57 protein-coding genes and 1 tRNA gene (2 of these 58 only partly in view) are annotated in these 55,617 nt (G+C 70.7%); 22 read left to right on the top strand and 36 right to left on the bottom strand.

What is annotated here, in order from left to right; genetic code table 11:
• From EDD54_RS11190 to EDD54_RS22960, 26 genes are all read right to left on the bottom strand, one after another.
• Positions 1-2,238: the 5' portion of a TipJ family phage tail tip protein gene (locus tag EDD54_RS11190; RefSeq protein ID WP_126541245.1), read on the bottom strand. It extends 801 nt beyond the left edge of the window; only the first 2,238 of its 3,039 coding nucleotides appear in the window; the start codon lies at positions 2,236-2,238; its stop codon lies beyond the left edge, outside the window.
• Positions 2,235-2,666: a C40 family peptidase gene (locus EDD54_RS11185; RefSeq protein ID WP_165644343.1), complete on the bottom strand. Its 432-nt coding sequence runs from the start codon at positions 2,664-2,666 to the stop codon at positions 2,235-2,237. The genes EDD54_RS11190 and EDD54_RS11185 overlap by 4 nt, the downstream gene beginning before the upstream one ends.
• Positions 2,663-3,184, bottom strand: coding sequence for a hypothetical protein (locus tag EDD54_RS22970; RefSeq protein ID WP_165644342.1), 522 nt, complete (start codon positions 3,182-3,184; stop codon positions 2,663-2,665). Before EDD54_RS22970 ends, EDD54_RS11185 begins: the two co-directional genes overlap by 4 nt.
• Complete coding sequence (locus EDD54_RS11180) at positions 3,181-3,603, bottom strand: hypothetical protein (RefSeq protein WP_126541243.1); 423 nt, start codon at positions 3,601-3,603, stop codon at positions 3,181-3,183. Before EDD54_RS11180 ends, EDD54_RS22970 begins: the two co-directional genes overlap by 4 nt.
• Positions 3,600-6,776, bottom strand: a complete 3,177-nt coding sequence (locus EDD54_RS22965) for a phage tail tip lysozyme (protein ID WP_165644341.1) — start codon at positions 6,774-6,776, stop codon at positions 3,600-3,602. Before EDD54_RS22965 ends, EDD54_RS11180 begins: the two co-directional genes overlap by 4 nt.
• Positions 6,769-6,975: a hypothetical protein gene (locus tag EDD54_RS11170; protein ID WP_126541242.1), complete on the bottom strand. Its 207-nt coding sequence runs from the start codon at positions 6,973-6,975 to the stop codon at positions 6,769-6,771. The genes EDD54_RS22965 and EDD54_RS11170 overlap by 8 nt, the downstream gene beginning before the upstream one ends.
• 149 nt (positions 6,976-7,124) lie before the next feature.
• Entirely contained in the window at positions 7,125-7,514 is a 390-nt protein-coding gene (locus tag EDD54_RS11165; RefSeq protein ID WP_126541241.1) for a hypothetical protein, read from the bottom strand.
• Between the two features lie 26 nt (positions 7,515-7,540).
• Positions 7,541-8,509 carry a phage tail tube protein gene (locus EDD54_RS11160; protein ID WP_126541240.1) on the bottom strand — a complete coding sequence of 323 codons (969 nt, stop codon included), beginning with the start codon at positions 8,507-8,509 and terminating at the stop codon, positions 7,541-7,543.
• A 17-nt stretch (positions 8,510-8,526) separates the two neighbouring features.
• The gene (locus EDD54_RS11155) at positions 8,527-9,015 is read right to left on the bottom strand and encodes a hypothetical protein (protein ID WP_126541239.1); all 489 of its coding nucleotides are present in this window, start codon (positions 9,013-9,015) and stop codon (positions 8,527-8,529) included.
• Positions 9,012-9,686: a DUF6441 family protein gene (locus tag EDD54_RS11150; protein WP_208112178.1), complete on the bottom strand. Its 675-nt coding sequence runs from the start codon at positions 9,684-9,686 to the stop codon at positions 9,012-9,014. Before EDD54_RS11150 ends, EDD54_RS11155 begins: the two co-directional genes overlap by 4 nt.
• Positions 9,683-9,997, bottom strand: a complete 315-nt coding sequence (locus EDD54_RS11145; RefSeq protein ID WP_126541237.1) for a head-tail joining protein — start codon at positions 9,995-9,997, stop codon at positions 9,683-9,685. Before EDD54_RS11145 ends, EDD54_RS11150 begins: the two co-directional genes overlap by 4 nt.
• Entirely contained in the window at positions 9,997-10,227 is a 231-nt protein-coding gene (locus EDD54_RS11140) for a hypothetical protein (protein ID WP_165644340.1), read from the bottom strand. Before EDD54_RS11140 ends, EDD54_RS11145 begins: the two co-directional genes overlap by 1 nt.
• Before the next feature lie 78 nt (positions 10,228-10,305).
• Positions 10,306-11,358: a major capsid protein gene (locus EDD54_RS11135; protein WP_126541235.1), complete on the bottom strand. Its 1,053-nt coding sequence runs from the start codon at positions 11,356-11,358 to the stop codon at positions 10,306-10,308.
• A gap of 71 nt (positions 11,359-11,429) precedes the next feature.
• The gene (locus EDD54_RS11130; protein WP_126541234.1) at positions 11,430-11,810 is read right to left on the bottom strand and encodes a head decoration protein; all 381 of its coding nucleotides are present in this window, start codon (positions 11,808-11,810) and stop codon (positions 11,430-11,432) included.
• Between the two features lie 36 nt (positions 11,811-11,846).
• The gene (locus tag EDD54_RS11125; RefSeq protein ID WP_126541233.1) at positions 11,847-13,370 is read right to left on the bottom strand and encodes a S49 family peptidase; all 1,524 of its coding nucleotides are present in this window, start codon (positions 13,368-13,370) and stop codon (positions 11,847-11,849) included.
• Positions 13,371-13,394: 24 nt separating this feature from the next.
• Positions 13,395-15,056: a phage portal protein gene (locus EDD54_RS11120; RefSeq protein WP_126541232.1), complete on the bottom strand. Its 1,662-nt coding sequence runs from the start codon at positions 15,054-15,056 to the stop codon at positions 13,395-13,397.
• Entirely contained in the window at positions 15,053-15,298 is a 246-nt protein-coding gene (locus EDD54_RS11115) for a hypothetical protein (protein WP_126541231.1), read from the bottom strand. The genes EDD54_RS11120 and EDD54_RS11115 overlap by 4 nt, the downstream gene beginning before the upstream one ends.
• A gap of 7 nt (positions 15,299-15,305) precedes the next feature.
• The gene (locus tag EDD54_RS11110; protein WP_126541230.1) at positions 15,306-17,279 is read right to left on the bottom strand and encodes a phage terminase large subunit family protein; all 1,974 of its coding nucleotides are present in this window, start codon (positions 17,277-17,279) and stop codon (positions 15,306-15,308) included.
• Positions 17,276-17,923, bottom strand: coding sequence for a hypothetical protein (locus EDD54_RS11105; RefSeq protein WP_126541229.1), 648 nt, complete (start codon positions 17,921-17,923; stop codon positions 17,276-17,278). Before EDD54_RS11105 ends, EDD54_RS11110 begins: the two co-directional genes overlap by 4 nt.
• Positions 17,924-18,111: 188 nt before the next feature.
• Positions 18,112-18,921 (bottom strand): hypothetical protein, encoded by an 810-nt coding sequence (locus EDD54_RS11100; protein WP_126541228.1) that lies wholly within the window; start codon positions 18,919-18,921, stop codon positions 18,112-18,114.
• A 252-nt stretch (positions 18,922-19,173) separates the two neighbouring features.
• Positions 19,174-21,858 carry a phage/plasmid primase, P4 family gene (locus tag EDD54_RS11095; protein ID WP_126541227.1) on the bottom strand — a complete coding sequence of 895 codons (2,685 nt, stop codon included), beginning with the start codon at positions 21,856-21,858 and terminating at the stop codon, positions 19,174-19,176.
• Positions 21,855-22,235, bottom strand: a complete 381-nt coding sequence (locus EDD54_RS11090; RefSeq protein WP_126541226.1) for a DUF4031 domain-containing protein — start codon at positions 22,233-22,235, stop codon at positions 21,855-21,857. Before EDD54_RS11090 ends, EDD54_RS11095 begins: the two co-directional genes overlap by 4 nt.
• Before the next feature lie 181 nt (positions 22,236-22,416).
• The gene (locus EDD54_RS11085; protein ID WP_126541225.1) at positions 22,417-24,243 is read right to left on the bottom strand and encodes a DNA cytosine methyltransferase; all 1,827 of its coding nucleotides are present in this window, start codon (positions 24,241-24,243) and stop codon (positions 22,417-22,419) included.
• Positions 24,240-25,187, bottom strand: a complete 948-nt coding sequence (locus EDD54_RS11080; protein WP_126541224.1) for a hypothetical protein — start codon at positions 25,185-25,187, stop codon at positions 24,240-24,242. The genes EDD54_RS11085 and EDD54_RS11080 overlap by 4 nt, the downstream gene beginning before the upstream one ends.
• Before the next feature lie 187 nt (positions 25,188-25,374).
• Entirely contained in the window at positions 25,375-26,232 is an 858-nt protein-coding gene (locus EDD54_RS11075) for a hypothetical protein (protein WP_126541223.1), read from the bottom strand.
• Between the two features lie 6 nt (positions 26,233-26,238).
• Complete coding sequence (locus EDD54_RS22960) at positions 26,239-26,406, bottom strand: hypothetical protein (protein ID WP_165645023.1); 168 nt, start codon at positions 26,404-26,406, stop codon at positions 26,239-26,241.
• Positions 26,407-26,493: 87 nt separating this feature from the next.
• Between EDD54_RS22960 and EDD54_RS11070 the strand changes: the two genes are divergently transcribed.
• Together EDD54_RS11070 and EDD54_RS11065 are read left to right on the top strand one after the other, a co-directional pair.
• On the top strand, positions 26,494-26,733 hold the full coding sequence (locus tag EDD54_RS11070) for a type II toxin-antitoxin system RelE family toxin (protein ID WP_126541222.1): 240 nt from the start codon (positions 26,494-26,496) through the stop codon (positions 26,731-26,733).
• A gap of 9 nt (positions 26,734-26,742) precedes the next feature.
• Complete coding sequence (locus EDD54_RS11065) at positions 26,743-27,135, top strand: helix-turn-helix domain-containing protein (RefSeq protein ID WP_126541221.1); 393 nt, start codon at positions 26,743-26,745, stop codon at positions 27,133-27,135.
• A gap of 27 nt (positions 27,136-27,162) precedes the next feature.
• On the opposite strand, the gene EDD54_RS11060 is transcribed toward EDD54_RS11065, so the two are convergent.
• Positions 27,163-27,636, bottom strand: coding sequence for a phage regulatory CII family protein (locus EDD54_RS11060; RefSeq protein WP_126541220.1), 474 nt, complete (start codon positions 27,634-27,636; stop codon positions 27,163-27,165).
• Between the two features lie 114 nt (positions 27,637-27,750).
• Here EDD54_RS11060 and EDD54_RS22955 point away from each other — a divergent pair, with 114 nt between their 5' ends.
• From EDD54_RS22955 to EDD54_RS11045, 3 genes are all read left to right on the top strand, one after another.
• Positions 27,751-28,035 (top strand): hypothetical protein, encoded by a 285-nt coding sequence (locus tag EDD54_RS22955; protein WP_165644915.1) that lies wholly within the window; start codon positions 27,751-27,753, stop codon positions 28,033-28,035.
• A 264-nt stretch (positions 28,036-28,299) separates the two neighbouring features.
• A complete protein-coding gene (locus EDD54_RS11050; protein ID WP_165644914.1) occupies positions 28,300-29,055 on the top strand; it encodes a LexA family transcriptional regulator in 756 nt (251 codons plus the stop codon).
• Positions 29,056-29,070: 15 nt separating this feature from the next.
• Positions 29,071-29,586, top strand: coding sequence for a hypothetical protein (locus tag EDD54_RS11045; RefSeq protein WP_126541218.1), 516 nt, complete (start codon positions 29,071-29,073; stop codon positions 29,584-29,586).
• 334 nt (positions 29,587-29,920) lie between these two features.
• Here EDD54_RS11045 and EDD54_RS22950 read toward each other — a convergent pair whose 3' ends face one another.
• Positions 29,921-30,541 carry a hypothetical protein gene (locus tag EDD54_RS22950; RefSeq protein WP_165644913.1) on the bottom strand — a complete coding sequence of 207 codons (621 nt, stop codon included), beginning with the start codon at positions 30,539-30,541 and terminating at the stop codon, positions 29,921-29,923.
• A gap of 144 nt (positions 30,542-30,685) precedes the next feature.
• Here EDD54_RS22950 and EDD54_RS11035 point away from each other — a divergent pair, with 144 nt between their 5' ends.
• The 11 genes from EDD54_RS11035 (at position 30,686) to EDD54_RS22945 (ending at position 36,509) form a co-directional block, all read left to right on the top strand.
• Positions 30,686-31,075 carry a hypothetical protein gene (locus EDD54_RS11035; RefSeq protein ID WP_126541217.1) on the top strand — a complete coding sequence of 130 codons (390 nt, stop codon included), beginning with the start codon at positions 30,686-30,688 and terminating at the stop codon, positions 31,073-31,075.
• Positions 31,072-31,314, top strand: a complete 243-nt coding sequence (locus EDD54_RS11030) for a hypothetical protein (RefSeq protein ID WP_126541216.1) — start codon at positions 31,072-31,074, stop codon at positions 31,312-31,314. Before EDD54_RS11035 ends, EDD54_RS11030 begins: the two co-directional genes overlap by 4 nt.
• Before the next feature lie 33 nt (positions 31,315-31,347).
• Positions 31,348-32,007, top strand: a complete 660-nt coding sequence (locus tag EDD54_RS11025) for a hypothetical protein (RefSeq protein ID WP_126541215.1) — start codon at positions 31,348-31,350, stop codon at positions 32,005-32,007.
• Positions 32,008-32,024: 17 nt separating this feature from the next.
• Complete coding sequence (ssb, locus tag EDD54_RS11020; protein WP_126541214.1) at positions 32,025-32,486, top strand: single-stranded DNA-binding protein; 462 nt, start codon at positions 32,025-32,027, stop codon at positions 32,484-32,486.
• A 12-nt stretch (positions 32,487-32,498) separates the two neighbouring features.
• Positions 32,499-32,831: a hypothetical protein gene (locus EDD54_RS11015; RefSeq protein ID WP_126541213.1), complete on the top strand. Its 333-nt coding sequence runs from the start codon at positions 32,499-32,501 to the stop codon at positions 32,829-32,831.
• Between the two features lie 29 nt (positions 32,832-32,860).
• A complete protein-coding gene (locus EDD54_RS11010) occupies positions 32,861-33,853 on the top strand; it encodes a DUF2303 family protein (protein WP_126541212.1) in 993 nt (330 codons plus the stop codon).
• A gap of 79 nt (positions 33,854-33,932) precedes the next feature.
• Complete coding sequence (locus EDD54_RS11005; RefSeq protein WP_245515727.1) at positions 33,933-34,349, top strand: thermonuclease family protein; 417 nt, start codon at positions 33,933-33,935, stop codon at positions 34,347-34,349.
• Between the two features lie 25 nt (positions 34,350-34,374).
• On the top strand, positions 34,375-34,605 hold the full coding sequence (locus tag EDD54_RS11000; protein WP_126541211.1) for a hypothetical protein: 231 nt from the start codon (positions 34,375-34,377) through the stop codon (positions 34,603-34,605).
• The gene (locus EDD54_RS10995) at positions 34,602-35,669 is read left to right on the top strand and encodes a tyrosine-type recombinase/integrase (protein ID WP_126541210.1); all 1,068 of its coding nucleotides are present in this window, start codon (positions 34,602-34,604) and stop codon (positions 35,667-35,669) included. The genes EDD54_RS11000 and EDD54_RS10995 overlap by 4 nt, the downstream gene beginning before the upstream one ends.
• Positions 35,670-35,823: 154 nt before the next feature.
• The gene (locus tag EDD54_RS10990; RefSeq protein ID WP_126541209.1) at positions 35,824-36,309 is read left to right on the top strand and encodes a translation initiation factor 2; all 486 of its coding nucleotides are present in this window, start codon (positions 35,824-35,826) and stop codon (positions 36,307-36,309) included.
• A gap of 23 nt (positions 36,310-36,332) precedes the next feature.
• Positions 36,333-36,509, top strand: coding sequence for a hypothetical protein (locus tag EDD54_RS22945; protein ID WP_165644764.1), 177 nt, complete (start codon positions 36,333-36,335; stop codon positions 36,507-36,509).
• Between the two features lie 255 nt (positions 36,510-36,764).
• Here the strand turns inward: EDD54_RS22945 and EDD54_RS10985 are convergent.
• The 3 genes from EDD54_RS10985 to EDD54_RS10975 form a co-directional block, all read right to left on the bottom strand.
• A tRNA-His gene (locus tag EDD54_RS10985) sits at positions 36,765-36,841 on the bottom strand.
• Positions 36,842-37,055: 214 nt separating this feature from the next.
• Complete coding sequence (locus EDD54_RS10980) at positions 37,056-37,571, bottom strand: phasin (RefSeq protein ID WP_207620519.1); 516 nt, start codon at positions 37,569-37,571, stop codon at positions 37,056-37,058.
• Between the two features lie 340 nt (positions 37,572-37,911).
• Positions 37,912-38,295 (bottom strand): phasin family protein, encoded by a 384-nt coding sequence (locus EDD54_RS10975; protein WP_126541207.1) that lies wholly within the window; start codon positions 38,293-38,295, stop codon positions 37,912-37,914.
• 259 nt (positions 38,296-38,554) lie between these two features.
• Here EDD54_RS10975 and EDD54_RS23205 point away from each other — a divergent pair, with 259 nt between their 5' ends.
• The 4 genes from EDD54_RS23205 to EDD54_RS10955 all read left to right on the top strand — a co-directional run bounded on the left by EDD54_RS23205 (position 38,555) and on the right by EDD54_RS10955 (position 47,380).
• Positions 38,555-43,687, top strand: a complete 5,133-nt coding sequence (locus EDD54_RS23205; protein ID WP_208112177.1) for an ATP-binding protein — start codon at positions 38,555-38,557, stop codon at positions 43,685-43,687.
• Between the two features lie 92 nt (positions 43,688-43,779).
• A complete protein-coding gene (locus EDD54_RS10965; protein WP_126541206.1) occupies positions 43,780-44,142 on the top strand; it encodes a hypothetical protein in 363 nt (120 codons plus the stop codon).
• A gap of 425 nt (positions 44,143-44,567) precedes the next feature.
• Positions 44,568-45,587: a Fe(3+) ABC transporter substrate-binding protein gene (locus tag EDD54_RS10960; protein WP_245515726.1), complete on the top strand. Its 1,020-nt coding sequence runs from the start codon at positions 44,568-44,570 to the stop codon at positions 45,585-45,587.
• A gap of 11 nt (positions 45,588-45,598) precedes the next feature.
• Positions 45,599-47,380: an ABC transporter permease gene (locus EDD54_RS10955; RefSeq protein ID WP_126541204.1), complete on the top strand. Its 1,782-nt coding sequence runs from the start codon at positions 45,599-45,601 to the stop codon at positions 47,378-47,380.
• A 242-nt stretch (positions 47,381-47,622) separates the two neighbouring features.
• Here the strand turns inward: EDD54_RS10955 and EDD54_RS10950 are convergent, their stop codons facing one another.
• From EDD54_RS10950 to EDD54_RS10930, 5 genes are all read right to left on the bottom strand, one after another.
• On the bottom strand, positions 47,623-48,447 hold the full coding sequence (locus tag EDD54_RS10950; protein WP_126541203.1) for an ABC transporter permease: 825 nt from the start codon (positions 48,445-48,447) through the stop codon (positions 47,623-47,625).
• Between the two features lie 12 nt (positions 48,448-48,459).
• On the bottom strand, positions 48,460-49,368 hold the full coding sequence (locus EDD54_RS10945; RefSeq protein ID WP_126541202.1) for an ABC transporter permease subunit: 909 nt from the start codon (positions 49,366-49,368) through the stop codon (positions 48,460-48,462).
• 11 nt (positions 49,369-49,379) lie between these two features.
• Positions 49,380-50,528 (bottom strand): ABC transporter ATP-binding protein, encoded by a 1,149-nt coding sequence (locus tag EDD54_RS10940; RefSeq protein ID WP_126541201.1) that lies wholly within the window; start codon positions 50,526-50,528, stop codon positions 49,380-49,382.
• 97 nt (positions 50,529-50,625) lie between these two features.
• Positions 50,626-51,678: a polyamine ABC transporter substrate-binding protein gene (locus EDD54_RS10935; protein ID WP_245515745.1), complete on the bottom strand. Its 1,053-nt coding sequence runs from the start codon at positions 51,676-51,678 to the stop codon at positions 50,626-50,628.
• A gap of 217 nt (positions 51,679-51,895) precedes the next feature.
• Complete coding sequence (locus EDD54_RS10930; RefSeq protein WP_245515724.1) at positions 51,896-53,251, bottom strand: glutamine synthetase family protein; 1,356 nt, start codon at positions 53,249-53,251, stop codon at positions 51,896-51,898.
• Between the two features lie 212 nt (positions 53,252-53,463).
• Here EDD54_RS10930 and EDD54_RS10925 point away from each other — a divergent pair, with 212 nt between their 5' ends.
• The gene (locus EDD54_RS10925; RefSeq protein ID WP_126541199.1) at positions 53,464-54,219 is read left to right on the top strand and encodes a GntR family transcriptional regulator; all 756 of its coding nucleotides are present in this window, start codon (positions 53,464-53,466) and stop codon (positions 54,217-54,219) included.
• Positions 54,220-54,371: 152 nt separating this feature from the next.
• Positions 54,372-55,617, top strand: partial view of a glutamine synthetase family protein gene (locus EDD54_RS10920; protein ID WP_126541198.1) — the 5' portion only. Its footprint extends 173 nt past the window's final position; the window shows 1,246 of its 1,419 coding nt (coding positions 1-1,246); it begins with the start codon at positions 54,372-54,374; its stop codon lies off the right edge, out of view.

Genomic DNA, 55,617 nt, shown 5'->3' with positions numbered 1-55,617 from the left:
GTTACCCTCGGCCCGCTCGAGGCCGGTGGCCCGGCACATCCGCGTCTCCGACCCCGCCGGCCCGAGGTGGACGTAGTCGCCCGCCCGCGGCACCGGGCCGGCGCCGGTGAGCGTGACGGCCCGGTGCGTCCCCGCGCCCTCGGCGAGGGTCGCGGCGACGCTGGAGCCGATCGCGTCCTCCTCGTCGGCGAAGACGCGCCAGCGCATCGCCCAGCCGCCGGCCTCGATCGCGACGTCCTCGTCGAGCCAGACCCGGCGCCCCGCGACACCCTTGACCCGGGCGTCCCGGTGCACCCGCTGCACCGTCACCTGCGACACCGCGATCTGATCGCCGCGGGTCACCACCCTGACCGCGCCCGGCGTCTCCGTCTGCAGCGTCTCGGGGCGGTGGATCAGCTCGTATTGCCGCCGCCTCGCCTCTATCCAGATCTCGTCGGGATGCGTCTTGCCCGGGATCGCGAGATCTTCGGTCACCACGATGTCGCCGATGTGCCCCGGCCACGGCACCAGGCGCTCGGACGACTGCCACTTGTTGGTCTCGTCCAAGAACGAGATCCTGAACGCGTCCGGGAACCGCACGTAGTTCCTGCGCCACCGGAACCCGCTCGACACCCGCGGCCCGATGTGGTCCACCACCACGTCGGTCGGGCGGTCGATCACCACGCCCCAGCGCAAGCCGTCGTGCCGCGGGCTCGCCCGGCCGGCGGCGGCGATCTCGATCAGCGCGTCGCGGGCCGAGATCTCCTCCGTCACCCACCGGTCGTACCGGAGGTTCTTCGCCGCGCACCACGCCGCCCAGTCGGCGACCGCGGCGAGGTCGATCCCGCCGTCCGTCACCGGATAGGCGCGCTGCGGGCCTTGCAGACCGACCCGGTAGGCCGCCGCCGGCGAGCGCGTCTCCCGCGTCACCCAGGCCTCTGCCCCCGCGTCCCAGTCCGGTGCGATGCGGGCGGCGATACAGTTGAAGGCCCCGAGTTGGCCGTTGAGCTGATAGGTCGCCTTGACCCGCACGGCGGCGAGGGCGAGCGGCACCGGCGCGTTGATCGGGCTCTCCGGCCGGAAGGTCTGCAGCGCCGCCCACATCACCTTGTCGATCGCGCGCCCGCCGTCCTTCGCCTCCCGGATCATGCGCATGCATTCGACTTCGTAGGAGCCGCGCGCCGGAAACGCCCACCGGTGCGCGACGAAGAAGGGCTGCGTCGTCGAGCGCGACAGGTCGATCGTCGTCTCCTCCGTCCAGGTCCCCGCCCCCACCGCCCGCCAGCGGATCCGGACCTGCGATATCATCCGCCGCTTCTTGCCGGTCTTGTTCCAGTCGGAGAGGCCGGAGGGATAGGCGAGCACTACGCAGGCCGACGCGGCGTCCGAGGCGGTGTAGCGCACCTCGGGCTTGTCGATCGGGTCGCCGTCGATCACCTTGCCGGCGTCGTCGCGCGGCAGCGGCCGGCGCAGTTCGAGCGACAGCTGTTCCTCGACCACCTGCTCGGGATAGAACGTGATCGGGTCGTCGCCCGCGACACCCTCCCGCGTCTCCATCTCGATCCCGTCGTATTCGGAGATCGGCGTGTCGCCGACCCGCCAGTCGGTCATCGAGACCCGCCCGACCGAGATCACCAGGACGAAGCGGATGTACTGCTGGTCGCCGACGACCTCGGTATAGGGCGGCGCGAAGTAGAGCGGCCAGATCCTGAGGCGCCCGTAGAGCACCGGCAGCGGTCCGCCGGGATTCGAGCGGTTCTGCGTGCCGGAGATCGAGTAGCGCTTTGGCTCTTCGTCGGCCTTCGGCGGCGGGATCAGCGCCGCGAGCAGCGCCTGCCCGGCGAACATCGCCCCGGCCATGATCGCGCCCTTCGCCGTCGTCTCGGTGATCCCGAGCGCCGTCGCGAGACCCGGCCCGAAGTACCATGCGAGCGCAAAGGCGAACACCAGCACCACGATCTGGAGGATCGACGACAGTTGCCCCGACTGCGGGACGACGCGGATCACCAGATGCACGCCCGCCCGCACCCGCCAGGTCGCCCACGACGATCGCTCCGCCACGAGCGACCCGTGCGGCGTCACCAGCACCACCCGGAGACTGCCGAGCAGCCTCTCGTCGGCCCGCGGGAACGCCTCGCGGACGATGTCGAGGATCGTCCGTCCCGCCGCCACCGTCATCACCCGTCGGCCCGTCGCCGGGTCGAGCCCGGGCATGACGGTGACCGGAGCCGTCGGCGCGGCCGGCACGAGCGCCGTCACCGCACCGCCTCGTGACGATGGAAGCCGACGAGCCGCGACCGCCACGCCGGCGCCGTCCAGGTCTCGATCACCGCGCGCTCCCCGAACACCATGTGCAACATCACCTCTCGCCGCGGGTCGACCACCACGCCGACGTGCGCCTCGAACCGCCGCACCCGGAACAGCGCGAGGTCGAAGGGCGCGGCCGCGGCGACGAGCCCGAAGCCGGCGCCGTCGCGCTCGCCGCGCACCGCCGCGCCGATCGCTGCGAGTTCCTCGGCCGAGGCATAGACGCCCTCGAACGAGGGCAGCGCGATCCCGAGTTCGGCCTCGTAGACCAGCCGGACCAACCCCCAGCAGTCGCAGCCCTCGGCCGTCCGTCCGTGGTCGGCGAAGGGCAGGCCGACGTAGCGGCTCGCCCAGTCCAGGACCGACGGCGGGGCGCTCACCGATGCAGCCCTGGCGCGATCTCGCGCGTCATCCGCAGAGCCGAATGCGGTTCCCCGGTCTCGTCCTCGCGGCCGATCGTCAGCGTCATCATGCCGGCGTCGCCGTCGACGGCGAGCAGCCAGAGGCCGCGCCATTCGGCTTCGACGGCATCGGGCGACGAGGCGAGCACCACCGCCACGTCGACCTGTACCGAACGCTCGACGAAGGAGCGCAGCGGCTCCACCATCGCGGCGTCGAGGATGTCGATCATCACGCTCGCCGCCGGCGGCTGGTCGTCCTGGTCGTCCGGCAGGACCGCCCGGGCGGGGACGAACAGGTAGTCCTCGCGTGCCGTCGACTGCCAGCGCGACCGCGTGCCGTAGGTCAGCGGGTCGTCGGCGAGCCGCGCCGTCGGATCGGTCGAGAGCAGCACGGGCTCGGCGAGCGGCCCGCCGGAGAAGCGCATCAGCACGACCTCGACTTCGTCCGAGGCGGCATCCTCGGCCGAGCGGCGCGCGGCGAGCGAGACGACCCTCACGGCATCACCGCCACGGTGAACGAGTACCGGAATCGGATCCCGGTTGCCGCCTCCTGGGGCGGCTGGTCGCCGAACAGCACCAGCCACCACGCGCCGAGCAGGATGGGCGCGCCCGCCTCGGTCAGGAGCGGCGTGCCGGCGGCGGTCAGCAGCGGCCAGCCGTGCGCGGTCGGGTCGGGCATCAGGAACGGCAGCGAGCCGCCCGCCGTGTCCTCGACCCAGAAGCGCAGCAGCCGCGCGCCCTGGTCCCGCGTCAGCGTCGTCACCAGGGACACCCGCTGCGCCGCCGACGAGAACCGGCGGACGCTGCGCGGCGGTCCGGCATCCTGTTGCGCCCGCGCGCGCCCGTCCGGAAAGACCCGTCCGTAGCCGTCCCGCAGCGGCCGCGGCAGGTCGTCCGGATAGACCGGGATCGTCATCGCCGGGTGATCCTCGGCCGGGTCCCGAACGCGCTCGCCATCGTCCGGCGGGTCGGCCCGGGGGAGGCCAGCGCATCGGCGACCGCTTCCGAGATCACCACCCGCTGTCGCCGCCCGCCCATGCCGTCGTCTTCCTCGCGCGTCTCCACCTTGGCGCCGGTGTTGTTCTCCACCACCGTCTGGAACACCGGCCGGACGGGCGTCTGCGCCGCAGGAAACATCGCCTTCAGGCCGACCCCGCCAAAGGGGTCGCCGCCGGAGAGGCCGTAATCCCGGCGCATCGCGAAGGACTTGCGCGCGTCCTCGGCCATCGTCATCTCGCGCTCCACCTCGCGCGAGCGCAGGCTGCGCCATCCGGCGAGGCCGACCGCCGGGATCGGTTCCATCGTCCGCCGCCTCTCCGCCTCCTCGATCGCCCGTTCCGTCGCCGGCGCCGTGACGACTTCGCCGGCGAAGTCCGGCTTGATCAGCTCCGGGCCCTCCTCGCCGACGAGCAGCGGCTGTCCGGTCTGGAACCGGCCGCCGCGCGCCTTGGGCGAGGCCCCGAACAGGCCGAGGATCGCGCCGAGGAAGCCGCCGAGGCCGCCGCCGGCCCCGCCGCCGCCGAGGGCCGACGTGATCAAGCCGATCAGCGAGGAGAAGATGCCGCCGATTCCCTGGAACAGGTTCTGGAACAGCTGCCCGAGGCTCGCCGCCGGGTCGGCGCCGCCCGCCGGAGCGCTCGCCGGAGACGGGGCCGCGGCCTTCGCGACCGCGTCGGAAGGGGAAAAGGCGTCGGCCAGCACCTTGGCCGCGTCGTCGGCCCCGCTGCCGAGGCCGGCCACCGCCTCGGCCGAGGTCCGCGCGCTCCCGCCGAGCTGCTGCAGCGCTTGGATGGCCTCGGGGTCGACCGTCGGCGGGGCGGCCTGACCACCGTAGCGCGCCAGATACTCGCGCGCGTAGCCGAGCCGCGTCCCCTCGCTGTCGTCGCCGTAGCGGATCACCCGCTTCAGCGCTTGATTCGCCCCCTCGAGGTCCCGCGCGGCCAGGAAGTCCCGGCCGAAGCGCCCTTCCGTGCCGACGACACCGCGAATCTCGGCGTCGAAATGGGCGAGCTGCGCCCGCGGGTCGAGCGCCGACACCTTCATCCGGTCGGCGACCGTCGCCAGATTGTCGAGCCGGTCTCCCCGCCACTGTTCGAGGCCGAAGGCCTTTTCGTTCGCGTTCCAGGCGTCGAGCCTGAGCCCGCTCTCCTGCCGCCAATTGCCGAGGGCCGCCGCCGCGTGGACGTCGGAGTATCCCATTCCCTTCAGCGCCCGCCACGCGGCGGCCGGGTTGAGCGACCGGCCGTCCCTCAGCGTGTCCGCCGAGGCGCCCGGGACCACGAGGCGCCCGAAATCGACCGGATCGCTCCGCAGGGCCGCGGAAACGGCGGCGACCGGCGCAGCACCGGTCGCCGAAGTCGGCGCCGATCCGGCTGCGGCGCCGGCCGGAGCCGGCCGGTCGCCGAAGAGATAGGAGACGAGGCCGCCGAGACGGCTCTGCGGTGCCGCTCCGGCTTGCGACGGATCCGGGAACAGCGCGTCGAACACGTCGTCGAGCGCCATGTCGAGGAGGCGGCTCGCGAACCGGTCGAGGGCGTCGCCGAGCGCGTCGAAGAGGTCGACGCCGCGCTCGAGGTCCGACAGCAGTCCGCCGAAGAAGTCGCGGCCGAGCCCGCGCGCGCTGTCCGCCGCCCGTCGCGTCGCCTCGATCGCCTCTTCCTCGCGCCGCTTCGCGTCCTCCGTCGCCCGCGCCTTGGCGTCGATCGCCGTCACCAGGGCCGCCACCGCCGCCCTCTGCGCCTCGGTCGCTTCGGTGCCCTGGCGCGTCGCCTCTTCCTCGAGCTTGCGCACCTCGGCGGCGATCCGCTGCGCCAGCGCCGACTTGTCGACCAGGTCGAGCTCGCGTTCCAGCGCCTCGATGTGCTCGCGCACCGCATCGGCCTGCTGCTGCGGCTCCGGCATTGCAAGCAGGTTCGGCTTCTTCGTCGGGAGGGGAGCGTCCTCTGGGTGGATCAGCGGCGATTGACGCTCCCGTTCTCGCCGTCGCTCATAGTCCGAAAAGCGTGAGTTGCGCTCTCTCTCTTCTGCTCTGCGGCGAAGTTCTTCAATAGCCTCTTGCTGGCGCAGATACTCCGGGTTGTCGACCTCACCCGCTCTCCCGACCGTTATCTTTGGAGGGATGATCTTCGGCACCAACTCCTTATTTCGCGTTCCACCGACATACTCGGTCGGTCGCGCCACTGCCGCGAGTTCCTCGTCCGTCATCTTGGCGATGGACTTCGGCGCACTCGCGAGGCCGTCGAGCAGATCACCGAGCGCGAAGGTCGCCGAGACGATCGCGCCCTTGACGTTCTGCGAGACCGTGTCGGCGATCTTCTGGAACCGCCGATCCACCTCGGCGGCACGCTCGACCATCTCCGTATCGATCACCCGGCCGGCGTCCTCGCCCGCCCGGATGATTTCGCGGATCCCGTCCTCGCCCTGTTCGACCAGGGCGAGGAAGCGCTCGGCCGCCTGACCGCCGAACACCTCGTCGAGCACCCTGACACGCGCCGCCTGGTCGAGCTTCTCGATCCGCCCGATCAGCGTGGTGAGCAACTCGGCCGGATCGTGCAGGGCGCGCGCGAGGTCGCCCGCCGTCAGCCCGAGCCGCTTGAAGCTCTCCGCCGCCGGGCCGCCGCCGGTCTGGACGTACTCGTCCGTCCTCAGCTGCAGCTCCTTGATGCCGTCGACCAGCGCGCCGATCTCGACGCCGGTGTCGATCGCCACGATCCTGAGCCGCTGGAATGAGCCGACGTCGATGCCGGCCGTCTGCGCCTCGCGCTTCAGATCGGCGAGCGAGCGCACCGTCGAAACCGCCGCCGCGCCGATGCCCGCTACCGCCGCGCCGCCGATCAGACCGGCCGGTCCGAGCGCCGACAGAGTGCCGCCGAGCGGGCCGAGCCGTCCGGAGAGCGCCTCCATCTCGGAGCGCGCGCCCTCTGCGAAGCCGGACAGGATCTGCAATCCATGACTCGCCGGCGTCGCCGCCTCGGCCATCGCCCGCAGCGCCGCGTCGCCGCTGGCGCCGAGCTTGCGGAGCGCTTGCTCGACCTTCTCGGCGTCCTTGATCGCGAGGCGGATCACCACCTCGGACTTTTTCTCAGCCATTGTCGCTCTTCCTTTCCGCCGCCTCGACGACCTGCGCGATCACGCCTGCCTCGACCCCGGCGAGCAGCCCCGCCCACGCGTCCGCGGCGATGCCCGCCGGCCTGAGGGCCGCCGCCGCCGCCCAATCGAGCCCCGTGATCAGCCCGGAAATCCCGGCCCGGGGCCACAGACCCGGCCGATCGACCATCTCCAGCGCCATGCGGCCGTGCGCCGTCGCGGGGGCGTGCTCCACCTCGGGGCACACCCACCCGCTCTCGTCGCGATGCCCCTTGGCACAGGCCGCGCCCTCGGCACGGCATCCGGCGCAATAGCTCCGGCCACCTCCCGCGCGCCACTTGGCGAGGTGGCTCAGCCTTTTCCCTCGGCGATGGTCGCGTGGAGCGGCGCCGTCGCCGCGTCGCGGATCGCCTTGGCGAGCGCCGGATCCCGCATCACCGCGGCGATCGCCGTCGGCGTCGGATCGACCGGCTCGCCGTCCTCGTCTCCGATCCCCGTCCACGCCACGATCGCCAGGCGGCCGAGAACGTAGTCCTCGAGATAGAGCCCGAGCCCCTTGTCGGACCCGTCGCCGCAGACGGGCGGCAGGTCGGTGCCGATGGCGGCGAGCACGTCGGCGCCGTCGCGGATCCTGCGATGCAGGTCGGTCGCCTCGGCTTCGACCTGATGCGCCGCGACCGCGTCGAGGACGCGGACGCTGACGCTCGCGCCGGCCACCAGCGGGACGGTGACCACGGGCATGGGCGCGCCCACCGGATGCAGGCGGATCACGACAGGTACCCCGTCGCGACGTCGTTGGTCAGCGTCGCCACCAGCATCGCCGCGGCGCCGGTCTGATGCGCCCGCCACGCGAGCGTCTGTTCGATCCGCCCGGGCGCGCCGATGTCCGGCCCGGAGCGCTGGAACACGACGTTGGCGGAGAGGAGCGACAGCTTGAGGCTGGCCGAGAGCTGGTAGACCATCTCCACGCTCGACGGCGTGCCGGCCGCGGCCTGCGCTTCCAGCGTGGAGTCCATCCACCGCACCCGCATCGACCCCGACCACTTCGCGTCGTTCTGGCCGGGGGCGAAACCCGACACCGTGGCGGCACCGTCGAGGTAGCGCTCCTCCTCGAAACCGTTGGCGTAGGTGCCGTCGAAGGCCAGCACCTTGGCGGCCTGGCTGCCGTCGATCTTGAGGATTCCGGTCGCCGACGGCATCGGCGCCCGCACCGGCGGCGTCGGCGGCGTGATCGACAGCGATCCCGGATAGGTCCGATCCTTGCCCGCGAGATCGAGCGTGACCCTTCGGAACCCGGCCTCGGCGGCGAGGGCGAACCGGCCCGACCGCGCCACGAGGCCGGTATCCTGGCGCGGCCCCGAGCCGCCGATCTGGCTGGCGATCGTCGCCGTCGGCAGGCTCGCCGCGCCGGACGTGAACACGTGCTGGTAGGGCCCCGAGCCGGTCTTGACCGCGTCGCCGAACAAGAGCGTCAGCCAGTAGCCGAGGTGGCGCATGTCGAGCGGCACCTCGACCGATCCGGCGAGCGACACCAGCCCCGGCGCCGGCTCGCTCTGGTCGCGCGCCGTGGTGAGGCCGACGCCGAGGATGCGGTCGTCCTCGAGCGGCTTGTCGGGCTTGACGCCGTAGGAATAGACGTAGGTCCTGACGTAGGACGCGGGCGCGACGCCGTAGGTCGCCTCCCGGCCGAGGTTGAGCTCGAGGGTCTTGGCGTCGGGGGTGGGGGTCGTCGGCATGGTCTCGTCTCCTCGCCTCAGAACGGGCGGTCGCTGGTGTAGGTGAGCGCGACGGTCACCACCGCGCTCTTGATGTGCACGATGCCCTCGAAGACGGTGCCCGAGCGCTCGACGCGCTCGACCTGCACCGCCGTCAGGACACCGCTCAGCGCATGCGCGCCCGTCTCCACCGCGGCGGCGAGCGCGCGCGTGGCGTCGTCGATCGCGACCAGTCCGGCGTCGAAGGTGGCGATCCGCCGCGCCCGATCGTGGTCGGCCACCGCGAGGTCGATCTCGGCACGCTGCGTCAGGTCGTAGATGTCGCCGGCCGCCCCGTCGCCGAGCATCGTCGCGGTCACCTCGCCCGCGCCGTCGAACAGCGAGGTGTAGATCTCCGACCCGTCGACCAGTTCGATCATGGCGGACGGGATCGCGCGGTCGCGCTCCGGCGCCGGCAGGCCGGCCGCCGTGAACACATCCACCATCGCCGCGTGGAGCGCGGCGAGCACGTCGTCGGTCCGGCTCATGATCCCTCGCTGTTCCGGAAGGCCTCGGCGAGCGACCGGGCCACGATGTCGGTCCACTCGCGCTGCGCCGTCACAACGATCCCGGCGACGTCCGTGCGCTTGCGCAGCCGGACCTGCCGCACCAGCACGAACATCACCACCCGCTCGGCCTGCCGCCCGGCCCGGGTGCGGCCCGTACTGGCGCGCCGGTAGCCGCGCCCGCTCTTGGCGCGCACCAGCGTCATCAGCGCGTAGTACACCCCCGGCCGCGTCAGGGCCGGCACGATGTCGAAGTCCGTGTTGAACCGGTTCTCGACGTCCTCCGGCGTCATCCGCTTGCGGCCGAGCCGCGGCACGTTCTCCGTCGGAACCCAGAGGTAGACCCCGCCCTTGCGGGCCCTGATCGTCGGGCCGGTCTCGAACGCCTCTACGATCTGCGGTTCCTTGGAATAGATGTAGACGGTCGGTCTGAGGCTGCTCGCGCCTCGCGACGGATGCACGTTGGCGCGCCAGGTGTTGGCGATCCGCGGTCCGAGCCCGGCCGACAGCACGTCGGCCCGCAACCGGCCGACCACCGTGCGGCCGGCGAGCGCCGCGGCCTTCATCATGCCGGACTTCGCAAGCGCGACCCGGCTCTCCATGTAGTCGTCGAGGCGGCCGTCGATGGCGGCCTCGAACCGCATGCCGATCATCGGACGCCGCACCGCCAGAGCGCGCGGTCCGCCCCGTGCCGCGGCTCGCCGAGCACCCGGAAGGTCGCGCCGTCGTGGATCCGCGTGAACACGCCGCCCTCGTCCGGGGTGACCTCGCTCGCGCGCACCATCAGGATCTGCGCGCCGCGCACCAGCGTCATCTCGCCGACGCCGACGAGGTCGTCCGGCCGCACGACCACGATGGCGCACACCACCGCCGCCCCGCCGCCCGGCGGTACGTAGGAGGCCGGGCGGGCCCACAGGGCGAACTGGGCATCCAGATGGGCGACGGCGGCGGCGGCGACCGACATCAGGCGCCGCCCTTGCTCGCGGCCGCCTTGCCGGCGGCGGCCCTGCCGCCCGAGCCGTCGCTCGCCGCTTCGTCGGCCACACCGTCGAGCCTCGCGCCGTCGTCGTCCACCTCGACGTAGTGGCCGGTCGCCAGCAGCTGGACGCCGATGCCCCATTCGGCCGTGATGATCTTGCCGGCGTCCTCGCCGGCATCGGCCAGTCCCTTCAGCTTCATGATCGGTCTCCCCATGATCCCTGTCCGGTGGGCCGCCGTCGGCGAGGCACCGGCGGCGGTTTTTCGATGCGGGGCCGGTTCGGCCCGCATCGGTCAGGACATCGTGGCCTTCACCAGGAGCTTCGGCCGCTTGACCATCGGCAGCGGGTTCGACTCCGTGTGCATCTCCACGCCCTTGCCGAACTTCATGCGTTCGAGCGGCGCCACGAAGACCTGCTGTTCCTGGCCCGTCGGCGGCGCCACGTTGGCGGCGTCGACGAAGTCCGGCGGCGCGAAGTAGGTCCGGAACACGTCCTGCGTCCCGAGCGGCACGAAGCGGGCCGTGTTGGCGGGGATGAAGCGCCGGGAGGTCTTGGAGCCGTCCTCGTTGAGCTTGGTCGCGACGCCGCGGTACTCCTCGAACACGATGCCCGCGTAGACGAACCGCCGGCGGAGATCCTGGGTGATCGGATCCTGCTCCTTGGCGTAGTACTTGTAGGCCTCCTTGATGGTCGGGTGCGACAGCAGCTGATCCATCCACTCCGGCGAGCAGAGGGCGAGCAGCCCGGTCATCACCTCGCCTTCGAGGTTGTCCTCCATGTAGCCGCTGACGCCGCGCAGCACCGACAGGACGTCGGTGGTCCCGGTCGTGAAGGCGAAGTCCACCACCTTCTCGGTGACGCCGAACTCGGTGAACAGGTTGGTCACCACCGTGCCGTCGTAGTCGACGATGAGGCCCTGGAGCGCGTAGGCGCGCATGTGCTCCAGCGTGATCGCGTGCTTGTTGCGGATCGTGATCAGCTTCTTGTTGACCATGTCCTGCACGCTCTGCAGGCCGCGCGCCGGCGCCAGCGACACCCGGTTCTGGACGTCGACGGCGAGCACCGCGTCGTCGTGGGGGATGTGCGGGATCATGAAGGGACGGGCGTCGGCGCCGGCCCGCGTGCCGACGCTCGCCGGCCCGCCGCGCGGGCGCATCGGCAGCAGGTTGAGCGTGTCGTTCTCGCGGGAGATCGCCACCGACGTCGTCGGCACGCCCTCCTCGGCGAAGATGCCGAGCTCGCGGATGCGGCCGTAGCTGTTGGGGACGATCGAGATCGCCGACGTCAGGGAGGTCGACGAGAACAGGTCGTTGTTGAAGATGTCGAGGATCGTTTCCGGATCCATGGGATGGCCCTTTCGGCGCGGCCCCGCGGGGCGTGGGACGATGATCGCCGCGGTGGCGCCGCGGCTTTGTGTCAGGCGCTCTCGCGCACCAGGATGCCGACGGCGGCGAGCTGGGTGATCGCGGCGGCGCGCTTGGTGGAATCGTTGATCGTCGCGCCCCAGGTCAGGCCGGCGTGTCCGGCGATGGCGTCGCGCGCCACCACCACCGCCTTCTGGTCGGCAGCGCTGGCGTCGACCGGAGTGACGAGCACCGCGACAGCGGTCTGCGTCCCGTCCGAGCCGGAGGCGGCCGCCGCGACGTACTTGCCCGACGCCGTCACCTTGGCGAGCACGGTGCCGGTCGCCAGAACGCCGGCGCCGGAGGCGATCGTGACCGTCTCCCGGCTGTAGTGGTTCGGCTCCTCGTACTTGAGCCAGTCCGTGATCATCTTCTTCTCGGTCAGCGCGGCCATGGCGGCTGCTCCTTCGTCGGCGAGGGTTGCGGGCGGTCAGACCTTGATGCCCTGACGCGCGAGGGTGGCCTTCATGCTGTCGGCGAGGGTGGCCGCGCCCGGCTTGCCGGCGCCGCCGGGGCCGATCGGCGTGTCGCGCCCGGCCATCGCCTCGCGCAGGCCGGAGGCCTTCGGCGCGGCGGCGAGCAGGTCGCGCGCCTCGTCGACGGAGATCTTGCCGGCCGCGACCTTGCGGCCGAGCTGGCCCGCGAGCTGCTCGCGCCCCTTGGCCTCCGGCAGGTCGAGCACGGCGAAGCCGTCGGCGCCGCCGGACTTCGCCGCCTTGGCGCGCGGCTTTCCGCGCTTCGCCGACGCCTGGGCGCCGTCGCCGGCCTCGGCGGTCTCCCCGGCGTCCTCGGCCGCGGTCTCCTCCTCGGCACCGGCCACCAGCACCTCGATCTCGGCGAGCTTGTCCTCGAGGCTCTTCTCCTCGTCCGTCAGGATCGCTTCGATCTGGTCGAGCACCTCCTGCGCGTTGCCGTCGCCCGCTTCCGCCTTGGCGCGGAGACCGGCCATCTGGATCTTGAGGCTCATCGCCTTCTCCTTGCTCTCTCGGCGCGTCTTGGGGGCCTTCGCCCGGGACGCGCCGGGGCCGCTGGTCGGCGAAGGGACGGGAGACGCCGCCAGACTGGCGGCGAGCGAGGCGAAGGCCTCGCGCTCGGTCGCGATGCCATCGATCAGGCCGAGCGCCTCGGCAGACCGGGTCGCGTCGGCGTGGCGGCCGAGGAAGATGCGGGCGTTCTGGGCGCGGATCGCCGCCGCGGTGAGCCCGCGGCCGGCGGTGACGCAGGCGATGAAGTCGCCGGCGATCTGGTCGACGTCGGCCTGGATGTCCGCCCGCGCCGCATCGTCGAGCGGCTTGAAGGCGGCCCCCGCCGTCTTGCCCGGCGAGGATTCGATCGCCTCGGTCTTGAGACCGATCTTCGCCAGCCACTCGCTTTCGTCGACGTGGAGCACCACCACGCCGATCGAGCCGGTGTAGCCCTGCGCCGTCGACAGCACCCGGTCGGCCGCCGAGGCGACCGCGTAGGCCGCCGACAGCGCCCAGGACGTGTGGACCCACACCGGCTTGCCGCCGGCCTGGGCGCGTCCGGCGCGGATCTCGGCCGCGAGGTCGAAGGCCCCGTCGGCGAGACCGCCCGGGCTGTCGATCCGCAGCATCACCGCCCCGACGTCGGGGTCGGCCTGCGCCAGCGCGAAGGCGGCGCCGATCTGGGCGTACCCCGGCACGAAGCACTCGGTCCACCAGTCGTAGTAGCCCCGCGCCGTCAGGATGCCGCAGACTTCGATCACCGCGATCCGCCCAGCGAGGCGATAGCCGTCGCGCCACTCGCCGCCGCCCGCGTAGGCGAGCGGCCTCGCCGCCCTGCGGCCGGCGTCCTGCCCGTCCTGTGCCGCGCCTCCCGCAGGGGCCGATGCGCGGAAACCGTCGGCGTAGCGCGACACCAGTGCGCCCGCCGCCCGCCGCTCCATGAGCAGCGGTTGTCCGACCGCCGCGAGCGTCAGCCCGAGATCGTCCATCGTCTCTCCGATCCTGCGGTGTGGTCAGGCCGCGCCGGCCTCGAGGCGCTCGCGGCGGTCGCGGGCGTCCTGGTCCTCGCCCTCGGTCGCCGTGGCGTCGGCGGCGGCCGTCGCGCCCGCGGCGACGAGGCCGGGCAGCATCTCGGCGACCAGCGCCTCCTCGCGGGCGAGCTGGGCGAGGTTGAGCATCAGGTCTCCGCCCTGTTCGGCGATCTCGCGCTCGAGGGTCGAGATCTTCGCCGCGATCCGCTCCCGCGCCGCCTGGGCTTCCTTCACCGGGTCGACGTAGCCGCGCGGCGGCCCGATCCACTCCGCTTGGGTGTAGGCGTAGGGCGCGTCGTAGAACGATGGCGCGCCGGGCGGCAGCTCTATGTCGCCGATGTCGATCGCGTCCTCGAGCCAAGCCGTGAAGATCGGCTGGGCGAGACCGTCGGCGAGCAGGGACCGGAACCGCGTGATGGTGCGCCACACCTCGTTGAGGGCCGCCCGCGCCGACGAGTAGTTCGTCTTCGACCAGTCCATGGACAGCTGTTCGTAGCTGATCCCGAGGCTGGCGGCGAAGTTCTGCAGGAACGCAGCCTGGAAGGCCGGATACCCTACGACATTGCGCGGATTGACGTTCATTTCCAACTTGTCGGTCGGGAACGCGGTGATGAACCGCGCGTCCGACATCGTGCGCCGGCCGTCGTAGTACCTGGCGCGGCTGGTCGCCCATCCGTCCCAGTCGACCCCGCGGCCGCCCGCCCCGCCGCCGAGCACCTCGGACGCGAACTCCGGGCCGAGTTCGGTGTAGAAGGCCCCGACGATCGAACCGTTGAGCGCCGCCGCCTTGACCTCGCTCTCGGAATAGCGCGAGAGCAGGCGGCTCTTGACGAGACCGGCCACCAGCTTGGAGACGCCGCGCGTCTGCTCGGCCGACAGCATCTCGTAGACGTGGAGTACCTTGGGCCGCTCCCACCCGGCCACCATGTCCCACCGCTCGACGCGGTCCCACGCGAAGGGATCGCTCGCAACCCCGACGTCGTGCGGATGCCGCCGCCGGAAGTGGTAGGCGATCGGCGCACCATCGGCATCGAGTTCGACCCCGCCCCGCAGCCGGTCGCCGTCCATCATGCCGGCCGGCGTCGACAGCCGATCCGGGTCGATCGCCTGGAAGGCCGTCGCATAGGCCCAACCCCGTCGCGGCATCCACCGCAGCAGCGTCGTCGCCTCGCCGTCGCGCACCAGGTGGCGGGCCGAGAGTCCCATGTACGCCACGAACTTCAGCCGCCGCTGCGCGTCGCAGCGAAAAGTCGGGTCCTCGGCGTAGACGCGCCACCGCTCCTCGATCCGCTGGCCGAGGTCCCGGGCCGCGTCGACGTCGATCCCGAGCAGCCGCGCGTTGGGCTTGCTCGACAGCCGAAAGGTCGACCCGACCGAAAGATCGACGAAGCGGTCGCACACGGCCTGCGCCCAGCCTTCCGAGCGCACCATGTCCCTGATGCGCGCGATCGACAGGTTCCGCTCGGGTAGCCAGGCCGCATCGGGCGACCAGAGCGGGGGATACCACCCCGCCATCGCCTGCGACGACACGTCGGCCGCCGCATAGGCCGACCGGCCGGTCACGCCGGTGACGAGCTCGGCCGACGGCCGCCGCGACGCCCCCATGCTGTCGCCGGCCTGGACGCGATAGCGCGGCTTGCTCACGCGCGCGCTCCGAAGCCGGGCAGGATCGGGCCGAGCCCGGAGGCCTCGCCGCTGGCGCCGGCGCGCTCCATCCTGAGCCGCGCCAGCTCGCGGTTGATCTCGCCGAGGCTCGTGGTCGCGAAGGTCACGCTTCCGGCATCCGGGAACGTCGAGGAGACGACCTGCGTCCCCGACACGCGGGCGCGTCGGGCCGCCTCGAGCGCCGCGATGTCGGCGTCGATCTCTTCCACTGTCCTCGGCATGATGTCCTCAGTGGTTGAGCGTCGAGAGGGTGGCGAGCACGCTCGCCATCACCGCCGCGCCGCGCGGCTGCTTCGGCGCCGCCTCGGCGACGTCCTCGGCCTCGGACGGCGCCGCCAGCGGGCGCGGGCGGAACAGGTCGTCGAGGGCCGCCTCCGGAACGCCGCGCTCCGTCGCCAGCCGCTTCCAATCGTCCTCGGTCATTCGGCTGAGACCGAGATGCGGCAGTTCGGCCAACGCCATGTTGCCGACCCGGCAGTCGAGCAGGTGGTTCGGCCCGTGCTCTTCCCACACCCGCGTCGTCCGGCCGCCGCGCTTCTTCACCACCACGCTTTCGCTGGTGACCTGACGGAAATAGACCTCGTCGAGGAAGTCGCCGAAGTGGCAGTACCCCGGCGGGTCCACGTCCGCCCCCGCCGACACGCCGTCCTTGCGCAGGCGCGCATAGAACAGGCTCTTCAGAGAGTAGTTGCCGACCGGCCAGAGCAGGGCGCCGTTCTTGGTCTTCTTGCCCTTGTAGTTGATGTCGACCGGCGTCGCCGTGCCGATCGCCGGCTGAAACCATCCCGGCTGGCCCTTGCACGCGTAGCAGTCCGGCCGGCCGCGGACGAAGGTCGTGACGACGTGTTGGTTGTAACCGGCGTCGACCCCGAACGCGTCCACGGTCCAGCGGCGGCCGTAGGCGTCCGGATAGCTCCGCTCGATCACCCGGGCGAGCTCGGCGAATGCTCCCGCGGCGGCATCGTCGGTCTCGCCGTCGATGTAGCCGGCGTCGACGCACCACGAGACACAGTCCCGCCCCCAGGCGACGATCTCGTACCAGATGCCGGCGCCTTGGACGTCGGCGAAGCCCGTCAGCACCAGTCCGCCGGCCGGGATGGTCCGGCGCGCGTATGCGACGCGCCGTTCCATCAGCCGTTCCCACTCCGGCGCGTCGCCGCGCACCCGGTAGGTGCGGCCGAGCCAGAGGTTCACGAAGGCGGAGAGCTTCTTCTCGTCGCCCTGCGCCGCCCACCACTTGGCGGCGATGTCGTCCCACGTCACCAGGAGGGACGTCAGCGTGTCCACGTGGAAGCTCGGCGGACGATGCGGTCCCGGCTCGTCGGCGACGAAACGGCCGGCGCGGATCAGCGCCGCCCGTTCGTGCGCTTCGATCGGCCGGCCGCAGCACTGCGCCGCGTAGTAGGCCCGGTACGGCGGCTCGCGATTGAACTTCAGGTGCTCGAACTGCAGCGCGATCTCCTCGGTGCAACCCGGGCACCGGATGCGCCAATGGCGTTGGTCGCCGCGCTGGAACGCGTCGTCGATCCGCGACGCCCCTTCGACCGTCGGCGTCGAAATGACGAACTTCTTCCAGTCCGCCGTCGCGCGGAACGCCATGAAGCGGGCGTCGACCAGCTCCATCGGGTCGCCCTGGCCGGGCAGCTCGTCGGGCCAGCGGTCGACCTCGTCGCAGCCGATGTACTTGATCGTCTTCGACGAGAGGTCGGACGCCGAATTGGCGTTCGCCAACACCAAGCTGCCGCCGGGAAACTTCTTGCGGGTCGCGGTCGATCCGTCGCCGCTGCGCGAGGTCTGCGGCGCCACCACGTCCCGGAGCGCCTTGGTCCCCGTGATCGCCGGCGTCAGCTTCTCGGCCGAGAACTCGTTGAGCGCATCGATCGTCGGCAGCACGATCATCATGCGGCAGGGCGCCGACAGCATGGAGCTGCACAGCCACCCGACCATGACCGTCGTCAGGCCGGTCTGCGCCGACTTGCGGACGACCACCTCGTTGTACGGGCTGTCCGGGGCGAGCGCGTCCATGATCGCCGGCGCATAGGGCGTCTGCCGGGGATCCCAGAGGTCGCCCGCGAGCGGCCCGTCCGGCACCACCAGGTTCTCGCGCGCCCAAACCGACGGCGTCACCGGCTCCGGCGGGACGATCACGGCCGCGAGCACGCCCGCCACGACGGCGATGGCGGCCCGGCTCGGCGTGATCATGCATCGTCTCCGTTCGCAGTCGCGGCGTCCTCGGCCGCCAGCAGCTTCATTTCGGCCGCGAGCACCTTGCGCAGGTCGTAGGCCGCTTCCTTGAGGAGCGCCCGGGCGCCGGGGACTCCGTCCTTGGCGACCGCGCCCGCGATGTCCTCGGCACGGCGCGGCAGGTTGTCGATGGCGCGCACCAGCGCCTCGGCGCACCGCATCATCGCCCGCTCGACGTCCGCCGTGAGCAGGATCTGCCCGAGCGCCTTGCCGAGCTCGATCTCCTCGCGGTCGGCCGCGTACCGGGCGCGCCGCGCGTCCTCGACGGCCCGGACCGGATCCTCGGCCGTCGACTTCCGCGACGGTCCGGTATCCGCGCCGCGATCGGGGCGGGTCCGGACCTGGGCGAAGTCGGTGGTCTCTCCGACGAGGCGGTCGTACTCGGCGACGGGCACCATCTTCTGCTGCCCGACCATCTGCGTCGCCAGCACCCCGTCGCCCTCGAACCGGCGCACCCGCTTCGACACCGCCTCTTTCGAGACGCCCTTCAGGCGCGCCAGCTCCGACACGGACAGCATCAGGGGACGCCCGGCCTCACCCGCCGCGTCAACCCCGTCCCGTCCACCCGTCAACGCCGTCAACCCCGTGAAATCGCTGTCCAACTAGAAAACGCCCGCCCTTCGTGTTCCCGCATTGCGTCCGGACCCGGGAAGGACCCGTGGGGCCCGCGGCCACGTTGCCGGTCTTCGGTGAAGGCAGGGGGGAGGAAACGAAAAGGGCCCGGTTCGATCGAACCGAGCCCTTAACCTTTTCATCTGTGAGTGAACATGCCGCAAGTCATAACCGCAAGTCAAGCGGCTCGTGACCTCCGCCCTTTCGCGACCCTGTCGAGCCTCGGCCCGACCCGAGGCCGGAGGTCGGGCAGCACCCTCGGTTCGGCGGCTTCCCAGGGCAGCGCCGGCAGCGGACAGGGCAGCACCTCGACTTCGGCGAGCACACCGTCGAGATCCGCGACGAGCACATCCATCGCCGCCCGCCAGACTTCGGCCTTCGCCCTGCAGACGAGCGACGGAACGGGATCGGGATCGAGGTAGGGCTTGCGATACGCATCGGGATAGGGCCTCCGCCCGCGGGCGTCGTACCCGTCGACCTCTTGCTCGATGGCTTCGCCCTCGACGACGACGACCTGACGGCGGAAGTACCGCGGCCGGCCATTGGCGTGCGTCATGTACCGCAGCTCCGGCGGGTCGACGATCATGTCCGGCAGACCGAGGATGGCAAACTGCTGCACCAGTTCGGACGGGCGACGGCGCAGCATCACCCGGAACACCTCGGTCGCGCACTGGACCTCCAGCCCGTGCAGGTCGACGCCGCACCACGCTCCGACCTCGCCCCCCTCCGGATAGACCACCGGGCAGCCGTCGAGCGCCACCACCGCCTCGTGGATCGCGACGGCGTCCGGATGGGGATCGTCGAACTTCGTCGGGTCGAGCACCACCCCGAAGGCGTTGTCCGGGAGCGTCCACCAGTCCGCGAGGGCGTTCGGCCCAACGGACCCGTTGCCGTAACCCAACACGCCCTCCTTCACCCGGACGCGGCTCTTCGGCAGTTCCTCGCGGTAAGCCCAGCGCACGGCTTCGTCGATCGTCATCCGCTTCATGGTCATCGTCCCGTCAAGGGAGGATCGAATACGATCGTCCCACGCCCAAGATATTGTTTTCATTTGGCTTGGGAGGATTTGGGAGGATGGGAGGATATTTCCGTGTGTACCTCATGTGCGCATGCGCATCATGTGAGACCTCGGCGAAACCCTCCCATCCTCCCAAATCCTCCCATTCCGTTCGTTTTCAACGGCTTGCAGGTGGGAGGTTCGTTCGGCCATCCTCCCATGTCCCCCCGATCCTCCCGACGATCAGGGCGGATGGTCGGGCAAGTCCTCGTAATCGCGCTCGCTCTTCACGAGCACGACGTCCAACCACCACATCACGTTGGATTGCTTGGACCGGAAGCCCCGTTCCTTCATCGCTGCGGACAACCCCTTGGCCGACCACTCCTTTTCCCCGTTCACCCGGGCCCATGCGGAGTGGACGCGGTGAAGGTCGCTCACCTGGACGCGCCCGCCCGGCGATGGTCGGACGGCATCCGCCAGGAACCGGCCGAGCGGGTCGCTGTCCTCTCGATACTGTTCCGTCGCCTCCACCACCGCGTCCGGCCACACCATGCCGCCGTCGAGGTAGTCCCGCAGCCCGTCGAGCAGGCGGTTGAGGATGCCCGACCCCTCGGCCGCGAGCTTCAGCGGCAGGAGCCGGTCGGGCGAGCCCACCGTGACCAGCCACGGCACCAGCACCAGCCGGCGCCAGATGCCCTCGTCCGTGCCGTCGATCGACGGCCGGTAGTTGCCGGACATGGTCAGCTTGAACGCCGGCCGGAACTTGAAGTAGTCGCGGTTGAGGTGCCGCGCCTGGATGGGCTCGCCGCCGGTCACCAGCTTGATCAGCGCCTCGGCGAGCTTGGCGCCCTTCTCGGGTTCGGACGTGCGCAGGAAGCGGACGCCGGGCAGGATGGCGAGATCCGGCGTCGCCGCCCCCGCGTTTCGCCCGCGCCCCTGGTCGAGGAACGTCTCGATCGGGACCGTCTCGCCATAGTCTCCGGCGACGGCACCCCAGGCGTCCACCAGCGTCGACTTGCCGTTCTTGCCCTTGCCGTAGAAGAAGCAGAGCTTTTGCTCGCCGACGTCGCCCGTCAGTGAGTATCCGCCCCATTGGTGCAGGAATCGGCGCATCGCCGGCGCGGGCTGCACCTCGGCGAGGAACCGATCGTAGACCGGCGCCGCCGCGTTCGGATCGTAGATCACCGGGGCGAGCTTGGTGATGTAGTCGCCGGGATCGTGCGGCCGCAGGGTGATCGGGTCGCCCTCGCCGGGGCCGCGGCGGATCACCAGCGTCCCGTTCGCCACGTTGATCCGGAGCGGGTCGGCATCGAGCGCGCTCGGCGCGACGGCGAGATAGGGCGCCGCCTGCGGCGGAATCGGCTTGAGCTTCGCCGCGGCCTCCGAAGACCGCCCCCAGTCCGCGACCTTCTCGCTGTAGAGCTTCACCTTCGGCGGCGTTCCGACCAGGTGGTCGCGATCGGACGCGGCCACGGCCTTCGCTTCGTCCTGGATGCGCCGCACCACGTCGTGGACGGCGCGGGTCACCATCTCGTCGGCCCCCTCGCGCGCCCAGCGCTGCCCGGTCCACACCAGCCAGCCGTGCGCCGCCACGTAGATCAGACGCCCCTTGTAGCGCGCCGCGAACCGCTCGGCGTTGCCGAGATCGGTCAGCGGCTTGAACCCGAGCTCGAGGTCGAGCGCGGCGCTCTCCCCCCACCCCTTGGGCGAAGCGTCGAGCACCGCTCCCGATTGGGAGGATGAAGCGACCGGACCGGCCGAGGGCGCGGGAGTGTGCCCTCCGCCGGACGCACTTCCGTAGTCGTCGAGCCCGCCCGGCGGCACCCATTCCCCTTCGGTCGGCATCGCCGGCGCCATCTCGCGGCGCGCGGCACGGTCCGCCCGCTCGCGGGCCTTGCGGCGGATCTCGCCGAGGTCGGACGGCTTCGCCGCGCCGTCCCGCAGGGCCCGCTCCACCGTGCCCCCCGGCCGCAGCGCCTTGTCGTCGCTCGTCAGGCCGAGGGCGAGGCAGGCGTCGACGAGCACTGCCAGCGCGGTGGAATGGGCGATCGCGCCGGCACCGACGAGATGGCCGATCGAGAGCGCCCTGTCGTTGATGGTCTGGTTCCGCATGCCCGGCTGTGCCGAGGCGATGTCCCGCGCGGCGCTGTCGAGCGCGGCGAGCCCGTAGCGGCGCACCGCCTCGTCTTCGGGCGAGGACGTCGAGGCGGCGCCGGCCTTGGTGGCGGTGGCGGCGGACGTCGCCCGCGCGGCCGCGGCGGCGAAGGCACCCCGCTTGAGCAAAAGGTCGAGCAACCCCCGCCCGAGCGGGCCATCGAGCGGCGGCAGCGCGCGGAGGTCGCCGTAGCCGTCCGGGAAGACATAGGCCTTGCCGTCATCCATGATCGACGGCGGCACGATCACGTAGCCGCCGTCGCCGCGGACGTCCACGTGCTCGCGGATGGCCTCGGCAACGCCGGCGACCTTGGCGAACAGCCCGACCCTGTTGCCTACGGCGACGCCGTCGGGGGCGGCGAACCACAAGTGCAGGCCGCCGCTCTGCGTCACCGATCGCACGGGGAACACCCGCGTTTCCGCGCCTTCCGCGACGGTCATCTCCCCGGCGGAAACCGCCCACTCGAACAGCGCGTGCAGCATGACCTCGACCGGGTGCGTCCGCGGGTCGAGGTCGATCACCACCACCCCCGACCGCGCGCCGGTCGGCATGCCGATCAGCGCCTTCGGCCATCGCCGCCACCAGCCCCGGATCGTCTCGGCATCGGTGGTCGCCAGATAGAGACCGCCGTCCTTCGCGCCGGGCGCGCTCTCCCGCGGCACCAGGGGCCGCTTGCCCTCGCCCTTGGCGGCCGAAGGCGAGCACGGGAACACCGGAACCCCGGCGGCGGCCCAGGCGAGCGCGGCGGCTAGGAGCGGATTGTCGTTGCTCATCCCCCCGGCCCTCCGAACAAATCCGACTGCCCGCGCGACACTGCGCGCTCCCGCGCCCGCCGAGAGGCGATGTCGAACAGCACCTTCTCGCCGCGCGCGACCCGGCTCGAAATGCCGCTCGCGACGTCGAGGCGGGCGCGGTGCGCGACAGCCTCGGTCTGGTCGACCGAGATCGCCCCGGCCGCGATCGCGCGATCGCGGGTCGCCTGACAGACGTCGAAGTGCAGCCACGTCGCCGTCGGCGGCTGCTGCATCCAGCGGCGCGAAAGGCCGATCCGATCGGCCATCGCCAGCAGCTCCGACTTGGAGTCCGCCCACATGTGGCTCATCAGCATCCGCCCGAGCGGGCGGCGCGCGTCGTCGACATAGACCGCCATCATCACCTCCCCGGCACGTGGTCGCGGCAGTACCAGGAACCCGGCCGTCCCTTTCGGATCGACACGGCAATTCCGAAGGGCGCGTATGACGACCCGCACACGGCACATCCAACGGTCGGCTCGCGCGCCGGCGCGACCGGCGGCGAAGGAGACGGCAGGGCGGAGAACAGATCCGGCGCGCTCATTCGGCCGCCTCGCGTCGCTCGGCCATGTCGGCGCAATTGGCGGCGACCAGCGCGGCGGCGATCGGAGGGCACACGCTGTTGCCGCACATGCGCACCTGCGCCGTCTTCGTCAGCGCGCGCCGCTCGCCAGCGAAGTCCCCTTCGGCGATGACGTAGTCGTCGGGAAAGCCCTGCGCCCGGAAGAGCTCGCGCGGCGAGAGCATCCGCATGCCGATGTCGACGATCTCATAAGGTTCGCCGTGGATCGTCACCAGACCGAAGCGCGGCTTCGTCGTCGCCGTGTGCAGCGGCTCACGAAGATCCTGCCCGACGGCGGTGTCGTAGTACTTCGCAAGAAACGCACGGACCTCTGCCGTGTGGGTGCCGCCGGCCGTCACCGTCCGAAGCAGTTCCCGCGGATCGCCGCCGCTGCCCTCGTTGCTGCCGTAGTGATGGCCGAGGAAGGCGGCAACGAGCGCATGGTGCGTACCGCCCGCCACGATCGTCCGCGTCGGTTCGCCGACCGCATAGTGCGGCTTGTCGCCGAAGTTCGACTTCACCATCAACGCGGCGGCGAGGCTCCCGCCGTTGGCGGTCGGCACCACGGCCGGCGCCGGACGGTCGATCGCGACGGTTCGCGGTTCCTGACCCTCCCGCTCGCCGTAGCGGGGCACGAGATACGGGGCGACGAGCGCATGGTTGTTGCCGCCGGCCTGCACCGTCGGCAAAGGCTCGAACGGCCCGTAGGCGCGACGGCCGCCGCTGTCGCCATGCGCGATGCCGGCGACGAAGGGCGCGACGGTCGCCTCGACCACCCCGAGCGGCGCCGCGCCGCCGGGGCGTGTCACGTGCCCGTTCGCCGTCACCGTCGGCAGAGGGGCGCGCATGTCGGCTCCCACGCTGTTTTCGCGGAACTTTGTGACATGGGGCACGACGAGGGCGTGCTCACCGCGGGCGGCCGTCGTCACGGTCCGAACCGGCTCGTCGATCGGGTGCGCCCGCGGCGCACCGGTGTGCGTGATCGGCACCAGGAACGCGTCGTCGCCGGCCTGGAACACGTACCGCATCAGCCCCTTGAAGATCCGCGCCATGGTCGCGTCGGCGAGCGGCCGATTGGCACCGACGGCGCGCCCCTCCTCCTTGGTGAGAAAGATCGAGGGGCAGGCCAGCGACCAGTCCACGATGTCCGCTGCCGTCCGCCACGGGGCACGACGGCCGTCGCGCACCTCGGCGCTATCCGGCGCACCGTGCGTCGGTTCCGGCCACACGATCGGCCGGCCGTCGCGCCTGGCGATCAGGAACAGCCGCTTGCGCATGGTCGGGGCGCCGTAGTCGCAGGCGCGCAGTTCGCGCCACTGCACCCGGTAGCCGAGGCGCCGCAGCTCGCCGACCCAGCGATCGAAGGTCTCGCCCTTGCGATCGGGGCACGGAATGAACGCGCCAGCCCCCGGCGACACCTCGACGAGCGGGCCCCAGTGCTGGAACTCCTCCACGTTCTCCAGGATGATCACACGGGGCCGCGCTCGCCGTGCCCACAGGATCACCGTCCACGCGAGGTCGCGCACCGAGCGCTTGACCGGCTTGCCCCCCTTGGCCTTGCTGAAGTGCTTGCAGTCCGGCGAGGCCCACAGCAGCCCGACCGGCCGCCGACCCACCACCTCGAGCGGATCGACCTGCCAGATGTTGCGCGACAGATGCACGGTGTCCGGGTGGTTGGCCGCGTGCAGCGCCAACGCCTCGGGGTCGTGGTTGATGGCGTAGTCGGGCGAGCGGCCGAGGGCCATCTCGATCCCGGTGGAGGCCCCGCCGCCACCGGCGAAACTGTCGACGATCAGTTCCCTCATCCGCCCCTCCCGGTCCAGATCTCGACGACCCGCCGCGACGCGCCGAGCGCCCGGGCGATCCGCCATGTCGCCCACCCGAGCGCGCCGAGCCGGGCCGCCACGCGCCGACGGCGGGCGGAGCGAGCGCGCACCACGCGCACTTTCAGAGGCGGACGCCCGCCGCGGCGCCGCAGCACCAGGAGGTCGGTCATTCGCCACCTCCGAACAGCCCATCGCCCTCCGCCTCCGCCGCCACGCCGAAGCGCTCGACGTCCCCGGGCATCGTCAGCGCCTCGCGGCACCCGACCGGAATCCACGTCAGGCGGGTATCCCCCGCGGCAAACACGCGCTTGCGCCACACCACCCAGGCATAGGACGTCGCGGTGTTGCCCTCCGGTTCCCAGCGCCCGCGGTGCATCGGCACCCGCCCGGCGCGGGATCAGCCCGGCCGGCACGCCCCATTCCGCGGCGGCGACGCGCAGCAGCGCGAGCACGCGGCCCGCGAGGGTGGGCCCCTCCGCGCCGCCCTGCGCCGCGAGGTCCACGTTGTCGCCGACGAAGGCGCGCAGCACGGCGACCTCTTCCAGGGCCGCGGCGCGCTCGGCCGCCAGCCGCGCGACCTCGCGGCGCAGCCGCTCGATCTCCCCGGCGCGCTCGGCGTCGACGCCTTCCCCGGCGTCGGCGCGCTCGTCGACCGGGATCACGGCGCAATAGGCGCCGGTGACCGGGTCGCGGGTCACGATCCGGTCGAAGTGCAACGGCTCCATCCACATCAGCCGGGCGAGGTGGCGCTCGCACTCCTGCCGCCACTTCTCCCGGAGGCGGACGTCCGCCGAGGCGTCCGCCGGCAGCGGGCGCGGCGTTGCCCGGGCCAGGATCGCGCGCGTCGCCGCTTCGCGACCGGCGCGGGTCAGCGGCAGCGGCACGACCGTGCCGACGAGGCCGCCTCCGAGGGGAGCGTTCACGACCGCCCCCCGCGGCGCCCGCAGCGCCAGCCGTGGACGAACCAGCCCGGATGTTCGGCCGCCCAGGCGTCGGCGACGGCGCGCCCTCCGAGGGCGCACCCCATCACCGACGCGGGGCCCGGGATCGAGACCCACGCGCACCGGGCGGGCTCGGCCGAGAGACAGACGAGGACGGTGAGCATCACCATCACGAAACACTCCGACCGGCCTTGACGCGCTGTCCTGCCCGCCCGGCGAATTCAGGGAGAAAGAACCCGCGTCGAGCGCCGCCGACGAGTTGGACGTGCCGTTCCTTGGTGACGGTGCCGAGCGTGTCGTCGCCGCGATGGTGGCCGTCGACCCAGACCCAATAGGGCTCGGCGACGCCGTCGATCAGGCGCCAATGGCCGATGACGAGATGGCCGCGCACCCCGGCAAAGCTTTCGACGGGTTTCAAGATCCCCCGGTGCATCGCGGTCTTCGGAAGGATCAGGTCCACGACGTTGTAGGAATGCACAGGGCTGCCGGTCTGCGCCCGTCGCCGCGCTGCCGCCCGCATTGCCTTGTCGACCGGCGATCCCATTACGCGCCGCGTCGAGGTCACGCGGTTGTTGGACAGCGCCAACACCATCGAGGCCCAAGTGCCGAGTGCAAGGGATGCAAAGTCTCTTGGGACAGCATCGTCATGCGCAGCGATCTGAATTATATCAGGGTGTACGTATTGAGCTATGAGCTGGGCGCGTCCATCAACGCCCGAGAACACACAAATCTTACGGCCAAGGCAAAGAAATCCAAAACAAGCAGTTGACGCCTCGATCCAAAACGTCGGGGATGGCTTGAGGGTGAATGCCATTTCTACGATATCACGGGTATTTCGCCCTCGGCATTCCGTCAACGTCGCTTGTAACGCCTCGCCGGAAAACACGAACCGGTCGCAAAGCGCCGTCGGTCCTACCGATCCAGGCACGTGGTTCCGGTCCGGCATCTTGAGAATGTCCTTCGCCATCCTCTCTTCCTCCCAGAACGGAGCGGCCTGGGCGCACAGGCGATCGGCAAGCAGCTTCATCGCGCGTCACTCCCCGAGTTCGGCGAGATCGGCGTCGACGGCGCGCTGTCGCGCCAAGCCGCACCACAGCGCGACGGCATAGCCGCCGATCGCGAGCACGGCGGTCAGCCCGAGCACGGCGAGCGGGGTCGCGACGGCGAGGGTCGCGGCGTCGGAGATCGGATGCACGCACATGGGTCAGCCCCTCCCTGCCATCGGCAATATCGCAATTTGCGTTGAATTGGACTGGACAGAGCTACCGCAATATGCGATGTTTCGACCATGAAAACGGTCACCTACTCCGCCCCCGCCCTTCGCGCCCTCGGCAAGCACAAGGCCGATGCCAAGCGGATCATGGACAAGGTCCGGCGCTACGCGGACACCGGCGCGGGTGACGTCAAGCAGTTGGTCGGCTCGACCGATCGCCGCCTTCGCGTCGGTGACTTCCGGGTCATCTTCGCCGAGACGGCCGACACCATCACCGTTCTGACGATCGGCCCGCGCGGCGCGGTCTACGACTGAGAGGACACCATGAACGTCAAGATCCAGACCATCGAAATCCCGGGCGGCGAGCCCATGGTGGTGATGACGCGGTCCGACTTCGAGGCCCTTCGCGACGCCGCGGATGCCGCCGAAGCCGCCGCGGTCCGCGCCGGCATCGCACGCGGCGAGATCGAGACCTTCACCGAGGAGGAGACCCTCGCCTATCTCGCCGCCGCGACCCCGCTCGCCTTCTGGCGTCGCCGACGTGGCCTCTCCCAGCAGGCCCTCGCCGCCGCGGCCGGCATCAGCCAGAGCTACGTCGCCGACCTCGAGGCCGGCCGCCGCAAGGGCGATCCGGCGCTGTTCCTGCGTCTGGCGCGCGCGCTCGGCGTCGCCATGGAGGCGATCGTCGTCGACGAGGAGCGCGGGGCCGGCGAGTGACCGCCGAGGGACCGGTCGCGTCATCCCTCATCCCCCCACCACCTTGAGGCCGCCCCGCGCCGCGGCGATGTCGCTGCGCATGCCGGCGACCGCCCGGTCGAGCTCCGAATAGCTGCGCTCCAGCGCCGCGAGCTCGGCCGGCGTCAGCCGCCCGTCGGCCATCGCCTCGGCGCCGACCGCCGCCGCCTCGGCGGCCGCCCGGATCGCCGTGGCATGCGCGCCCCACACGCCCGCCGCCTGCCCGCCGGCACCGTCCGGCCCGGTCAGCGCGCGCCCGGCGTGCTCGGCCATCACCTCGGTGACGAGCGGCTGGCCGGTCTCGCGCTCCAGCGCCATCGCCGCCGTCAGCGGAATCACCGCGCCGTCGTCCGTGTTCGCCCAGCGCTCCACGTTGCTCTTGGAGTATTTCGCCACCTCCGCAGCCCGCTTGAAGCCTCCGGCGAGCGTGACGAGGTCCCGCGTCGCCGCCTTCAGTCTGTAGAGCCATTGATCCTGGTGCATGACGTCCTCGCGTGACCTGTCCCGCGCCGGGAACCGACGCTCGTTTTTCCCGTGGCGGGAGGACTGCATTTCCCCGATGGTCCCTTTGTCGAACCATTCACCAGGGGATTACCGATGACGGACCCTGACAAGCCCGGGCGGCGCGCCGCAGCAGCCCGTCGGCTCTCCGACGCGCTCGCTCGCCTCGCGCTGCTGCAGGCGATCGCGGCCACCACCCCGCCCGGCCCGTCGAGCGGCGGAGGCGGCGCCGGCCGGCGGGGAGGAAGCGCCGGCGAGCCGGGCGGGACGGCCGATGGCGCCGGGGTCGACGGCGCCACCGATGGAAGAGAGGCCCTCTTCGTCAGTCATGAAGAAGTCTTCCGCCGAAAGCGCAATGCCACGCATCTTCGCAGCTCTTAGCAGCACAGGAACATGCCGCGTCGGGATGACCCCGCCGGTTCCGCCGCTGTCGCCCTTAGGAAGGCGCCAACGGCACACACGAGACACGTCAACCTGCGCGATCTCCGCGACTTCGGAGACCCCTCCCAGGCGCAAGATGATGGAGGCAGCGGGATCGCAATGAGTACTCATGGCTGTACTATGCGTTTATCGCATAGGCTTGTCAACTGGAATCATGCCCTATTCGCACATGACTGCATAGGGTCTGCCGTGCGACAAACGCATATGCACGCGAAAGCCGACCCGTACCTTGAATGGTTGAACGCCGGTTTATCCAAGCCCGGCAAATCCCAGTCCGGTCTTGCCCGGGCGATGGGGGTTGACCCGTCTGTCGTGAACAAGATCAGTAATGGAAAGCGCCGGCTGAAGTCCTCTGAAATCCCGATCGCGGCCACTTACATTGGAGAGCCTGCGCCAGCGCCAGACGAGCTTCAATACGTTCCGATTGACGAGGACGGGGCGCCATCGAGCCCTTCATCATCAATTGGGATGGATGGTCCGCGCATGGTCTACACGCCGGAGGTGTCCGGCGCATCTCCTGAGGTTGACGTGCGCGGTGGCGCAGGGGATGGGGCAATCGGGAACGCAGCAATTTTCGCGCTGCCAGCCGGCGGCTCGGCGACCGGGCATGAGGTCATCGGCGAATGGCTGTTTCCCATGCCATTCCTCCGCCAGGAGCTGAAGGCCCGTCCAGGCTACACGGTCGTTGTTGAGGTTCAGGGCGATAGTATGCGCCCAACCTTGGAGCCGGGGGATCGGGTCATTGTAGACCTTTCGCAGAACAGGCTTGGGCCGGATGGCGCGGTCTATCTCATTTCCGATGACGACGGCGAGCCGCAGGTAAAACGCATCCAGAAAACAGATGGTGAGCCGCGCAAAGTGCTGGTCACTTCCGACAACCCAGCTGTCCGTGATCGACCCATGCGCGCAGATCGCGTCAAGATCATTGGACGAGTCGTAGGGCGATTCACGCGGCTGTAATTAAAGGAGATAAGGATGCGTTATTGTCTCCCTAAGATAACAGCTTTTGTTTTTTGGGCTATTACTGCGGCTCCGGCACATTCGGGAGACGAGATAATATTCGGACATTGGTCTGTACTAAAGATGAATTGGGGATACCAGGTGCAATTTCGGTCAAATGCATACGACAGATCAGCAGAAATCTCTTCAGTCGCGTGGTTCAAATGTAATTTAAAAGATGGAATTTTCTTGGTAATAGCTGTATTCCCGGCACCACAGGAAATACAAACTACTGATGTTATTTTTTGGAACGACAGCGGATCGAGGGGTAGAATGAAAGTTTATTACTCAAATGGAGTATATATATCCGATATTCTTAAAAAAGATTCTGATGAGTTGAACAATTTCGTAAGAACGATAGCGTCTGCACGAGCTCATTTGCGTATTAGCATCGGTGGATCATCATTCGATTATGACGCCATTGATGCGACCGCCGCCATTGCGGAGTTTGATAAATACTGCCCGATTGGTCTCCAAGCTGGGGGTAGATAGCTTTAGCCCTATGCCCACGCCGAGCATCGGCGCATATCCAAACTTCGTTCGCCCCACCCCACTGTTCCGATCTCCGCAGCCTTTAGCCGCTCCGGTGTAGCCGTCTTCCCGGAAAAGCGCAGGTTGCCCCCCCCCGATCTGACCCTTCTGAATGTAAAATTATGCTGTTTTCGCACATTCTGAGTTGACATGACTGTGCGATAAGCGCATACACCCCATCACCGACGCATCGCGTCACCTGATGGGGGCTACAGTGTTTGACCTCGTTCCCTGGATCGCGGCGATCGCCTCGACCCCCGTGTATCGCACGGGGATCGCACGCGATCGTTCGGGATCACCGGACTTCGGGGAACGCACCGGCGTTGTGCGGCAGCAGGTGGCGGGTCAGCGCCTGCCAGCGGGTGACCGCGAGGCGCTTGGCCGTCTCGCCGAACAGGCTGGCCTGCGCCGCGTTGTAGGCCACCACGTCGACCGCCCGCATCGCGGGCCGCTCCTCGCCGTAGAGCCGATGCAGGCACCCCTCGAACCGGGCGGCCCTCGCGGCGTCGAGCGGCTCGGCTTCGACGATGTCGGCCATGAGGTCGTGAAAACGCCGCTGCAGCACCGCGTGTTCCGCGGCCTTGCGGCCGAGGCCGAACACCAGGTCCACCGCCGCGCTCACCGCCGCGACGATCGAGAATGTCACGCCGACGGCGCCGTATTCGTGCCCGAAGGCCGCAATGGCCCCGGACGAGGTCAACACCGTCGCGAACTTCAGGACGTTGTCGGTGACTTCGTAGAAGTTGCGCCGCGCGCCGTTGTAGAGCGCGCAGCGCAGGGCCTCGGCCTTGAGCCTCTCGGTCAGCGTCCGGGCGGGCGCACCCCCGGCGGGTTGGATCGCGGCGGGTTCGGCGAGGGCGGCGGCGGCGGGGCCGGCCGCGGCGGGCTCGGCGTCGGCGGATTCGCCATGTCCCATGATGGCACTCCCATTCGTGTAGCTCCTCGGTGGCAAGTCGGTTCGAGGGGTTGCGCGAGCCGGGCCGTCGGCGCGGCCCGGCACTCTTCTACCACGGCGCTCCATCGCACTTCCATGCCACCTCAGGACACGGAGTTCACGGCGTTGTCCGATCCCGACGCTCTCCCCCGGTTTTCCACCGCGCTGCGCGACGCCGGGCGCGCGCTCGCCGAGGCCGCCACCACGCTTCGCAGGGCCGCCGAAGCGGTCGAGGTCACACCCGTCGGCGAGATCCTCCGGGCGCTCGGCGCCGATGTCGGGCCCCTGGGCGATGCCCTGGAGCGCCCGGACGAGCCCCCGCGCGCCGAGATGCTCGCCGCCGGCCCGATCCGCCTGCGCATGGCCGGCGACATCGCCGATCTCTCGCGCGACCTCGCCGAGGGCGTCGTGACGCGCGCCGATCTGGAGCGGCGCGGCTGGACTCGGGCGCAGATCCGTCTCCACGGCCCCGCCGCCATCCAGCTCGCCGCCGAACTCGCGGGAGAGGCGCGATGAGCTCTGTCCTTCCCTGGCTCGCCGGAGCCTGTGCCGCCGCCGTGGCCCTCGTCGTCATGCTCCGCGAGGAGCTCGCCGCGCGCCCGGTGCCGACGCTCCTGCGCACCGCCGCCGACGGCGCGGCCATGCTCGCCACCGGCGCGCTCGCCGTTGCCCTGGTGCTCGGTGCCGTCGCGCTCGCCCCGCCGCCCGCCGGCCAACCCACCCCCGTCGTCGCCACCGCCGCCCGCGCGGCCTGACCGCGCCGCCCGCCACACCCCCGAGGACGCCTCATGACCTGGATGCAGACCGGCACCGGCCGGGCGATCGACCTGATCGCTCCTCTCGTCACCGACATCGACTTCGCCGGCGACGTCGCCGGCCCGCTCGCTCGGACCGCCCGATGGGCCGGCCAGACCCCGGCCGGGCCGATCTCCACCGCCCAGCACTGCGCCGTCGGCACCCAGGCGATCCTCCGGGACACCGGCAATCGGGAGCTCGCCGCCGCCTTCCTCTTGCACGACGCGCACGAGGCCTTCGTCACCGACATCACCCGGCCGACGGCCGAGGGGATCGCGGCGATCGCCTACCAGCTCGCCCGAGACGAGGCCGGCGACTTCGCGGCGCGCGCCGTCGAGCGCTTCACCGTGCGCGCGCTCCACGAGATCAAGGCGCGCCTCGACGCGGCGATCTATCCGGCCGCCGGCCTGCCGTGGCCGCTGCCGCGCGTCGTCGCCATGGCGGTCAAGGACTGGGACGACCGTCTCCTCCAGACCGAGCGCCTCCTCCACATGGCGCCCTGCGGCCGGCCGTGGGGATGGGATCATGCGCCCCCGCGCGCCGTCGAGCTCAAGCCCGCTTGGACCCGCCCGTGGCCGTGGCCCGAGGCCGCCGACCGCTGGTTGGCGCTGCTCCACGACCTCTGCCCCGTCACCCGGCGGACGGCCGCCTGAGAGACCGCGAGGGACCGATGTCGAGATCCATCAACCGCGTCACCCTCCTCGGCCACCTCGGGGCCGATCCGGAGAGCCGCCGGACCCAGGACGGCCGGCTCGTCGTCACCTTCCGCATCGCCACCGGCGAGGCGTGGCGCGACAAGACCACCGGCGAGCGCAAGGAGACCACCGACTGGCACACGGTGGTGATCTTCAACGAGGGCCTCGCCAAGGTCGCCGAGCAGTATCTGCGCAGGGGCTCGCACGTCTGCGTCGAGGGCCAGCTCAAGACGCGCAAGTGGCAGGACCAGTCCGGGCAGGACCGCTACGCCACCGAGGTCGTGCTCCAGGCCTTCCGCGGCGATCTGGTCCTGCTCGACCGGTCCGAGCGCCAGGCGCCCGACGAAACCGCCTACGGCGCCGCCCGCACCCGTCCCGATCGCCCCGACCCGACCGCCGCAGCGGCCCCGCCCTTCGACGACGAAGTGCCGTTCTGAGGAGAAGAGACCATGTCCAGTCCCGTGTTCCGCCGCCTGACGGACCTCATCGGCTTCGTGGCGCGCGGCCGGTTCGCCGAGCGCTGCGACCAGCACCTCGCCGACGCGCTCGCCGCCCTCGAGGCGCAGCCGGACGGCTCCGGCACCGTCACCCTCACGGTGACGCTGACGATCTCCGCCCAGCAGGACCGCCTCGACGTCAAGCCGAGCGTCAAGAGCAAGCTCCCGGAGGAGAAGGGCTTCTCGGCGACGCCGTTCTGGCTCGTCGACGGCGCCTTCTCCGTCCAGCACCCCAGTCAGGCCGACATGTTCCCCCGCCCCGTCGGCGACCGTTCCACCGGCTGAGATCAGCCACGACCAGAGAAAGGACCATCATGACCGACGAACAGTCCGACATCGCCGCGGCGGAGGGGCAGATCCCCGTCCTCGTCGCCAATCCGCTGCAGATCCCCGCCGGCGCCGACGGCGTCGAGGCGATCGCCGAGCTCGCCGCCAAGGCCAACGCCTTCGATCTGCGCTGGCTCGGCACCGACGGTCTCGGCACCAACCTGCCGCCCGAGGTCCCGATCCTCTACGATGCCGCCAAGGGGCAGGTGCGGAGCATCCGGCCGGAGATCGAGGCCTATCGCCTCGGCCCCGACCGGCGCCGCGGTACCGCCGAGGTCACCACCCTGAAGAGCTTCGCCGACCTTCTCGACCGCCACAAGGACGAGGGCTCGGCCGTCTTCGCCGTGACCACGTGGCCCGAGCCGCGCTTCGTCGGCGTGGTCGATTACCACGATCTCGACAACGAACCGCGGCACATGGAGCACCGCATCGTCTACCGCTTCCCGCTGACCCCGGAGTTCAAGACCTGGGTCGAGATGAACGGCAAGCGGATGGAGCAGGCCCTGTTCGCCGCCTTCCTCGAGGAGCACGCCGCGGAACTGGCGGCGCCGACGGAGGCCGAGATCGTCGAGTACGAGCGGCTGTTCAAGGAGCGCTTCGCGACGCCCGCCCATCTCCTGGAGCTGTCCCGTTCGCTCGAGGTGTTCGTCGGCGCCAAGGCCAAGCGCGCCGAGCGTCTGCAGACCGGCGAGCGCACCGTCGAGTTCGTCGAGGAGCACCGCAACGGCGCCGGCGAGAAGATCGAGATCCCCGGCATCTTCATGGTCTCCGTCCCGGCCTTCCTCGACGGCGACCCGATCCGCATCCCCGCCCGCCTGCGCTACCGCCTGGGCGCGGGCACCATCGAGTGGTTCTATCAGCTCTACCGCTGGGACTTCTGGCTCCGCGACCGCGTCCAGCAGGATCTCCTCTGGGTCGCCAAGCAGACCGAGCTCCCCTGTTTCGAGGGCACGCCCGAGACCACCCGTTCCGGCGCCTGACCGCGAGGTCGGCGCCGGCCCGGCCGGCGGGAAGCCCTCCCGCCGGCCACCCATCCCACCGGACGCATGGAGGGACACCTTGAACCTGCTGCCGATCCTGCTCTTTGCCGCCGGCGTCGCGACCGCGATCACCTCCACCCCGGGCGAAACCCTTCGGATCGTCGACGGTGACACCGTCGCCCTCGGCCGCGAGCGTATCCGTCTCGAATCGATCGATGCACCCGAGCGCTCGCGCCCGCACTGCCGCGCCGAGGCCGAGGCCGCCACGGCCGCGTCCGAGCGCCTCGCCGAGCTGCTCGACGTCGAAACGGTGACGATCGCCCGCCACGGTCGGGACCGCTACGGCCGCACCCTCGCCACTCTGACGACGCCCTCCGGCGACGTCGGCGCGGTACTGGTCGCAGAGGGTCTCGCACTCCCGTGGAGGCCGGGCAAGGCCGCTCACGACGAGCGGACCGCGCACTGGTGCGGGCCGGGCAATACCTCGTCGCCGTGATACTTCCCACGAGGAGTGACGATCGATGGCCGTACAGACCATCAACCTCCGTCTCACACCCCGGCGCCTCCTGAAGGCGAGCGAGGCGGCCGAATATTGCGGCCGATCGCGCAAGACCTTCGCAACGGAATGCCCGGTCGCTCCGATCGCCTTTCCGAACGGCGATCGGCTCTACGACATGCACGACCTCGACCGCTGGATCGACGCCCTGAAGGCCGGCGACACCGCCGACGACATCGTCGCGAGGCTCGGGTGACCGTCGTTCGCGTCAAGGGCTTCAAGATCTTCAAGGACCGCCACGGGCGGATGCGGTGCTATCACCGCGCCACCGGCACCCCTGTCGACCTCGTCAAGGCACCGCTCGGCACGGCCGAGTTCTTCGCGGCTTGCGCGACCATTGCGGCGACGCTGGCGGTGGCGCCGGATCCGAAGCCCGGGACGCTCGGGATGCTCGTGTCGCTCTACCGCGCTCACGACGCCTTCGCCGCGCTCGCCCCACGCACGCGCGCCGACTACCAGCGCATCTTCGACTACCTCAAACCGATCGCCGACACCCCCCTCTCGAGGTTCGACGCCCCGACCGTCGCCCGCATCCGCGACAAGGCCGGGCAGCGCGGACACCGCCACGGCAACTACGTGCGACAGGTCCTGTCCATCGTGTTCGCATGGGGCGCCGAACGCGGGCACGTGGCCGGCAACCCGGCCGCGCTCGTGAAGGGTCTGAAGCGGCCGAAGGATCGCCCGGACGCCAACCGGCCGTGGACCGACGCCGAGCTTCATGCCGTGCTCGCCGCCGCGCACCCGCACCTTCGCGCCGTCCTCGCCCTGATGGCCTACACCGGCCTCGGGCCGAAGGACGCCGTCAAGCTACCGCGATCGGCGCTGAAGGAGGGCCGGATCGCGACGCGGCGCTCCAAGACCGGCGAGGCCGTGTACTGGCCGTGCCCTTCGCCGCTCCTGGCCGAACTGGCGGCGATGCCCGCTCACGACGCCGTCACGCTCTGCGCGTCCTCGCGCGGCCGTCCGTGGTCGCAGGACGGCGTCCAGGTGGCTTTTCAGCGGATCAAGAAGGAGTTGGAGCCGGTGGGTGCGATCGGCCCCGGGCTGACGCTCTATGGTCTCCGGCACACCGTCGCGGTGATCCTTCGCGAGTGCGGGTTCGACGAGCGAACCATCGCCGACGCGCTCGGGCAGAAGACGATCGAGATGGCGCGCCACTACGCGAAGGGCGCCGACCTCACCCGCAAGATGGCCGGCGTCGTCGAGTCGTTCGACGCGGAGTTGAACAGACGAAGGGCGAAGCCTGTCAAGCCGGATTGAGAGAGTGTCGAACCCGCCCCGCGGTCGCGGACCTATCAGCCATATGCTCCCGCCGCATACAGGTTGTGACTCTTTCAGTTGATTTCCATCAACCATGCGCGTCATAGTGATGGTGAAGTCACGGCTTTTTCGTGGCGACTGCGGGGATTACATCATGATTTCAAGGCTTTTCACCGCCGCACTCGCGGCGGTGACCCTGTCCGGCTGCGCCACGGTGGTTCGCGGCGTCACGGAAGAAGTTCGCGTGGAGGTGGCTCCCTCGAACGCCCTGATTGCCACGTCGATCGGCCACACCTGCAAGGGCATCCCTTGTCGCCTCGAGGTCAGCCGCAAGACCGAGTTCTCGGTCACGGCCTCGGCGCCGGGCTATCGTGACGAGACCGTTTTCGTGAGCACGGCCATGTCGGGCGGCGGGGCCGCCGGCATCGCCGGCAACGTCCTGGTCGGTGGCGTCATCGGTGTCGGGGTCGATGCCGTGAGCGGAGCGACACTGTCGCACTCACCCAATCCCGTGTTGATCGCTCTCACGCCGGTTAATCCCAAGAACCCGGCCACCCCCTTCGTCAGCCGCGCAGATTTGCAAGCCAAGATCGACGCAGAGAAGCCGCCGGTCAAGAAATCCAAGCCGCCGGTCGGCTGATCTCTCCTGCCACGGGAGCGGTGATGATGATGCGCACGCAACGGGCCACCGTCGAATACATCGCGCCGCTCCTGTCGCAACTGGCGCAGATGGCCGAGCGCGACGGCCTGCCCGAGCTCGCCTATCTCCTCGCGATGGCGCGACAGGAAGCTGCCGACCTCGCAGAGCGTTTCGCTGACGCGGACGACTCGATGGAGTAGCTCCTCGCCGCCATTTGTTCTTGCACCCGGCAGGACCACCGTCGACGCGCTCGAACAGAGGACGATCGGGCGGTCAAATCACTATGCGCAGGGCTGCAATCCCACCCGGAGGATGGCCGCTGTCGTTGAGTCGCCCGACCCGGGGCTGAACAGACCGAGGACGTCGCTTGTCAAACCGGATCGAGAATGTGTCAAACCCGCCCCACGAACACGCAGGACGGCACCAAAAACCGCAAATATTTCAATGGAGAGGGGTGGTACAGCTGGCTGGGCTTGAACCAGCGACCTTCGGAGCCACAATCCGACGCTCTAGCCAACTGAGCTACAGCTGCACACGCGGGCGGAACCTAGTTCCATGCTTCCCGCTTTGCAAGCCCTTTCGCCATCTCGTCGACACGTCGGTCGAGCGGGCGCGCGCGGGCGGCGGGAGGGGCGCGGTCGAGCCGGGCGCCGGGGGCGCGGACGGCGTCGGCGGTGGCCGAAACGGGCGCGCCGCCGGTCCCGGCGGGGATCGGCGGCGCGCGGAGCGGACGGTCGGACGCCCGATCAGGCGGCCTTGATGTCCTTGACGAACTTGGTGAAGGCGTCCTTGACCGGCTGCGAGGACTCGGTGGCGAGCTTCTGCACCAGTTCCTGCATCTCCTTGGCCTGGGCGGTCGCCAGCTCGAACTGCTGACGGGCGAAGGCGCTCTGGAGCTCGATCACCTCGGCGAAGGTCTTCACGCCGAGCACGTCCTTGGCGAACTTGAAGGTGGCGTCGGCGTTGGCCTTGGCTGCCTCGAGCGCCTTGACGTTGATCGCGGTGATGCCGGTGCGGGTGGTCTCGATCTGATCCTCGATCAGGTCGGTGGCCTCCTCGGCGGCGGCGCGGAACTTCTCGTAGCCCTCCTTGGCCTGCTTCACCGACTTCTCGGCGGCGTCGCGGAACGCCTCGGGGAACTCGAGGTTGCCCATGGCGAAGGCCTCGAAGGTCTCGGCCTTCGGGGCGGCGGCGGGCTTGCGCGCGGCCTTGGGAGCGGCGGGGGCGGCAACGGCGGCGGTGGTCTTCTCGGCCTCGGTCATGACGATCTCCATCGATCTTGCGGGATCGGGTCCGCGATCCGGCGCCCACCCGGCGCCACGAAGACGCCGACGGGCGGGGACCCCGGACCGGCGGACCGGCCATCCGATCCCTGCGGTCAGGGTCGGGGAACACGCCCCGATCTCCTCGACACCGATATAGGCCAACTCATGTTGCATTGCAACATAATCGCTGCAACGCGAAGAGAGACGGGCTCGTCCCTTCGTCGCATGGGCGCCCCACGGGCGGGTCGGACGGCGTGCGGACGCACGAAAGCCGCCGGCGCGGGCGCCGGCGGATCCGGGCAAAGGGGGCCGCTTCCGCCGCGACCGGGCGGAGGGGTCAGCGGTCGAACGGCTTGGTGATGTCCTGGGCGGCGCGGATGGTCTGGTCGCCGAGGCTGCGGGCCTGGCGGCCGAGCCGCTCCATCTGCGCCTCGAGGAAGGCCTTCTGCAGCTGCACCGCCTCTTCCGGATTGCGCGCGCGCGTCAGGCGCTCGACGAGCGCGAAGGCCGCCTCGGCGGAGGCGCCGGCGAAGTCCAGCGTCTCGCGCGTCATGTCGCGGACGTGGCCGCGCATCTGCGAGCCGTTGTTCTCGAAGTTGGAGACCGTGCGCTGGGCGAGGCCCATCATGTCGTCGAAGGCCTTGCGCGCCTGCTCGACCGTCTTCTCGGCCGCGGCCCGGACGGTCTCCGTCGGATCGTCGGCGCCGTTCTCGTCAGCCATGGCAAGCTCCCTCGCACGAAACGATGTTACCCGTCGTCAGTTCACCACGAAGACGGGGGCGACGCAAACACGCCCTTCGGACGCGACCCGCCGGTTAAGGTTAGCGCCAGTTCGCGGGCGGGGCGGCGGCGGCGAGGATGGCCTCGCTTCGGCGGGCATATTATTAAGAGAGCGTTGACGAATGCGGACGCCGCGCCGTCGCCGCGCCACGGGGCGCGCCGGAGGTGGACCGCGGAAGGCCGGAACGGGAGTGGACGGCATGGCCGATCGGGCCGACAGCTTTATCGCGGCGGCGGCGGATCCGCAGCTCGCGGCGCTCGCCGCCGATCCGCGGCCGGCCGTTCTGTTCGATCGCGGCGGCACCCGGATCCTGTGGGCCAACGGCGCCGGCGCCGCTTATCTCGGCGTCTCCGACCCGGCTGCGCTCGCCCGTCGCGGCTTCGCCGCGGAGAGCGCCCCCGCGCGCCGCATCGCCACCCTCGCCCGCCAGCTGTCCGGCACCGAGGAGCGCACCGAACGCCTCGCCCTGCCGAAGGGCCTCTTGCCCCAGCCGGTGGTCTGCCGCGCCCGCCGCGTCGCCCTCGGCATCGAGCGCCACGTGCTGCTGGTGGTCGGCGACGGCACCGGCCGGCTCGACCCGGCGACGGCCGCGCGGCGCTACGAGGCGCTGACCGCGGCGGCCCGGCTCGCCGCGGCGCCGGCCGTGACCGAACTCTCCGCCGACATCGCCGGCGTGGCCGTTCCCGAGGACGCCCCGGCCGTGCCGGCCGTGCCTGCCCCCGCGCCGCGCGAGGCCGTCGCGGACGCCGCCGGCGAGACCATCCCGGAGGACGCGCCGGACGAGGGCGAGACCGCGCCCGGGACGGCAGCGGACGCCACGCCCGAACTCGCCGCTCGCGAGGCGGCCGTGGAGCCCGCCGAAGTCGCGACCGCCTCGACCGCGTCCGACGTCGCCGACGCTGTTCCGGTGCCGGCCGAACGCGCGGAGTCCGCACCCGGTGCGGTCGCGACGAAGGCAGCGGCATCGGCCCCCGCGGCGATCGCCGTCGCAGCCCCATCCGCGTCAGAAGTCCCTGCGGCAGCAAGCGTCTCGGACCCGGCCGACGCGACGGTGGACGCCGCCTTCACCGAGCCCGTCGCCGACGCCGACGCCGACGCTGACGGTATGTCGACGGTTGCTGCGGAATCGGACATCGCTGCCGGGATCGGCGAGCGGCCGGACCCGACAGTGTCGAACCCCACCGCTTCCCTGCCGGAGGCCGACGCCGCCATCGAACCCACCCCCGCCGAGGCGGTCGTGACGACCGGCGACGACGCCGACGCCGAAACCGACACCGGCGCGCCGATCGAGGCCGCGTCGGAGAGCGACGCGGCCGTCGAAGCCCCGGTGACCGACGACGCCGCGCCCGCCACCCCGGCCGAACCGACCTTCAAGGCGCCGACCCACGGCCGCGCCGTCCGCTTCGTGTTCGAGCTCGACGACGCCCTCGCCTTCCGCTTCGTCTCGGACGACCTCGCGGCCACCGTCGGCCCTCGCGCTGCCGACCTCGCGGGCCGACGGTGGCCGGACGTCGCCCGCGATTTCGGGCTCGATCCGCTCGGCCGGGTCGCCACGGCGCTCGGCCGGCGCGACACCTTCACCGGCCTGACGGTGGACTGGCCGGTGCAGGACGCCGCCGCGCGCGTGCCGGTCGACCTCGCGGGCATGCCGGTGTTCGGCCGCGACCGCGCCTTCAAGGGCTACCGCGGTTTCGGCATCGCCAAGTGCGGCGCGCTGTTCGCGGCGCCCGTCGCGGTGACGGCGGTGCTGGCGACGGCCGCACTCGCGACCGCCGCCGCCACGACCGCCGATACCTCGACCGACGACGCGCCGACGGCGAACGGCACCGATCTGCCCGCGGCCGAGGCGCCGGCGCTGGTCGAAGAGCCCGCGGTCGAGACCGTCGACACGCCGGTGGTGCCGCAGATCGCCGACGTCCCGACCGACCTCGGCGCCGGCTCGGACGAGGCCGCGGCCGAAGAGGCAGACGACGCGGCGTCGCCGCCCTGCGAGCCGAGCGACCTGCCCGCGGCCGAAGCCCCCGCTCTGGTCGAGGACTCCGAGACCGTCGAAATCGTGCACGCCCCCGGCGACGCGCCCGGTGTCGACGTGCCGCCCGAAGAAGTGGTGGACGATCTCGGCGGCGCCGCCTTCCGCGACGACGCCGACACGCCGGACGCCCCGCCGCCGCCCGCGCCACCGACCCCGCCCGCCGAACAGCCGTCGCCGCCCCGTCCCGACGAGGCGCCGGCGGGCCCGTCGACGCCGTCGGTCGAGCCGGCCGCGCCCGAGGTGCCGCCCGCGCCGCCGCCGGAAGCGCCCGCGCCGGCGCCGTCCGCCCCCGACACGGCTCCCGGTGCGCCCGAGGAAGTCCCTGCGGATCTGCCGGAGGAGGTCCCGGCCGGTGTGCCGGACGAGGCCCCGCTCGAGCGCCCGGACGAGGTCGCGCCGCCGGTCGTCGAGGAAACCGGCGCGCCGCTGCCGGACGAGATGCCCGCGCCGGTGATGCCGTCGGAGTTCGCCGCGCCGAGCCGCGTGGACGCCGAGGCGCCGACGCCGGACGAGACGGTCGCGCCGATGGCACCCGCCGCGTTCGCCGCGCAGGACCACTTGGGCACCGCGCCCGCGGGTTCGGCGACCGAGACGGGCCCCGAGGCCGGGGCCGACGACATGCCGGTGCCGATGGGCGCCGCCCGCGAGGTCGGCGAGATTCCCGCGCCGGCCCTTGCTGCGATCGGCGTCGAGTCGCCCCTCGCCGGGATCGGCACGCGGACCGCGGACGCGACCGCCGTCGCAACCGCGCCGACATCGACTGCCGAGCCGCAGACGATCGCCGACCCAGGCGAGACAACCAAGGCCGATAACTCCGAAGGCGCACCATCGGACACCCCGTCCGGAAGCACGGCCGCGGAGATCGTCGCCGTCGAGGCGGTTCCGGCTCCCAACGCCGACGAAGCCGTGGCGGAGACCGCCGAACGCGTCGCGGACGCGGTCGAGACCGTCGGCGAAGCGCCGGCCTTGGCCGACCACGCGGACCTGTCCACGACGGCCGAGCTTCCCGCCGCCGGGACGGCCACTGACTCGGTGGAGGCCCTGGCAGGGGAGACCGGCGGAACCGAGGCGGAGGCCGACGTCGACGAGCCCGCGGCTCCCGGCGTCGACGCCATCGAGATCGCCGATGCGCATACGTCCGGGCCCGCCGTCGTCGAGGCGAAGCCGGAACAGGTGAACGAGTTGGCCGCCGCGGCCGTGCCGCTTGCCCCCGAAGAGGCGGTGGCCGACGCCCGCTCGGACGAGGCACCCGTCACGATAGGCGCGGATGTGCCCGCCGCCACGGAGGCTCCGGCCGAGGTCGCTGCAGAGGTCGCCGAGATCGCGTCCGCCCCTCCGGTCCAACCGGCGATCGCCGAGATGATCCCGGCGGCCGTTGCCGATGCCGCCCCCACCGCACTCTTGGGGGACGCGCCCGCCGAGGCTCCCACGCTCGTCGAGGCGACCGCTACCCCCGACGACGCCGCAACCGACAGCCCGTCCGAGCCCGCGGCCGAACCGGTCATTGCCGCGCTCTCGACCGATGCAATCGACGAGGCCGACGCTCCGGCCACCGACGAGCCCGACGACGACGCCCCGGTGGTCGACGGCGTCGAGGCGGACGTCGCGTGGAGCGAGCGGACGACGGCCGAGGTGATCCCCTCCCCGATCGTGCCGCGCGCGGTGCCGAAGCCATTCTACTCCGACGCCGAGGCGGAGCGTCGCCAGCTGTCGCGGCCTGAGCGCGAGGCGTTCCAGAAGATCGCCGAGGCGCTCGGCGCGCGGCTCGAGGGCGGTGGACCGCTCGCCCCGGCCGGCGCCCTGCCCGAAGACGCCGAGGCATCTGCCGCGGCCGTCCCCACCGTCCCGGTGCCGCCGGCGCCGGCCGGGGTCGACTGCGCCCTGCTCGACCGGCTCCCGATCGCGATCGCGCTGCTGAAGGACGGCGAGGCGCTGTTCGTCAACCGCGCCTTCCTCGCCCTCACCGGCTACGACAGCGCCGCGGCGCTCGCGGACGCCGGCGGCATCTCCGCGGCCTTCGCGGGTTCCGCGCTGCCGCGCGACGCCTCGCTTCCGGCCCTGCGCCGGCGCGACGGCGTCGAGATCGCGGTCGCCGCCCGGCTGCACTCGGTGCCGGTCGACGGCGGCGCCGCCTCGATGCTCGTCATCCAGGAGACCGCGGCCGCCACCGGCGCGACCCGGGCCGCCAGCGCCGAGGCGCGTGCCGAGGAGCTCGAGGCCATCCTCGACACCGCCACCGACGGCGTCCTTGTGCTCGACCCCAAGGGCGTGGTGGTCGGCGCCAACCGTTCGGCCGAGGCGCTGTTCGGCACCGAGCGGTCGGCGATGGTCGGCGAGCCGCTGGTCTCGCTGCTCGCCCCCGAGAGCCACCGCGCCGCCATCGACTATCTCGACGGCCTGTCGCGCAACGGTCTCTCCAGCGTGCTCAACGACGGCCGCGAGGTGATCGGCCGGGTCCGCGGCGGCGGGCTGGTGCCGCTGTTCATGACGGTGGGCCGCGTCTCGGCGACGCGCTTCTGCGCGGTGCTGCGCGACATCACCCAGTGGAAGCGCGCCGAAGAGGAGCTGACCAACGCCAAGCGCGCCGCCGAGACGGCGTCGTCGCAGAAGTCGGAGTTCCTGGCCAAGATCAGCCACGAGATCCGCACGCCGCTCAACGCCATCATCGGCTTCTCCGAGGTGATGATGGAGGAGCGCTTCGGCCCGGTCGGCAGCGAGCGCTACAAGGAATACCTGCGCGACATCCACCTGTCCGGGGCTCACATCATGAGCCTCGTCAACGATCTGCTCGACCTCTCCAAGATCGAGGCCGGCAAGCTCGACCTCTCCTTCGAGGCGGTGGCGCCGAACGACGTCATCCGCGAATGCGTCGCGCTGATGCAGCCGCAGGCCAACCGCGAGCGCATCATCATCCGCACGTCGCTGTCGTCGAGCCTGCCGGCGGTGGTCGCCGACAGCCGCAGCCTGCGCCAGATCGTCCTGAACCTCCTGTCCAACGCCATCAAGTTCAACACGCCCGGCGGTCAGGTGATCGTCTCGACGCTCTACGAGGTCACCGGCGAGGTGGCGCTGCGCGTACGCGACACCGGCCCGGGCATGAGCGAGGACGACATCGCCAAGGCGCTGGAACCGTTCCGCCAGCTCCAGACCACCCGCCCCGGCCGCGGCACCGGCCTCGGCCTGCCGCTGACCAAGGCGCTGGTCGAGGCCAACCGCGCGAGCTTCCGGATCGACTCCACCGTCGGCCAGGGCACGCTGGTCCAGGTCACCTTCCCCTCGACGCGGGTGCTGGCGGAGTAGCCGCGCTGGTGGGTCGCGGCCGCGCAACCGAGACCGCCCGGTGCGGGGATACACCCGTCAGGACCGACCGTATCGACTGCGGGACAGGATGAATGGAAGCGACCTTCGAATGCCGCGACCGCGTGTTCCTCGTCGAGCGCTCCTCCGCCGGGGCGGTCTCGTGGACGGGCACCTTCGACGGCAGGCCGATCGAACAGGCGGTGATCACGCCGGATGGAAGATCGTGCATCCTTCTCCTGGGATCGCTCGGAGAGTCGGTGCCGTTGCGCGACAATCTCCTCTGCATCGACCGGGCCTGTGAAGTCCGATGGGTCGCTCGCCTGCGCGACGGCCTCGACTCGTTCGTCCACGTTTCCCTCGGCTCGACCGGCGTCCTGGCCAACACGTGGAGTGGCTATCGCGTCACGCTCGCCACGGATACCGGCAGCGAGATGGACCGCGAATTCGTCAAGTAGTCCAGCCGGAATGGGGCGTGCGAGAGGGAACACGCCTCCGGTCCGTATGCCGGCCCCGGTTCGAGCCGGTGGCTCACGGGCGATGGCCGGCTTCAACCGGGATCCAGAAGGCGCCCATGTCCGCCGGTGAGAGCCGTGACGGCGCCTTGCAGGGTCGCGCAGGGAGTCGGTGGCCCTCGCGATCGCATACGGGAGAACCCGTAAACCTAACTCTCCAACTCAGGATTTTCTTGCCATGCCAGCGACTTGGCGCCAGAATTTGGAAAAGTTCCAGTTCCAGAGACGGCCAAGCGTCTGAAAGGGTTCGATTTTTCAACCTTGACAGGCGCGACCCGCGACGGGCAGAACGCGAAGTGTCGACCGGCGTCCGGACCTCGGACGCTCCCCGATGACGGGGCCTTGAACCCCGCCGATTGGAGATGAACATGCTCGTGCACCGCCTTCTCGCGGCTTCCGCCGTGTCGCTCTGCCTCGCCGTCCCGGCCGTCGCCGCCGAGGTCAACTTCTACACGACCCGCGAACCCGGCCTGATCCAGCCGATCCTCGACCGCTACAGCGCGGAGACCGGCGTCAAGATCAACACGATCTTCGTCAAGGAGGGCCTCGCCGAGCGCGTCGAGGCCGAGGGCGCCAACTCGCCGGCCGACGTGCTGATGATGGTCGACTACGGCAATCTGATCGACCTCGAGGAGCGCGGCCTGACGCAGCCGGTGCAGTCCGCCGTGCTCGACGCCGCCGTGCCGGAGAACCTGCGCGATCCCGATCACAACTGGTTCGCGCTCTCCATGCGCGCCCGCGTGGTCTACGCCTCCAAGGAGCGCGTCACCGACAAGGCGATCACCTACGAGGATCTGGCCGATCCCAAGTGGGCCGGCAAGGTCTGCATCCGCTCGGGCCAGCATCCCTACAACACTTCGCTGATCGCGGCGATGATCGTGAAGGACGGCGAGCCGGCGACGAAGACCTGGCTCGAGGGCGTCAAGGCCAACCTCGGCCGCAAGCCGGGCGGCGGCGACCGCGACGTCGCCAAGGACATCCTGGCCGGCCTCTGCGACGTCGGCGTCGGCAACAGCTACTATGTCGGGCTGATGCGCTCCGGCAAGGGCGGCGACGAGCAGAAGACCTGGGGCGACGCCATCGACGTGATCCTGCCGACGTTCAAGGACGGCCTCGGCACCCACGTCAACATCGCCGGCGCGGCGATCGCAAAGCACGCCCCGAACCGGGACGAGGCGGTCAAGCTGCTGGAATACTTCGCCTCCGACGAGGCCCAGGAGATGTTCGCCAAGGCGAACTACGAGTATCCGGTCAAGGCCGGCGTCGCCGCCGATCCGATCATCGCCGCGCTCGGCACGCTGAAGATCGACAAGGAGTCGCTGCAGGAGGTCGCCGCCCAGCGCAAGGCGGCGAGCCTGCTCGTCGACGACGTCGGCTTCGACAACTGAGGCGATCGCCGATGGCACGAGGCCGCCCGGCGGCGTCCGGATCCGAGAGCGTGGCGCGGGCACCCGGCGGACGTCCGCCGGGTGCCCGCGACGCCAGCGCGCTCCCCTGGCTGATCGCCAGCGGCCTCGTCGTCCTCGCCGTGCTCGCCCCCTTCGGCGGCCTCGTGTTCTACGCCCTGCGCGGTTCGGGCGATCTCTGGCCGCATCTGGTCGGCACCATCCTGCCCCAGGCGATCGGCACCACCGCGCTGCTGCTCGCCGGCGTCGGCATCGCCGTCTCGGTGATGGGCGTCGGCCTCGCCTGGCTGGTGGCGAACTACCGCTTCCCCGGGCGCCGCATGCTGGAATGGGCGCTGCTGCTGCCGCTGGCGGTGCCGTCCTACATCGTGGCCTACGCCTATCTCGACGTGCTGCACCCGCTCGGACCGGTGCAGTCGACGCTCAGGATGCTCCTCGGCATCTCGAGCCCGCGCGGCCTGTGGTTCCCGGAGATCCGCTCGCTCGGCGGCGCGATCTTCGTGCTGTCCTTCATCCTCTACCCCTACGTCTACCTGCCGGCGCGGGCGCTGTTCCTGATGCAGTCGCCTGCGATGGTCGAGGTGGCGCGCACGCTCGGCCGCTCGCGCACCGCGGTGTTCTTCAAGGTGGCGCTGCCGCTGGCGCGGCCGGCGGTGGCGATCGGCGCCAGCCTCGCCCTGATGGAGGCGCTGAACGACATCGGTGCCTCCGAATTCCTCGGCGTGCGCACGCTGACGGTGGCGATCTACACCACCTGGGTCACGCGCTCCTCGATCGAGGGCGCCTCGCAGATCGCCCTGGTGATGCTGGCGCTGGTGATGGCGCTGGTGATCCTCGAGCGCCGCGGCCGCCGCCGCCAGCGCTACGTCGCGCGCTCGGCGCGGGCGCGCACGGCGGTGCCCACCGCCATCGTCGGCTGGCGCGCCCCGCTTGCCACCCTGGTGGCGAGCCTGCCGATCGTGATCGGCTTCGCCGTGCCGGCGAGCTACCTCGTCTACCACGCCGGCCTGCGCGTCGCCGAAGGCGGGATCCCGCCCGCCCTCGCCGGCTGGGTGCTGAACACGGTGACGGCGGCCGCCGGCGCCACGGTGGTCGCGATCGCGCTCGGGCTCCTCGTCGCCTACACCGGCCGCTTCGCCCGCCACGCCGCGGCGCCGGTGCTGGTGCGCCTGTCCGGCCTCGGCTACGCGGTACCGGGCACCGTGCTCGCGGCCGGCATGCTGATGCCCTTCGCCACCCTCGACAACGCCATCGCCGACGCGATGCGCGCGCTCACCGGCGCCCGCGTCGGATTGGTGCTGTCCGGGCTCGGCGTGGTGCTGATCGCCGGCTACGTCATCCGTTTCCTCGGTGTCGCCACCGGCGGCATCGAGGCCGGTCTCGCCAAGATCTCGCCCTCGCTCGACATGGCCGCCCGCTCGCTCGGCTGCCGGCCGGCGCGGACGGTGTGGCGCATCCACGTGCCGCTGATCCGGCCGGCGATCGCCGCAGCGGCGCTGTTGGTGTTCGTCGACTGCATGAAGGAACTGGCGCTGACGCTACTCTTGCGCCCGCTCGGCTTCGAGACGCTGGCGACCACCGTCTACGCCGAGGCGGCGCGCGGCACCTACGAGGACGGTTCGGTCGCCGCCCTGATGATCGTGCTGGTCGGCCTCGGCCCGGTGATCCTGCTCGCCCGCACCAGCTTCCGCGACGGCCCCGCCGGCGCCCGCCGCCGCGGCGCCTCGTCGACCACCGCGGCGGCGGTGACCGCGGGCGAGTTGCCGGCAGTCTGATAGCCGCCGGATCCTCCGGGAACACGACGGGCCGATCGCCTCGGTAGAGCCGGCGACGCCGGAGCGACGTACTCTCGGATCGGGCGGGTCGTCCGGCCCGTACGACACCGCGGTTCTCGGGACCACCCCATTGTCCGGAAGCCATTGTCCCGCGAACGCCGAGCGGCCGTCGCGCATCGGGGCGCCCCCGCAGAAGGGGCGCCCCGATGGTCGCGACGGCCGATCGATTTCCGTCAGTGCGTTCAGCCGCCCGCCGCAGCCGCGCGCTCGGCGCGCTCGCGCTCGAGTTCGCTGCGCTTGGTCAGCACCGACGCGGCGACGACGCCGCAGGCCACCACCGCGATCAGGATCGTGGAGACGGCGTTGATCTCCGGCGTCACGCCGAGGCGGACCTGGCTGTAGATCTTGATCGGCAGCGTGGTCGCGCCCGGACCGGTGTTGAAGCTGGCGATCACGAGGTCGTCGAGCGAGAGCGTGAAGGCCAGCATCCAGCCGGCCACCACCGCCGGCAGGATCAGCGGCAGCGTGATCTGGAAGAAGGTCCGGACCGGCGGGCAGCCGAGATCGAGCGCGGCCTCCTCGAGGCTGCGGTCGAAGGTGACGAGCCGCGACTGCACCACCACCGCGACGAAGCACATGGTGAGCGTGGTGTGCGCGATCGTCACCGTCCAGAAGCCGCGGTCGAAGCCGATCGCGACGAACAGCAGCAGCAGCGACAGGCCGGTGATCACCTCCGGCATCACCAGCGGTGCGTAGACCATCGCCGAGAACAGCGTCCGCCCGGGGAAGCGGGTGAAGCGGTCGAGCGTCAGCGCCGCCATGGTGCCGAGGACGGTGGCGAAGGTCGCCGAGAGCACGCCGACGCGCAGCGTGACCCAGGCCGCGTCCTTGATCGCCTCGTTGTGCCACAGCGAGGCATACCACTTGGTCGAGAAGCCGCCCCAGACGGTGACGAGCTTCGATTCGTTGAAGGAGAACACCACCAGGATCAGGATCGGCAGGTAGAGGAAGGCGAAGCCGACCACGAGCGAGGTGACGTTGAACCAGGAGAGCTTGCCGTTGTTCATGCCGCCCTCCCCTCAGACGCGCTTCTGGTAGTTCTGGAAGATCACGATCGGCACCACCAGGATCACGAGGAGGACGACCGCCACCGCCGACGAGACCGGCCAGTCGCGGTTGTTGAAAAACTCGTTCCAGAGCGTCTTGCCGATCATCTTGGTCGAGGCGCCGCCGAGCAGGTCTGGGATCACGAACTCGCCGACGATCGGGATGAAGCAGAGGAACGAGCCCGCGATCACGCCGGGCAGCGACAGCGGGAAGGTGATCACCCAGAACGACTTCATGGGCGGGCAGCCGAGGTCCGAGGCGGCCTCGAGCAGCGTGGCGTCGAGCTTCTCCAGCGCCGAGTAGAGCGGCAGCACCATGAAGGGCAGGTAGGAGTAGACGATGCCGATGAAGACCGCCGTCTCGGTGTTGTAGATGCGCACCTGCTCGTCGGGGCCGAGGACGTGCAGCGTCTGCAAGAGCAGCGTCAGCAGGCCCTCCGGCTTCAGGATGCCGATCCAGGCGTAGACGCGGATCAGGAAGCTGGTCCAGAACGGCAGGATCACCAGCATCACCAGCATCGGCCGGAGCGACTTCGGCGCCCGCGCCATGGCGTAGGCGACCGGGTAGCCGATCAGCAGCAGGAGCAGCGTGGAGATCGCGGCGATGCGCAGCGACGACAGGTAGGACGAGTAGTAGAGCGCGTCCTCGGTCAGGAAGACGTAGTTGTCGAAGGAGAGTTCGGAGAGCTTCTGCCCGAGCGTGGCGAGGCCGTCGAACACCGGCGTGTAGGGCGGCATCGCGATCGCCGTCTGCGACAGCGAGATCTTCGCGATGATGAAGAACGGGGCCAGGAAGAAGACCACGCTCCACAGATACGGCACCAGGACGACCAGCCAGCGCGACTTCGGCGCGCCGCCGGCGGGGGAGGACTCGTCGGCCATCTCTGCCTCCCTCACTTGATCAGGACGAGACCGGCGTCGCGCGGCCAGGACAGCGTCACCTTGTCGTCCCAGGTGATCGGCCGCTCGACCACGCGGGTGCGGTTGGCGATCGTCGCCTTGACCACCGTGCCGTTCGGCAGCTTGACGCGGTAGACCGAGACGTCGCCGAGATAGCCGATGTCCCAGACCTCGCCGGTGATCGCGTTGACGGCGCCGGGCGCCGGCGGATCGAGCGAGATCGTCACCTTCTCCGGGCGGATCGCGAACCAGGCGGTGTCACCGACCTTGCCGCCGCCGGCGTGCTCGGCCTCGATCGCGATGCCGATGGTCTCGCATTGGAGCCGGGCCGAGCCGCCGCCGATCGCGGCGATCTTGCCCTCGACGATGTTGATGTCGCCGATGAAGTCGGCGACGTATTTGGTGGCCGGCTGCTCGTAGATCTCCGCCGGCGGGGCGATCTGGATCATCTTGCCGTGGTCCATCACCGCGATGCGGTCGGACACGGTCATCGCCTCCTCCTGGTCGTGGGTCACGATCACGAAGGTGAGGCCGAGTTGGACCTGGAGATCCATCAGTTCGAACTGGGTCTCCTCGCGCAGCTTCTTGTCGAGCGCGCCGAGCGGCTCGTCGAGCAGCAGCACCTTGGGGCGCTTGGCGAGCGAACGGGCGAGCGCGACGCGCTGGCGCTGACCGCCGGAGAGCTGGTGCGGCTTGCGCTTGGCGAAGGGCTCCAGCTTGACGAGGCGCAGCATCTCGGCGACGCGCTTGTCGATGTCGGCCTTCGGCAGGCCGTCCTGCTTGAGGCCGAAGGCGATGTTCGCCTCGACGCTCATGTGCGGGAACAGCGCGTAGGACTGGAACATCATGTTGACCGGGCGCCGATAGGGCGGCACCCCGGCGAGCGCCTTGCCGTCGAGCAGGATCCGGCCCTCGGTCGGCTCCTCGAAGCCGGCGAGCATGCGCATCAGCGTGGTCTTGCCGCAGCCGGACGGCCCGAGCAGCGAGAAGAACTCGCGCTCGTAGATGTCGAGCGTGAGGTTGTCGACGGCGACGAAGTCGCCGAAGCGCTTCGTGACGTTCTCGAACCGGATGTAGGGCTTGGCGCCCGGCTCGTCCCACGGTGCGAACTTGCGCTTCACCGGCCCCAGCGTCTTCGCCATGACGGCACCCACCCCTCTTGTCGTTGTCGCGTCCCGTCGGGTCGCCCCCGACGTGCCGACGCCCGGCACGGGGCCGGGCGTCGGGTGGTCTCTTCGATCAGGAACCGGTCTTCACCGCGGTCCAGACCCGGGTCAGCACGCGCTGGGACTTCGGGTCGTAGGGCGAGATCGTGAAGAGCCGCTTCACGACGTCTGCCGGCGGGTAGACCGCGGGATTGTCGATGATCGCCTTGTCGATGAACTGCTGCGAGGCGAGGTTGCCGTTGGCGTAGGCGACGTAGTTCGAGGCCTTGGCGATCACCTCGGGCTTCAGCAGGTAGTTGATGAAGGCGTGCGCCTCGTCGACGTGCTGGGCGTCGGCGGGGATGGCGAGGTTGTCGAACCACATGTAGGTGCCCTCGACGGGGATGTGGTAGTCGACCTTGACGCCGTTCTTGGCCTCTTCGGCGCGCGTGGCGGCCTGCAGCACGTCGCCCGACCAGCCGAGCGCGAGGCAGATGTCGCCGTTGGCGAGCGCGTCGATGTAGGCCGACGAGTTGAACTTCTGGATGTAGGGGGCGACGGACTTCCAGAGTTCGCCGGCGGCCTCGAGATCGGCCGGGTCCTTGCTGTCTGGATCCTTGCCGAGATAGTTCATGGCGATCGCCAGCGTCTCGTCAGGCGCGTCGAGCACGCTGATGCCGCAGTCCTTGAACTTGGCGGCCCAGGCCGGGTCGAAGATCATCTTCAGGCTGTCGACCGGCGCGTCGGGCGCGATCGCCTTGATCTTGTCGACGTTGAGGCCGATGCCGGTGGTGCCCCACATGTAGTTGACGGCGTATTCGTTGCCCGGGTCGTACTTGGCGAGCCGCGCCGCGATGTCGGGCCAGACGTTGACGAGGTTCGGCAGCTTGGCCTTGTCGAGCTTCTGGAACACGCCGGCCGTGATCTGACGGGCGAGGAAGGGACCCGTGGGCACCACCACGTCGTAGCCCGAGCCGCCCGCGAGCAGCTTCGTCTCGACGAGCTCGTTGGAATCGAACACGTCGTAGACGACCTTGATCCCGGTCTCCTTGGTGAAGTCCTCGAGGATGGTCGGGTCGATGTAGTCCGACCAGTTGTAGACGTTGACGACGCGGTCCTCGGCGGCGGCACCGCCGACGCCGAGCATCACGGCCGCCACGCCGGCGAGCACCGTGTTGCGGATCTGGCTCATCCCTGCACCCTCTCTCTGCGGGCATCCGTCCCTGCGAATGCCCTTCGTCGATTTCGGAGCGACCGTCCCGCGCCCCACGCCGCCGGCCACCGGAGACGAGCCTAGGCCAAGACCGATCGGTCCGACAACAGCTTCCCGCGCCCGCGAACGCCTCGTTCCACCACCGCCGCCGTCACAAATAGGTCGACCGTTCGAGCGGCGTGATCTCGTCCAGGAAGGCGGCGAGCTCGGCGCGCTTGACCGCGGCGAACACCTTGCGCCAGCCGGTGCCGAAGCCCCGGCGGACGAAGTCCGACGTCTCGAAGGTGGCGATCGCCGACGCCATGTCGCGCGGCAGCTGCGGGATCGCGCTGACGTTGTCGTCGCCGTTGACCGGCGGCTGCACCCGCGCCTCGCGCTCGAGGCCGTCGGCCATGCCGTTCAGCACCGCCGCCATGACGAGATAGGGGTTGGCGTCGGCGCCGGCGACGCGGTGCTCGAGGCGCCGGGCGTAGGGCTCGGAATTGGGCACACGGATCGCGACAGTGCGGTTGTTGTAGCCCCATGAGGCCCTGGTCGGGGCGTGGGCGCCGGGGCGCAGCCGGCGATAGGCGTTGAAGGTGGGCGCGAATACCAGCGTCGAGGCGGCCATGCCGTCGACGAGGCCGGCGATCGCCTGCTCAAGCCGCTGCGTGCCGCGGGCGGGGTCGGCGAAGACGTTGACGCCGTCGCGGTCGACCAGACTGGCGTGGACGTGCATGCCGTTGCCGGGCCGGTCGATCCAGGGCTTGGCCATGAAGGTGGCGCGCAAGCCGCGGCGGCGGGCGATCTCGACGATCAGCCGCTTCAGCATCACCGCGTCGTCGGCGACGCCGAGCGCGTCCGGCTTGTGGCGGAGGTTGACCTCGAACTGCCCGGCGGCGGCCTCCGACACGATGGTGTCGATCGGCAGGCCCTGGACGGCGGCGGCGGCGCGGATGTCGGCGAACAGGTCCTCGTAGATCGCGAGGTCGTCGAGGCCGTAGGTATTCGGCCGCTCCGGCCCCGGCGTGCCGGACAGCACCGGCAGGGCCTCGCCCTGGCGCTCGGGATCGATCAGGTAGAACTCGAGCTCGAAGGCGGCAACGGCGCGAAGGCCGAGCCGGGCGAGCCGCTCGACCGCGGCGGCGAGCTGCTGGCGCGGATCGAGCGTCCACGGCGCCCCGGCGTCGAGGTGCATCGACACCAGCGCCTGCGCCGTCGGCCGGCGCGCCCAGGGCACGCGGCGGATCGAGCCCGGCACCAGCCGGCAGACGCCGTCGCCGTCGCCGGTCTCGAAGGACAGGCCCGCCGCCGGCACGTCGCGCCCCCAGACGTCGAAGCCGAACAGCGACAGCGGCATCGCGATGCCGGCGCTGGCGGCCTTGGCGAGACTCTGCGGCGGCGCCCACTTGCCCCGGACGACGCCGTTGGAATCGGTGATCAGGTACTCGACGCTCTCGACGTCCGGATGCGCCTTCAGGAAGCGCCTCGCCTCGTCGTCCGCCATGTCGGTCAGGGCCTTGACCAAGATGTCCTCGTCGCTGGAGCGGGGCGGAAGCCGGGTCGCACCCCGCCGCCGCCGTCCGCTCTGACCGCACCGCCGACCGCTTCCGCACGATCGGCGCCGAACCCTCGCAAGATCGGTGCCGAAAATCGGCGCCCCGCCGTCTTTGTTGTTGCGTTCGGAACACTATGTGATCACAAACTTGCAAGCGGGGTCAAGCGAAGGAGACGACCGGCATGGCGCGGACGGCGGGTGGGGAGGCGGACGAGACGGGCATCGCCGACGCCGACGCGGCGGGGACCGAGGCGCCGATCCGCTCGGCGGTGCGCGAACGCGTCACCCTGTCGCTGCGCGAGGCGCTGATCATCGGTCGGATCCAGCCGGGCCGTCCCGTGACCCTGCGCGGCCTCGCCGAGCAGCTCGGCGTCAGCCCGATGCCGGTGCGCGAGGCGATCCGCGGCCTCGCCGCCGAGCGCGCCCTCGACATTTCCGAGAGCGGGCGCATCGCCGTGCCGCGGATGACCGAGCAGCGTTTCTGCGAGATCCTGGAGGCGCGCGCCCTGCTCGAGCCCAAGGCGGCCGCCCTCGCCGCCCCGAACATCGGCCGCGAGCACGTCCGCCAGCTGAAGCAGATCGACGACGCCATCGACGTCAGCCTCGTCTCCGGTGACGTCGAGAGCTACATGCGCCAGAACCACGCCTTCCACTTCACCATCTACCGGCAGTCGCGCTCGGACGTGTTCCTGCCGCTGGTGGAGGCGGTGTGGTTGCGCTTCGGCCCGTTCATGCGGATGATCTACGGCCGGGTCGGTACGACCGGCCTCGTCGACCACCACAAGGCGGCCATCCGCGCCGCCGCCGACGGTGACGCCGACGGCTTGGCGCAGGCGATCCTGCTGGACATCCGCGAGGGCATGGAGCTGATCGGCGAGGCGCTCGAGGCGGAGGCGGCGCTGCCCGAAAAGAAGGCGGGCCGCAGCCGCCGGACCTGATCGCGACGGCGCCGGCGCGGGCCGGATTGACAAGCCGCACATTTGTGATCACAAATGACCGTGACAGAGACGCGCACCGCCCCTCCGGCGCCGGTGCATTCCGCCGGTCCGGACGGGACCGGCGGCGTCGCCGACCACGCGAGACCCGACGCATGACCGCCCTCACGCCCTCCGGCCAGACCGCCACCGGTCAGGACCGCGCCACCAGTTCGCTGCGTGGCGTCGCCAGCGCCGAGGAGGCCAAGCTGTGGCTGCGCGAGCGCGGCATCGAGGACATCGAGTGCATGGCCCCCGATCAGGCGGGCGTGGCGCGCGGCAAGCTGATGCCGGCCGACAAGTTCTTCGGCAGCCCGACCATGTCGATCCCGACGTCGGTGTTCGCCCAGACCATCACCGGCGAATACCCGGCCGAGGACGCCAGTTTCAAACAGGACCCGACCGACGGCGACATCCTGCTGAAGCCCGATTTCTCGACGCTGGCCGTGGTGCCCTGGGCCTCCGACCCGACGGCGCAGATCATCCACGACGCCTACACCCGCGACGGCCGCCCGGTCGACATCGCGCCGCGCCAGCTCCTGAAACGGATCACCGCGCTCTACGACCGCGAGGGCTGGACCCCGGTGGTGGCGCCGGAGATGGAGTTCTACCTCGTCAAGCAGAACAAGGACCCGGACTACCAGCTCGAGCCGCCGGTCGGCCGCTCGGGCCGCGCCGAGAGCGGCCGGCAGTCCTATTCGATCCAGGCCGTCAACGAGTTCGACGACCTCTTCGACGACATCTACGACTTCTCCGAGGCGCAGGGGCTCGAGATCGACACGCTCATCCACGAGGAGGGCGCGGCGCAGATGGAGATCAACCTGCGGCACGGCGATCCGCTGCAGCTCGCCGATCAGGTGTTCCTGTTCAAGCGCACGATCCGCGAGGCGGCGCTGCGCCACAACATGTACGCCACCTTCATGGCCAAGCCCATGAGCCGCGAGCCCGGCTCTGCGATGCACATCCACCAGTCGGTGGTCGACGCCGCCACCGGCCGCAACATCTTCTCCAACGAGGACGGCACGCCCTCGTCCGACTTCTTCGCCTTCATCGCGGGACAGCAGAAGTACCTGCCGTCGGTGATGTGCATGCTGGCGCCCTACGTCAACAGCTACCGCCGGCTCGCCCGCGGCACCGCGGCGCCGATCAACGTCCACTGGGGCTACGACAACCGCACCGTCGGCATCCGCGTGCCGAACTCCGGGCCGCAGGCGCGGCGCGTCGAGAACCGGGTGCCGTCGTCGGACGCCAACCCGTATCTCGCCCTCGCCGCCTCGCTCGCCTGCGGCTACCTCGGCATCAAGGAGGAGCTGTCGCCGGAGGACCCGATCGACGGTTCCGCCCGCCACCTGCCCTTCGGCC

The organism is Oharaeibacter diazotrophicus, from assembly GCF_004362745.1.
Lineage (GTDB): Bacteria > Pseudomonadota > Alphaproteobacteria > Rhizobiales > Pleomorphomonadaceae > Oharaeibacter > Oharaeibacter diazotrophicus.
This window is presented reverse-complemented; position numbering and strand designations above follow the sequence as displayed.

Excerpts from the sequence above, each read along its gene's own strand:
- EDD54_RS11160 (WP_126541240.1), bottom strand. The coding sequence starts at position 8,509 with ATGCCGACGACCCCCACCCCCGACGCCAAGACCCTCGAGCTCAACCTC.
- EDD54_RS23205 (WP_208112177.1), top strand. The coding sequence starts at position 38,555 with ATGGCCGATCGGGCCGACAGCTTTATCGCGGCGGCGGCGGATCCGCAG.
- ssb (WP_126541214.1), top strand. The coding sequence starts at position 32,025 with ATGTCGAGATCCATCAACCGCGTCACCCTCCTCGGCCACCTCGGGGCC.
- EDD54_RS11030 (WP_126541216.1), top strand. The coding sequence starts at position 31,072 with ATGAGCTCTGTCCTTCCCTGGCTCGCCGGAGCCTGTGCCGCCGCCGTG.
- EDD54_RS11165 (WP_126541241.1), bottom strand. The coding sequence starts at position 7,514 with ATGCCCGTGGTCACCGTCCCGCTGGTGGCCGGCGCGAGCGTCAGCGTC.
- EDD54_RS11145 (WP_126541237.1), bottom strand. The coding sequence starts at position 9,997 with ATGTCGGTCGCCGCCGCCGCCGTCGCCCATCTGGATGCCCAGTTCGCC.
- EDD54_RS10960 (WP_245515726.1), top strand. The coding sequence starts at position 44,568 with ATGCTCGTGCACCGCCTTCTCGCGGCTTCCGCCGTGTCGCTCTGCCTC.
- EDD54_RS11010 (WP_126541212.1), top strand. The coding sequence starts at position 32,861 with ATGACCGACGAACAGTCCGACATCGCCGCGGCGGAGGGGCAGATCCCC.
- EDD54_RS22955 (WP_165644915.1), top strand. The coding sequence starts at position 27,751 with ATGACGGACCCTGACAAGCCCGGGCGGCGCGCCGCAGCAGCCCGTCGG.
- EDD54_RS11070 (WP_126541222.1), top strand. The coding sequence starts at position 26,494 with ATGAAAACGGTCACCTACTCCGCCCCCGCCCTTCGCGCCCTCGGCAAG.
- EDD54_RS22945 (WP_165644764.1), top strand. The coding sequence starts at position 36,333 with ATGATGATGCGCACGCAACGGGCCACCGTCGAATACATCGCGCCGCTC.
- EDD54_RS11140 (WP_165644340.1), bottom strand. The coding sequence starts at position 10,227 with ATGGGGAGACCGATCATGAAGCTGAAGGGACTGGCCGATGCCGGCGAG.
- EDD54_RS11045 (WP_126541218.1), top strand. The coding sequence starts at position 29,071 with ATGCGTTATTGTCTCCCTAAGATAACAGCTTTTGTTTTTTGGGCTATT.
- EDD54_RS11100 (WP_126541228.1), bottom strand. The coding sequence starts at position 18,921 with ATGAAGCGGATGACGATCGACGAAGCCGTGCGCTGGGCTTACCGCGAG.
- EDD54_RS10925 (WP_126541199.1), top strand. The coding sequence starts at position 53,464 with ATGGCGCGGACGGCGGGTGGGGAGGCGGACGAGACGGGCATCGCCGAC.
- EDD54_RS11130 (WP_126541234.1), bottom strand. The coding sequence starts at position 11,810 with ATGGCCGCGCTGACCGAGAAGAAGATGATCACGGACTGGCTCAAGTAC.
- EDD54_RS11135 (WP_126541235.1), bottom strand. The coding sequence starts at position 11,358 with ATGGATCCGGAAACGATCCTCGACATCTTCAACAACGACCTGTTCTCG.
- EDD54_RS10980 (WP_207620519.1), bottom strand. The coding sequence starts at position 37,571 with ATGACCGAGGCCGAGAAGACCACCGCCGCCGTTGCCGCCCCCGCCGCT.
- EDD54_RS11050 (WP_165644914.1), top strand. The coding sequence starts at position 28,300 with ATGCACGCGAAAGCCGACCCGTACCTTGAATGGTTGAACGCCGGTTTA.
- EDD54_RS11180 (WP_126541243.1), bottom strand. The coding sequence starts at position 3,603 with ATGACGATCCCGGTCTATCCGGACGACCTGCCGCGGCCGCTGCGGGAC.
- EDD54_RS10965 (WP_126541206.1), top strand. The coding sequence starts at position 43,780 with ATGGAAGCGACCTTCGAATGCCGCGACCGCGTGTTCCTCGTCGAGCGC.
- EDD54_RS10975 (WP_126541207.1), bottom strand. The coding sequence starts at position 38,295 with ATGGCTGACGAGAACGGCGCCGACGATCCGACGGAGACCGTCCGGGCC.
- EDD54_RS10945 (WP_126541202.1), bottom strand. The coding sequence starts at position 49,368 with ATGGCCGACGAGTCCTCCCCCGCCGGCGGCGCGCCGAAGTCGCGCTGG.
- EDD54_RS22950 (WP_165644913.1), bottom strand. The coding sequence starts at position 30,541 with ATGGGACATGGCGAATCCGCCGACGCCGAGCCCGCCGCGGCCGGCCCC.
- EDD54_RS11075 (WP_126541223.1), bottom strand. The coding sequence starts at position 26,232 with ATGAAGCTGCTTGCCGATCGCCTGTGCGCCCAGGCCGCTCCGTTCTGG.
- EDD54_RS11115 (WP_126541231.1), bottom strand. The coding sequence starts at position 15,298 with ATGCCGAGGACAGTGGAAGAGATCGACGCCGACATCGCGGCGCTCGAG.
- EDD54_RS22965 (WP_165644341.1), bottom strand. The coding sequence starts at position 6,776 with ATGGCTGAGAAAAAGTCCGAGGTGGTGATCCGCCTCGCGATCAAGGAC.
- EDD54_RS10955 (WP_126541204.1), top strand. The coding sequence starts at position 45,599 with ATGGCACGAGGCCGCCCGGCGGCGTCCGGATCCGAGAGCGTGGCGCGG.
- EDD54_RS11065 (WP_126541221.1), top strand. The coding sequence starts at position 26,743 with ATGAACGTCAAGATCCAGACCATCGAAATCCCGGGCGGCGAGCCCATG.
- EDD54_RS11170 (WP_126541242.1), bottom strand. The coding sequence starts at position 6,975 with ATGGCGCTGGAGATGGTCGATCGGCCGGGTCTGTGGCCCCGGGCCGGG.
- EDD54_RS10935 (WP_245515745.1), bottom strand. The coding sequence starts at position 51,678 with ATGCTCGGCGTCGGCGGTGCCGCCGCCGAGGACCGCGTCGTCAACGTC.
- EDD54_RS11090 (WP_126541226.1), bottom strand. The coding sequence starts at position 22,235 with ATGGCGGTCTATGTCGACGACGCGCGCCGCCCGCTCGGGCGGATGCTG.
- EDD54_RS11085 (WP_126541225.1), bottom strand. The coding sequence starts at position 24,243 with ATGAGGGAACTGATCGTCGACAGTTTCGCCGGTGGCGGCGGGGCCTCC.
- EDD54_RS10950 (WP_126541203.1), bottom strand. The coding sequence starts at position 48,447 with ATGAACAACGGCAAGCTCTCCTGGTTCAACGTCACCTCGCTCGTGGTC.
- EDD54_RS10940 (WP_126541201.1), bottom strand. The coding sequence starts at position 50,528 with ATGGCGAAGACGCTGGGGCCGGTGAAGCGCAAGTTCGCACCGTGGGAC.
- EDD54_RS11000 (WP_126541211.1), top strand. The coding sequence starts at position 34,375 with ATGGCCGTACAGACCATCAACCTCCGTCTCACACCCCGGCGCCTCCTG.
- EDD54_RS11095 (WP_126541227.1), bottom strand. The coding sequence starts at position 21,858 with ATGAGCAACGACAATCCGCTCCTAGCCGCCGCGCTCGCCTGGGCCGCC.
- EDD54_RS11110 (WP_126541230.1), bottom strand. The coding sequence starts at position 17,279 with ATGATCACGCCGAGCCGGGCCGCCATCGCCGTCGTGGCGGGCGTGCTC.
- EDD54_RS22960 (WP_165645023.1), bottom strand. The coding sequence starts at position 26,406 with ATGTGCGTGCATCCGATCTCCGACGCCGCGACCCTCGCCGTCGCGACC.
- EDD54_RS11015 (WP_126541213.1), top strand. The coding sequence starts at position 32,499 with ATGTCCAGTCCCGTGTTCCGCCGCCTGACGGACCTCATCGGCTTCGTG.
- EDD54_RS10990 (WP_126541209.1), top strand. The coding sequence starts at position 35,824 with ATGATTTCAAGGCTTTTCACCGCCGCACTCGCGGCGGTGACCCTGTCC.
- EDD54_RS11125 (WP_126541233.1), bottom strand. The coding sequence starts at position 13,370 with ATGGACGATCTCGGGCTGACGCTCGCGGCGGTCGGACAACCGCTGCTC.
- EDD54_RS11060 (WP_126541220.1), bottom strand. The coding sequence starts at position 27,636 with ATGCACCAGGATCAATGGCTCTACAGACTGAAGGCGGCGACGCGGGAC.
- EDD54_RS11025 (WP_126541215.1), top strand. The coding sequence starts at position 31,348 with ATGACCTGGATGCAGACCGGCACCGGCCGGGCGATCGACCTGATCGCT.
- EDD54_RS11155 (WP_126541239.1), bottom strand. The coding sequence starts at position 9,015 with ATGAGCCGGACCGACGACGTGCTCGCCGCGCTCCACGCGGCGATGGTG.
- EDD54_RS11150 (WP_208112178.1), bottom strand. The coding sequence starts at position 9,686 with ATGATCGGCATGCGGTTCGAGGCCGCCATCGACGGCCGCCTCGACGAC.